The 57,517-nt window shown below is 70.6% G+C and carries 47 protein-coding genes (1 of these 47 cut by a window edge); 26 read left to right on the top strand and 21 right to left on the bottom strand.

Going from position 1 to position 57,517, the window contains the following annotated elements:
* Positions 1 to 299: 299 nt before the first annotated feature.
* The 3 genes from ACTMTU_RS31615 (at position 300) to ACTMTU_RS31625 (ending at position 3,585) form a co-directional block, all read left to right on the top strand.
* Positions 300 to 1,466 (top strand): mandelate racemase/muconate lactonizing enzyme family protein, encoded by a 1,167-nt coding sequence (locus tag ACTMTU_RS31615; protein WP_441266851.1) that lies wholly within the window; start codon positions 300 to 302, stop codon positions 1,464 to 1,466.
* A complete protein-coding gene (locus ACTMTU_RS31620) occupies positions 1,463 to 2,509 on the top strand; it encodes a zinc-dependent alcohol dehydrogenase (protein ID WP_441266852.1) in 1,047 nt (348 codons plus the stop codon). The genes ACTMTU_RS31615 and ACTMTU_RS31620 overlap by 4 nt, the downstream gene beginning before the upstream one ends.
* A gap of 98 nt (positions 2,510 to 2,607) precedes the next feature.
* Positions 2,608 to 3,585, top strand: coding sequence for a hypothetical protein (locus ACTMTU_RS31625; protein WP_441266853.1), 978 nt, complete (start codon positions 2,608 to 2,610; stop codon positions 3,583 to 3,585).
* A gap of 63 nt (positions 3,586 to 3,648) precedes the next feature.
* Here ACTMTU_RS31625 and ACTMTU_RS31630 read toward each other — a convergent pair whose 3' ends face one another.
* The 8 genes from ACTMTU_RS31630 to ACTMTU_RS31665 all read right to left on the bottom strand — a co-directional run bounded on the left by ACTMTU_RS31630 (position 3,649) and on the right by ACTMTU_RS31665 (position 12,438).
* On the bottom strand, positions 3,649 to 4,638 hold the full coding sequence (locus tag ACTMTU_RS31630) for an arabinan endo-1,5-alpha-L-arabinosidase (protein ID WP_441266854.1): 990 nt from the start codon (positions 4,636 to 4,638) through the stop codon (positions 3,649 to 3,651).
* A 56-nt stretch (positions 4,639 to 4,694) separates the two neighbouring features.
* Positions 4,695 to 5,594, bottom strand: a complete 900-nt coding sequence (locus tag ACTMTU_RS31635) for a carbohydrate ABC transporter permease (RefSeq protein WP_441266855.1) — start codon at positions 5,592 to 5,594, stop codon at positions 4,695 to 4,697.
* Positions 5,591 to 6,550, bottom strand: a complete 960-nt coding sequence (locus ACTMTU_RS31640) for a carbohydrate ABC transporter permease (RefSeq protein WP_441266856.1) — start codon at positions 6,548 to 6,550, stop codon at positions 5,591 to 5,593. Before ACTMTU_RS31640 ends, ACTMTU_RS31635 begins: the two co-directional genes overlap by 4 nt.
* Positions 6,547 to 7,887: an extracellular solute-binding protein gene (locus ACTMTU_RS31645; protein ID WP_441266857.1), complete on the bottom strand. Its 1,341-nt coding sequence runs from the start codon at positions 7,885 to 7,887 to the stop codon at positions 6,547 to 6,549. Before ACTMTU_RS31645 ends, ACTMTU_RS31640 begins: the two co-directional genes overlap by 4 nt.
* A 109-nt stretch (positions 7,888 to 7,996) precedes the next feature.
* Positions 7,997 to 9,526: an arabinosylfuranosidase ArfA gene (arfA, locus tag ACTMTU_RS31650; RefSeq protein ID WP_441266858.1), complete on the bottom strand. Its 1,530-nt coding sequence runs from the start codon at positions 9,524 to 9,526 to the stop codon at positions 7,997 to 7,999.
* A gap of 26 nt (positions 9,527 to 9,552) precedes the next feature.
* Complete coding sequence (locus tag ACTMTU_RS31655; protein ID WP_441266859.1) at positions 9,553 to 10,578, bottom strand: arabinan endo-1,5-alpha-L-arabinosidase; 1,026 nt, start codon at positions 10,576 to 10,578, stop codon at positions 9,553 to 9,555.
* A 238-nt stretch (positions 10,579 to 10,816) separates the two neighbouring features.
* Positions 10,817 to 11,668 carry an SMP-30/gluconolactonase/LRE family protein gene (locus tag ACTMTU_RS31660; protein ID WP_441266860.1) on the bottom strand — a complete coding sequence of 284 codons (852 nt, stop codon included), beginning with the start codon at positions 11,666 to 11,668 and terminating at the stop codon, positions 10,817 to 10,819.
* Positions 11,665 to 12,438 (bottom strand): IclR family transcriptional regulator, encoded by a 774-nt coding sequence (locus ACTMTU_RS31665; RefSeq protein ID WP_441266861.1) that lies wholly within the window; start codon positions 12,436 to 12,438, stop codon positions 11,665 to 11,667. The genes ACTMTU_RS31660 and ACTMTU_RS31665 overlap by 4 nt, the downstream gene beginning before the upstream one ends.
* 193 nt (positions 12,439 to 12,631) lie before the next feature.
* Here ACTMTU_RS31665 and ACTMTU_RS31670 point away from each other — a divergent pair, with 193 nt between their 5' ends.
* From ACTMTU_RS31670 to mmsB, 4 genes are read left to right on the top strand one after another with little or no spacing between them, the layout of a single operon-like run.
* Positions 12,632 to 13,702: a hypothetical protein gene (locus ACTMTU_RS31670; protein ID WP_441266862.1), complete on the top strand. Its 1,071-nt coding sequence runs from the start codon at positions 12,632 to 12,634 to the stop codon at positions 13,700 to 13,702.
* A 5-nt stretch (positions 13,703 to 13,707) separates the two neighbouring features.
* On the top strand, positions 13,708 to 14,811 hold the full coding sequence (gene chvE, locus ACTMTU_RS31675) for a multiple monosaccharide ABC transporter substrate-binding protein (RefSeq protein ID WP_441266863.1): 1,104 nt from the start codon (positions 13,708 to 13,710) through the stop codon (positions 14,809 to 14,811).
* On the top strand, positions 14,811 to 16,373 hold the full coding sequence (gene mmsA / locus ACTMTU_RS31680) for a multiple monosaccharide ABC transporter ATP-binding protein (RefSeq protein WP_441266864.1): 1,563 nt from the start codon (positions 14,811 to 14,813) through the stop codon (positions 16,371 to 16,373). The genes chvE and mmsA overlap by 1 nt, the downstream gene beginning before the upstream one ends.
* 5 nt (positions 16,374 to 16,378) lie before the next feature.
* Complete coding sequence (mmsB, locus tag ACTMTU_RS31685) at positions 16,379 to 17,617, top strand: multiple monosaccharide ABC transporter permease (protein ID WP_441266865.1); 1,239 nt, start codon at positions 16,379 to 16,381, stop codon at positions 17,615 to 17,617.
* 76 nt (positions 17,618 to 17,693) lie between these two features.
* On the opposite strand, the gene ACTMTU_RS31690 is transcribed toward mmsB, so the two are convergent.
* Entirely contained in the window at positions 17,694 to 18,878 is a 1,185-nt protein-coding gene (locus ACTMTU_RS31690) for an aldose epimerase family protein (RefSeq protein ID WP_441266866.1), read from the bottom strand.
* A 158-nt stretch (positions 18,879 to 19,036) separates the two neighbouring features.
* Complete coding sequence (locus ACTMTU_RS31695) at positions 19,037 to 21,514, bottom strand: alpha-L-arabinofuranosidase C-terminal domain-containing protein (RefSeq protein WP_441266867.1); 2,478 nt, start codon at positions 21,512 to 21,514, stop codon at positions 19,037 to 19,039.
* 287 nt (positions 21,515 to 21,801) lie between these two features.
* On the opposite strand from ACTMTU_RS31695, the gene ACTMTU_RS31700 reads away from it, so the two are divergent.
* Positions 21,802 to 22,944: a Gfo/Idh/MocA family protein gene (locus ACTMTU_RS31700; RefSeq protein WP_441266868.1), complete on the top strand. Its 1,143-nt coding sequence runs from the start codon at positions 21,802 to 21,804 to the stop codon at positions 22,942 to 22,944.
* Positions 22,941 to 23,867 carry a PmoA family protein gene (locus ACTMTU_RS31705; RefSeq protein ID WP_441266869.1) on the top strand — a complete coding sequence of 309 codons (927 nt, stop codon included), beginning with the start codon at positions 22,941 to 22,943 and terminating at the stop codon, positions 23,865 to 23,867. Before ACTMTU_RS31700 ends, ACTMTU_RS31705 begins: the two co-directional genes overlap by 4 nt.
* Before the next feature lie 12 nt (positions 23,868 to 23,879).
* Here ACTMTU_RS31705 and ACTMTU_RS31710 read toward each other — a convergent pair whose 3' ends face one another.
* From ACTMTU_RS31710 to ACTMTU_RS31730, 5 genes are all read right to left on the bottom strand, one after another.
* Complete coding sequence (locus ACTMTU_RS31710) at positions 23,880 to 26,618, bottom strand: exo-rhamnogalacturonan lyase family protein (protein WP_441266870.1); 2,739 nt, start codon at positions 26,616 to 26,618, stop codon at positions 23,880 to 23,882.
* Between the two features lie 293 nt (positions 26,619 to 26,911).
* Positions 26,912 to 27,499 carry a hypothetical protein gene (locus ACTMTU_RS31715; RefSeq protein ID WP_441266871.1) on the bottom strand — a complete coding sequence of 196 codons (588 nt, stop codon included), beginning with the start codon at positions 27,497 to 27,499 and terminating at the stop codon, positions 26,912 to 26,914.
* A 6-nt stretch (positions 27,500 to 27,505) separates the two neighbouring features.
* Positions 27,506 to 28,366, bottom strand: coding sequence for a carbohydrate ABC transporter permease (locus ACTMTU_RS31720; protein ID WP_441266872.1), 861 nt, complete (start codon positions 28,364 to 28,366; stop codon positions 27,506 to 27,508).
* Positions 28,363 to 29,328, bottom strand: a complete 966-nt coding sequence (locus ACTMTU_RS31725) for a carbohydrate ABC transporter permease (RefSeq protein ID WP_441266873.1) — start codon at positions 29,326 to 29,328, stop codon at positions 28,363 to 28,365. Before ACTMTU_RS31725 ends, ACTMTU_RS31720 begins: the two co-directional genes overlap by 4 nt.
* A gap of 14 nt (positions 29,329 to 29,342) precedes the next feature.
* A complete protein-coding gene (locus ACTMTU_RS31730) occupies positions 29,343 to 30,626 on the bottom strand; it encodes an ABC transporter substrate-binding protein (protein ID WP_441266874.1) in 1,284 nt (427 codons plus the stop codon).
* 367 nt (positions 30,627 to 30,993) lie between these two features.
* On the opposite strand from ACTMTU_RS31730, the gene ACTMTU_RS31735 reads away from it, so the two are divergent.
* Positions 30,994 to 33,873, top strand: coding sequence for a glycoside hydrolase family 2 TIM barrel-domain containing protein (locus ACTMTU_RS31735; protein ID WP_441266875.1), 2,880 nt, complete (start codon positions 30,994 to 30,996; stop codon positions 33,871 to 33,873).
* Between the two features lie 68 nt (positions 33,874 to 33,941).
* On the opposite strand, the gene ACTMTU_RS31740 is transcribed toward ACTMTU_RS31735, so the two are convergent.
* Together ACTMTU_RS31740 and ACTMTU_RS31745 are read right to left on the bottom strand one after the other, a co-directional pair.
* Entirely contained in the window at positions 33,942 to 35,507 is a 1,566-nt protein-coding gene (locus ACTMTU_RS31740; RefSeq protein WP_441266876.1) for a glycosyl hydrolase 53 family protein, read from the bottom strand.
* A 97-nt stretch (positions 35,508 to 35,604) separates the two neighbouring features.
* Complete coding sequence (locus tag ACTMTU_RS31745) at positions 35,605 to 37,626, bottom strand: beta-galactosidase (RefSeq protein ID WP_441266877.1); 2,022 nt, start codon at positions 37,624 to 37,626, stop codon at positions 35,605 to 35,607.
* A gap of 195 nt (positions 37,627 to 37,821) precedes the next feature.
* Here ACTMTU_RS31745 and ACTMTU_RS31750 point away from each other — a divergent pair, with 195 nt between their 5' ends.
* The 5 genes from ACTMTU_RS31750 (at position 37,822) to ACTMTU_RS31770 (ending at position 42,671) form a co-directional block, all read left to right on the top strand.
* Complete coding sequence (locus ACTMTU_RS31750; protein ID WP_441266878.1) at positions 37,822 to 39,132, top strand: ABC transporter substrate-binding protein; 1,311 nt, start codon at positions 37,822 to 37,824, stop codon at positions 39,130 to 39,132.
* A gap of 2 nt (positions 39,133 to 39,134) precedes the next feature.
* Complete coding sequence (locus ACTMTU_RS31755; protein ID WP_441266970.1) at positions 39,135 to 40,076, top strand: carbohydrate ABC transporter permease; 942 nt, start codon at positions 39,135 to 39,137, stop codon at positions 40,074 to 40,076.
* Positions 40,073 to 40,990, top strand: a complete 918-nt coding sequence (locus ACTMTU_RS31760) for a carbohydrate ABC transporter permease (protein WP_441266879.1) — start codon at positions 40,073 to 40,075, stop codon at positions 40,988 to 40,990. The genes ACTMTU_RS31755 and ACTMTU_RS31760 overlap by 4 nt, the downstream gene beginning before the upstream one ends.
* Positions 40,991 to 41,015: 25 nt before the next feature.
* The gene (locus tag ACTMTU_RS31765) at positions 41,016 to 42,044 is read left to right on the top strand and encodes a LacI family DNA-binding transcriptional regulator (protein ID WP_441266880.1); all 1,029 of its coding nucleotides are present in this window, start codon (positions 41,016 to 41,018) and stop codon (positions 42,042 to 42,044) included.
* A gap of 138 nt (positions 42,045 to 42,182) precedes the next feature.
* Positions 42,183 to 42,671, top strand: coding sequence for a flavin reductase family protein (locus ACTMTU_RS31770; RefSeq protein WP_441266881.1), 489 nt, complete (start codon positions 42,183 to 42,185; stop codon positions 42,669 to 42,671).
* A gap of 65 nt (positions 42,672 to 42,736) precedes the next feature.
* Here the strand turns inward: ACTMTU_RS31770 and ACTMTU_RS31775 are convergent, their stop codons facing one another.
* Positions 42,737 to 43,600 carry a class II glutamine amidotransferase gene (locus ACTMTU_RS31775; RefSeq protein WP_441266882.1) on the bottom strand — a complete coding sequence of 288 codons (864 nt, stop codon included), beginning with the start codon at positions 43,598 to 43,600 and terminating at the stop codon, positions 42,737 to 42,739.
* A gap of 418 nt (positions 43,601 to 44,018) precedes the next feature.
* Complete coding sequence (locus ACTMTU_RS31780) at positions 44,019 to 46,025, bottom strand: FG-GAP-like repeat-containing protein (protein WP_441266883.1); 2,007 nt, start codon at positions 46,023 to 46,025, stop codon at positions 44,019 to 44,021.
* A gap of 351 nt (positions 46,026 to 46,376) precedes the next feature.
* On the opposite strand from ACTMTU_RS31780, the gene ACTMTU_RS31785 reads away from it, so the two are divergent.
* Positions 46,377 to 46,595 carry a heavy-metal-associated domain-containing protein gene (locus ACTMTU_RS31785; RefSeq protein WP_441266884.1) on the top strand — a complete coding sequence of 73 codons (219 nt, stop codon included), beginning with the start codon at positions 46,377 to 46,379 and terminating at the stop codon, positions 46,593 to 46,595.
* 372 nt (positions 46,596 to 46,967) lie between these two features.
* Here ACTMTU_RS31785 and ACTMTU_RS31790 read toward each other — a convergent pair whose 3' ends face one another.
* Complete coding sequence (locus ACTMTU_RS31790) at positions 46,968 to 47,507, bottom strand: MarR family winged helix-turn-helix transcriptional regulator (RefSeq protein ID WP_441266885.1); 540 nt, start codon at positions 47,505 to 47,507, stop codon at positions 46,968 to 46,970.
* Positions 47,508 to 47,823: 316 nt separating this feature from the next.
* Here ACTMTU_RS31790 and ACTMTU_RS31795 point away from each other — a divergent pair, with 316 nt between their 5' ends.
* Positions 47,824 to 48,435: a TetR/AcrR family transcriptional regulator gene (locus tag ACTMTU_RS31795; protein WP_441266886.1), complete on the top strand. Its 612-nt coding sequence runs from the start codon at positions 47,824 to 47,826 to the stop codon at positions 48,433 to 48,435.
* A 44-nt stretch (positions 48,436 to 48,479) separates the two neighbouring features.
* Positions 48,480 to 49,151 (top strand): enoyl-CoA hydratase-related protein, encoded by a 672-nt coding sequence (locus ACTMTU_RS31800; RefSeq protein WP_441266887.1) that lies wholly within the window; start codon positions 48,480 to 48,482, stop codon positions 49,149 to 49,151.
* A gap of 169 nt (positions 49,152 to 49,320) precedes the next feature.
* On the opposite strand, the gene ACTMTU_RS31805 is transcribed toward ACTMTU_RS31800, so the two are convergent.
* Positions 49,321 to 50,685 (bottom strand): MFS transporter, encoded by a 1,365-nt coding sequence (locus tag ACTMTU_RS31805; protein ID WP_441266888.1) that lies wholly within the window; start codon positions 50,683 to 50,685, stop codon positions 49,321 to 49,323.
* 300 nt (positions 50,686 to 50,985) lie between these two features.
* Here ACTMTU_RS31805 and ACTMTU_RS31810 point away from each other — a divergent pair, with 300 nt between their 5' ends.
* The 8 genes from ACTMTU_RS31810 to ACTMTU_RS31845 all read left to right on the top strand — a co-directional run.
* Positions 50,986 to 52,470, top strand: coding sequence for an aldehyde dehydrogenase family protein (locus ACTMTU_RS31810; RefSeq protein ID WP_441266889.1), 1,485 nt, complete (start codon positions 50,986 to 50,988; stop codon positions 52,468 to 52,470).
* A 30-nt stretch (positions 52,471 to 52,500) separates the two neighbouring features.
* Complete coding sequence (locus ACTMTU_RS31815) at positions 52,501 to 53,502, top strand: VOC family protein (RefSeq protein WP_441266890.1); 1,002 nt, start codon at positions 52,501 to 52,503, stop codon at positions 53,500 to 53,502.
* Entirely contained in the window at positions 53,499 to 54,296 is a 798-nt protein-coding gene (locus ACTMTU_RS31820; protein WP_441266891.1) for an aspartate dehydrogenase domain-containing protein, read from the top strand. The genes ACTMTU_RS31815 and ACTMTU_RS31820 overlap by 4 nt, the downstream gene beginning before the upstream one ends.
* Before the next feature lie 134 nt (positions 54,297 to 54,430).
* A complete protein-coding gene (locus tag ACTMTU_RS31825; protein ID WP_441266971.1) occupies positions 54,431 to 55,210 on the top strand; it encodes an alpha/beta fold hydrolase in 780 nt (259 codons plus the stop codon).
* A gap of 40 nt (positions 55,211 to 55,250) precedes the next feature.
* Complete coding sequence (locus tag ACTMTU_RS31830) at positions 55,251 to 55,772, top strand: cupin domain-containing protein (protein ID WP_441266892.1); 522 nt, start codon at positions 55,251 to 55,253, stop codon at positions 55,770 to 55,772.
* Entirely contained in the window at positions 55,765 to 56,520 is a 756-nt protein-coding gene (locus tag ACTMTU_RS31835) for an SDR family oxidoreductase (protein ID WP_441266893.1), read from the top strand. The genes ACTMTU_RS31830 and ACTMTU_RS31835 overlap by 8 nt, the downstream gene beginning before the upstream one ends.
* Positions 56,521 to 56,537: 17 nt before the next feature.
* The gene (locus tag ACTMTU_RS31840) at positions 56,538 to 57,326 is read left to right on the top strand and encodes an SDR family oxidoreductase (RefSeq protein ID WP_441266894.1); all 789 of its coding nucleotides are present in this window, start codon (positions 56,538 to 56,540) and stop codon (positions 57,324 to 57,326) included.
* 9 nt (positions 57,327 to 57,335) lie between these two features.
* Positions 57,336 to 57,517, top strand: the beginning of a protein-coding gene (locus ACTMTU_RS31845) for a thiamine pyrophosphate-binding protein (protein ID WP_441266895.1). It continues 1,444 nt past the right edge of the window; only the first 182 of its 1,626 coding nucleotides appear in the window; the start codon lies at positions 57,336 to 57,338; its stop codon lies off the right edge, out of view.

Here is a 57,517-nt window from a genome sequence, read left to right on the forward strand (position 1 = left end):
GCGTCCACCTCCCCCACCGACGCCTCCACCCCGACCCGCTCCCGCCGCTTCCCGCTACGGGGGTCGACACTCCAGACAGGCGTGGTAGTCACGTGCGTGCCTCCAAGACGTTGCATGGCGTCCGATACGTTCGAGATTTCGGACAGCGTTCCTCATTTCGGACGGCTGCAGGCTATGCTTCTACGGAAAAGCGGTCAAGCGCGCCGGCGCCCCATTGACATGCGTTCATCTGCATCCCTACTGTCGCGGCAGAATTTCGAACGCCTGTCGAAATATCGAACACGACTGGAGCAACTGCCTTGCGCATCACGGGAATCAGCACACATGTGATCGGCACGCCCTGGCGCAATCTCACCTACGTCCAGGTGCACACCGACGAAGGGCTCACCGGCATCGGGGAGACCCGGATGCTGGGCCACACCGACGCGCTGGTGGGCTATCTGCGCGAGGCCGAGGCCAACCACATCACCGGATCCGACCCGTTCGCCGTCGAAGACCTCGTGCGCCGCATGAAGTACGGCGACTACGGGCGCGCCGGCGAGATCGTGATGTCCGGCATCGCGTGCGTGGAGATGGCCTGCTGGGACATCAAGGGCAAGGCCCTCGGCGTGCCCGTCTGGCAGCTCCTCGGGGGCAAGGTCCACGACCGCGTCAAGGCGTACGCCAACGGCTGGTACACCACGGAGCGGACCCCGGAGGCCTACCACAAGGCCGCGCGCACGGTCATGGAGCGCGGCTACCGCGCCCTGAAGATCGACCCGTTCGGCACCGGGCACTACGAGCTGTCCCACGAGGAGACGCTCTACTCCGTGTCGCTGATCGAGGCCGTGCGGGACGCCATCGGACCCGACGCGGAGCTGATGCTCGAGATGCACGGACGTTTCTCCCCTTCCACCGCGGTGCGCCTGGCGAACGAGCTGGCTCCCTTCCGGCCGGCCTGGCTGGAGGAGCCGGTGCCGCCGGAGAACCTCAAGGCACTGAAGAAGGTGGCGGAGAAGGTCGACATGCCCGTCGCCACCGGTGAGCGCATCCACGACCGCATCGAGTTCCGCGAGCTGTTCGAGTCGCAGGCCGCCGACATCCTCCAGCCGGACGTCGGCCACATCGGCGGCATCTGGGAGACCCGCAAGCTCGCCGCCACGGCGGAGACGCACTACATGCTCGTCGCACCCCACAACGTGGGCGGCCCCGTCCTGACGGCCGCGTCGCTGCAGGTCGGCTTCTCCACACCGAACTTCAAGGTGCTCGAGCACTTCAACGACTTCGCGGACGCCGAGATCAAGAAGGTCGTCAAGGGCGCCCCGCAGGTCGACCCCGAGACCGGTTGCTTCGAGCTGTCCCACGCACCGGGGCTCGGAGTGGAGCTCGACACCGAGGCGGCCGCCGAATTCCCGCAGCAGCAGGCCCGGTTCGACCTGTGGGCCGAAGGCTGGGAGAAGCGCGCCCCGAAGGGGAAGCAGTCGTGAGCCCGGAGCCGCCGGGTGCCGGCGGCACGGCGGCCCCTCCGCGGGCGGTCGTGCTCGACGGCCCCGGCCGGTTCCGGCTGGCCGGGCACACCCCCCGCCGCCCCGGCCCCGGCGAGGCCCAGGTCCGCGTCGCCGCGGTCGGCATCTGCGGCAGTGACCGGGAGGTGTTCCAGGGCAACCGGCCGGAGGGGTACGTCCGTTACCCCGTCACCCCGGGCCACGAGTGGTCGGGGACGGTCGCCGCCGTCGGGGACGGTGTGCCCGGCTCGCTCGTCGGCCGGAAGGTGGTCGGCGAGGGGTTCCGCAACTGCCAGGTGTGCGACCGCTGCCACGCCGGTGACACCACCCTGTGCGGCGCCGGCTACGAGGAGACGGGATTCACGCAGGCCGGAGCGATGGCCGCGACCCTCACCCTCCCGGCCCGGCTGCTACACCCGCTGCCCGACGACGCCGATCTGACGGCCGCCGCCCTTCTCGAACCCGCCGCGTGCGTCGCCGCGGCGGCCCTCAAGGCGGACGTGCGGCCCGGTGAGCGGGTCGCCGTCGTGGGCACGGGCACGCTCGGCATGCTCGCAGCGCAACTGCTCGCCGCCTGCTCCCCCGCCGCGCTGCTGATGGTCGGCACCCGGCCGGACCGTGCCGCACTCGCCCGCTCCTTCGGCGCGACCGAGTACCGCACGGTGGACGAGCTGCCCCTGCCGGACGAGTTCGACGTCGTCGTCGAGGCGGCCGGTTCGGCCACGGCCGCCCGCACGTCCGCCGGTCTGCTGCGGCGTGGCGGCCGTCTGGTGCTCACGGGCATCCCCGCGGCCGGCGCCGCCGGGCTCGACCCGACCGATCTGGTGGTGCGTCAGCTGGAGGTGCAGACCGTGTTCGGCGCGACCCCCGCGGCCTGGGCGCATGCGGTACGCGCCTTCGCCGCCGGACTGCTCACACCGCTGCCGCTGGTCACGCACGAGCTGTCGCTCGACGAGTTCGAGCGGGCCATCGGCCTGGTGGGATCGGGCGACCCCGAGGTCGGCAAGGTGCTGCTGCGCCCCTGAGACGAGGGCGCCGGGCGGCGCGACCGCCGCCCGGCCCACACCCAAGGTCTCGAACATTGTTCGTGATATCGAACCATTTTCTTCAGTCGAGGAGATCCATGTCCCCGTCCGCAATGCCTCGCTCAACGCCTCGCAGGCCCGGTGAACCCGCCCTCGCCGCCCTCGGGCTCGAGGGCCCGGCCCTCGACCCCGCCGACGCCTCCCCGCACTCCTTCCCCGACGGCGGTCGCTGGCGGGTGGAGATCCCCTCCGTGGAGGGCCCCGAGGCGCTGGCCGCGGTGCTCAAGGAGTCGACCAGGCTCGACGTCCCCGTACACCGCGTCAGCCAGGGCAGCGGCGTCTGGATGCTCGGCGACGACGAGATCACCGAGATGGTGGAGGCGACCGCCGAACGCGACATCGAGCTCTGCCTGTTCACCGGACCGCGCGGCACCTGGGACATCGGCGGCTCCACCCGTACCGACTCGCGGGGCGGCGGGCTGCGCGCCCGGGGGCACGACGCGGTCGCCGGCTGTGTGGAGGACGCCGTCCGCGCCACCGAGCTGGGGGTGCGCTGTCTGCTCGTCGCCGACGAGGGGGTGCTGTGGACCCTGCACCGGGCACGGTCGCGCGGTCTCCTGCCCGCCGGCACCACGCTGAAGGTCTCCGCGCTCATCGGCCCCGTCAACCCCGCCGCGTACGCAGTGTACGAGCGGCTCGGCGCCGACTCCCTCAATGTGCCCAGTGACCTGACGCTGGACCACCTCACCCAGATCCGCCGGGTGAGCGGTGCGCCGATGGACATGTACGTGGAGGCGCCGGACGACCTCGGCGGCTACATCCGTATGTACGAGATCGCCGAGTTGATCCGCCGGGGCGCCCCGATCTACCTCAAGTTCGGCCTCTCCAAGGCCCCGTCGATCTACCCCTCCGGCCTGCACCTGCGGGAGACCGTCCTCAGCACCGCCCGTGAGCGGGTCCGCCGCGGCCGGCTCGTGCTCGACCTGCTGGCCCGGCACGGCGCCGGCGACGCGATGTCGCCGCTCGGTTCGCGGCTGCCGGGCGAGCTGCGGCGCTTCGAGGACGCCGGCGTCTGAGACACCCGAAGGCCGGGGCCGCACCGATCGGTGCGGCCCCGGCCTTCGTGCTGCGTGTGCCGGTCAGTAGACGGCCGGCCAGCCGCCGCCCCAGCCCAGCAGGTTGACCCCGAGCTTGGGGGTGCCACCGTCCTGGCCGTCGTAGTAGTGGTAGACGAGCAGGTGGCCGTCCGCGTCCTTGATGACGGACTGCCCGCCCGGGCCGATCACCCGGCCGTGGGACTCGAGGACGAGCGTGCCGCCGTTGTTCATCATCGGCACGCCGGCGCGGTCGGTGTAGGGCCCGGTGACGCGGCCGGCCCGCCCGACCTTGATCTTGTAGGTGGACGAGGTGCCTGCGCAGCACGTGTCGTACGAGGCGAAGAGGTAGTAGAGGCCGTTGCGCTTGACCAGTTGCGGCGCCTCGACGGCGCGGCTGCCGGTGGGACGGGAGGCGAGGGAGTACCGCGTCCTGTCGCCGGCGTGCTGCTTGCCCGTGCCGGGGTCGAGGCGGATCATCTTGATCCCGGTCCACCAGGAACCGAAGGTGAGCCACCAGGTTCCGTCGTCGTCGACGAACAGGTTCGGATCGATGGCGTTGTGGTCGCTCGACGCGTCCGTGCTGTGGACGATGCCGTGGTCGGTCCAGCTGCCCGGCAGGCCGGTGGAGGACGTCGCGAAGCCGATCGCCGACGTGTTGGAGCCGAAGCGGGAAACGGCGTAGTACATCGAGTACTTGCCGCCGTGGTACGAGATGTCGGGGGCCCATGCCTCCGGTACGGAGGAGTAGCGGCTCCACCAGGAAGGCGCGGTGGGGAAGGCGGAGCCTCCGGCCCGGAAGGCGATCCGGTCGGTGGACGAGCGCATGGCCAGTCCGCCGCCGGTGGCGTAGAGCAGGTAGGTGCCGTCGGAGCGGCGGACCATGGTGGGGTCGTGCACCACGATGTCGCCGGTCACGTGCCCCGGCGCCGGGTAGGCGAGTGCCGTACCCGGGGCCAGGGCCATCAGCGTGGCCAGGGGGATCGACACCAGTGCGCGTGCGAGCGGGCGGGGCAGGAGTGCTGTGCGGCTCATTGCGGTGACTCCTTCTTCGGACAACCGTACCGACGGGCCCGCTCTTCGGGCCCGTCCTACTGGCCGGCGAGACCCGTGTGCGCGATACCGCGCACGATCTGCCGCTGGAAGAGCATGAAGACGATCAGCAGGGGCAGTCCGGCGATCACGAGCGCCGCCATGATCTGCGCGTAGCGGACGCCGAACGAGGACTGGACGTTGACCAGGCCGACGGGCAGGGTCATGCCGCCCGGATCGGTGGTCACCAGGAACGGCCAGAGGAAGTTGTTCCAGGTGGAGATGAAGGTGAAGATCGCGACGGCGGCGAGCACCGGTCGGGACAACGGCATCACGATCGTCCAGAACACCCGCCAGCGTCCGGCGCCGTCGACGAACGCGGCCTCCTCGAGCTCGCGGGGCACTCCCTCGAAGAACTTCACCAGGATGAAGACCATGGCCGGGACTGCGACCTGAGGCAGGATCACGCCCCAGTAGGTGTCGACGAGTCCGAGCTGCACCATCTCGGTGAACAGCGGGGCGATGAGCACCTGCGGCGGCACCATGATGCCGGCGAGCACCACTCCGTAGAGCAGCTTGCGGCCGCGGAAGTCGGTGCGGGTGAAGCCGTACGCGGCCATCGCGCAGGTCAGGACCGTCAGCACGGTCGTCATGACCGAGATGTACGCGGAGTTCATCATCCAGCGCATCAGGTCGCCGGACTCCCACACCTTGGTGTACGCCTCGAACGTGATCCGCGAACCGAACCACTCGAGCGGGGTCTTCGTCGTCTCGCCCTCCGGCTTCAGCGAGGTGGCGACCGCCCAGGCGAGCGGGATCAGCCAGGCCACGGTGAGGGCCAGGGCGACGACCAGCAGAGTGATCCTGCCCGCGCTCCAGCGGGGCCGGCGGCCCGTGGATCCGGCGTCGGAGGCCGTGCGGGGCGCGCGACGGGGGGTGATGGTGGCGGAACCGCTCACTTTGCGGCCTCCTCAGCTCGGCGCCGGGACAGCATCGGCTGCACCAGGGAGACGATCAGGATCAGGGCGAAGAAGATGTAGGACACCGCGGAGGCGTAACCGATGCGGTAGCCGGTGAAGCCCTGCTGGTAGACGTACTGCAGGATCGGCCGGGTCGATTCGTCCGGACCGCCGCCGGTCATGATGTAGACCTGGTCGAAGATCTTCAGAGATGCCAGCACCTGGAGGACCACCACCAGTCCGGTGGTGCGGCGCAGCATCGGCAGGGTGATGTGCCACAGCCGGTTCCAGGCCCCGGCGCCGTCGAGTTCGGCGGCCTCGTACAGGTGGACCGGGATGGCCTGGAGGGCGGCGAGGTAGAGCAGGAAGTTGAAGCCGACGGTCCACCAGACGGTGGTCGCCACGACGGAGAGCATGGCGTAACGCTCGTCGCTGAGCCATCCGATGCCCGGTTCCAGTCCTACGGCGGCCAGCAGCTGGTCGGCGAGGCCGAAGCCGGACGGGAAGATCATCTGCGCGAAGAGCAGACAGACGACGCCGGACGGCAGCAGGAACGGCGCGAACCAGCTGAGCCGCCACAGCCACTGCACCACCCTCAACTGGTGGGACAGCAGGGCCAGTCCGAGGCCCACGAGGACCAGCGGGACGGTGGAGAGCACCGTGAACCAGACCGTGTTCCACAGCGAGGACCAGACGTCGGGATCGGCGAGGGCCTCGGCGTAGTTGGCGAAGCCGACGAACGCCCCTTCCTTTCCGGTGATGTTCTCGCTCGTCATGCTCATCCCGAGGCCGGAAAGCAGCGGCCAGATCAGGAACATGGCGTAGACGAGCAGGAACGGGGTGACGAACACCAGGCCGTGCTCGGTCCACTTGCGGTGGACCGGGCGGACCGGCCCGCCGGGGGCGGCGGCGCGCTTCGTCACCGGTGACGGCGGTGCCGCGGTGGTGGTGGTCATGACGCGGCTCCGGGGAGTGGGTTGGGGGTGTCGAGGAGGTTCCGGAGGCGGGCCTTGGCCTCCGTGAGGGCACCGCGCGGGGTGCGGGACCCGGTGAGCACGCCGGAGAAGACGGCACCGAGTTCGATCCACATCCGGGAGGCGGAACCGGTGAACCATGCGGGCTCGTCGAGCGCCACGTCGTCGATCACGCCGCGGTACTCGGACTGCGGTTTCAGTTCGAGATACGCGGGATCCTTCAATACCGGGAGGTACGCGGGCACATGGCCGCCCTCGGCCCAGGCGACGGAGTTGCGGAGCATCCAGGCGACGAGCCGGTGCGCGGCCTCGTTGGTCGCGCCGCCGCGGGCGGCCTGGTGCGGGAGGACGAAGGCGTGGCAGTCGGCCTGGGTGCCGGGCCGGCCGAAGAGGGTGGGCACGGTGGTCATGGAGAACGGGATGCCGGTGGTGCGGAAGGAGGAGATCTCCCATTCGCCGTTGAGGTGGAAGGCGGTCTTTCCGCCGTTGAAGATGCCGACGGAGGCGCCGTAGTCGGCGCGGCGCACCATCAGCCCCTCCTCCGCGAGGCCGGCCATGTACTCGAGCACCCGCAGCGCCTTGGTGTCGTCGAGGGAGAGGCGCTTGCCGTCCTCGGAGAGGACCTTGCCGCCGGTCTGCGAGTAGAAGGTGGCGAACAGCCGCCACGGGGTGATGCAGTCGGGTCCGAGTGTCTCGGTCACGAGGCCGGGCCGACCGGTCACCTTCTTCGCTGCGCGCAGCGCGTCGGCGAACTCCTCGGCTCCTTCGATCGGTTTGAGCCGGCCGCCCGCCATGAGGCCGGCCTTCTCGCACACCTCCGTCTGGAAGTAGAGGACGAAGGGGTGCGTGTCGAGCGGGACGGCGTACTGCTCGCCGGCCACCCGGCCGCGCTGCCAGATGCCGGCCGGGAAGTCCTGTTCGCGGACCCCGAGGTCGGCGAGGAGGTCGAGGTCGAAGGGGTCGATGAGCCGGCCGGGGGCGAAACCGGCGAGCCTCGCCAGGTGCAGCACGGCCAGTTCGGGCGCGCGTCCGCCGGCGCCGGCCATGCCCAGTTTCGTGTAGTAGGGGGCACCCCACTGGAGGGTCGCCGCCTCCAGGGAGACGTCCGGGTGCTCGGCACGGAACTCGTCGAGCATGCCCTGCATGTTGACGCCGTCCCCGCCGCCGAACAGATGCCAGAACCGCAGGCGGGTCTGCCCCGGTCCGGCGACGGTGGACGGTGCGGCGCAGCCGGACAGCGGGCCGAGGGCCGTGGTGGCGGCCAGGGCGCCGATGCCGCCGGCGAGGGCGCGGCGCCGGCTGAGGCGATGTGGATGCATGGCGGCTCGTCTCCGAGGAAGAAGGGGTCGGCGTGTGGTGCGGTGTCCCGGGAGGGCCGCCCGGCCCCGGTGCCTGACGCGACCGGGGGCGGGCGGCGGCTTGTGCGTGTCAGGAGCCGGCGGTCAGCCGGATCACGTTCCATGACAGGGGCTCGAGCGTGACGTCGAGGACGCCGTCCGCGAGGACGGCCCCTTCGCCCGCGTGGGGCACGACGCGCTCGGGCTCCGCGAGGGTGTTGCGGGCCTCCGGGTCGGCGTCGCTGAGGACGCTGTGCTCCTCGACGTGGGTCACGTCCAGCCCGGTGAGGGCGACCTGGAGCGGCAGCGGGTCGCTCTGGCTCCGGTTGACGGCGAAGACGGTGACGGCGCCGGTGTCCTTGTCGCGTACGGCGGTCGCGTGCAGCAGCGGCACCTCGCCATGGGCGGCGGTCCGGTAGGTGGGCGAGTCGGCGCGTACGTCGAGGACCTCGCCCCGCCCGTAGCGGGACGCCTGGGCGAAGGGGAAGAACGTGGTCTGCCGCCAGGCCGGCCCGCCGGGCTCCGTCATGATGGGGGCGATCACGTTGACGAGTTGGGCGAGGCAGGCGACGGTGACCCGGTCGGCGTGGCGGAGCAGGGTGATGAGCAGCGAGCCGAAGACGACGGCGTCGGTGACGCTGTAGTTGTCCTCGAGCAGCCGCGGGGCCTCGGGCCAGTCCAGGGGGTTGGCCCTGCTCTCGGCCTCGAACCGCTTCATGTACCAGACGTTCCACTCGTCGAAGGAGAGCTGGATGCGCTTCTTCGACTTGAGCCGGGCTCCGACGTGGTCGCAGGTGGCGACGACGTTCTCGATGAACGACTCCATGTCCACGGCGGAGGCGAGGAACGAGTCGCGGTCGCCGTCGATCTCCTCGTAGTAGGCGTGCAGCGAGATGTGGTCGACGAGGTCGTACGCCTCCTGGAGGACGGTCGCCTCCCAGGTGGCGAAGGTGGGCATGGCCTGGCTGGAGCTGCCGCAGGCGACCAGCTCGAGGTCGGGGTCGATCTGCCGCATGGCACGGGCGGTCTCGGCGGCCAGCCGGCCGTATTCCTCCGCCGTCTTGTGACCGGTCTGCCAGGGGCCGTCCATCTCGTTGCCGAGGCACCAGAGGCGGATGCCGAACGGGTCCTTGTCGCCGTGCGCGATGCGCTGGTCGGAAAGGGCGGTGCCGGCAGGGTGGTTGGCGTACTCCTGGAGCTGGAGTGCCTCGGCCACGCCCCTCGTACCGAGGTTCACGGCCATCATCGGCTCCGCCTGCGGCCCGATCTTCCCCAGGAAGGCCATGAACTCGCTCAGCCCGAACCGGTTGGTCTCCGTGGACCGCCAGGCGAGGTCGAGGCGGCGCGGCCGCTCGTCGGCGGGGCCGACGGAGTCCTCCCACCGGTAGCCGGAGACGAAGTTGCCTCCCGGGTAGCGGACGGCGGTGACGCCCAGTTCCCGGACCAGGTCGAGGACGTCGGTGCGCAGCCCGGCCTCGTCGGCGGACGGATGGTCCGGCTCGAAGATGCCGGTGTACACGCAGCGGCCCAGGTGCTCGACGAAGGAGCCGAAGAGACGGGGGTTCACCTCGCCCACGGTGAAGGCGGGGTCGAGGGTGAAGCGGGCGTTGCTGTCGGGCATGGTGTCCTTCCGGGAGGTTCGGGGGATCAGGGGGTGACGACGGGCCAGCCGTCCTTGCCCCAGGTCAGGCTGTTGAGGCCGAGCTTGGGCACCCCGGCGTCGTCGGCGTCGTAGTAGTGGTAGACGAGGACGTCCCGGCCGCGGTCGCGGAGGACGGACTGACCGCCGGTGCCGAGGTACCGGCCGTGGCCGGCGAGCAGGAGTTCACCGCCGCCGTCGGTCATCGCGGTGCCGTCGCGGTCGTAGTACGGACCGGCCGGGTGCGTGGCGCGCCCGACGCGGATGTTGTAGGTCGAGTCGGTGCCGGCGCAGCAGCGGTCGTAGGAGACGAACAGGTAATAGCGGCCCTGGTGTTCGACGATGTAGGGCGCCTCGACGGCGTAGGGCTCGTCGGGGCGGGTGGCGAGGTGCAGGACCTCGGGGTCGGCGGTGCGGGGCTTGCCCGTGGCGGGGTCGAGCTCGATCATGCGGATGCCGGTCCAGTACGAGCCGAAGGACATCCAGAGCCGGCCGCGTGCCTGGAGGATGGCGGGGTCGATGGCGTTGTAGTGGTCGCCGGTGGTGGTGGCGAAGACCGTTCCGCGGTCCTCCCAGGTGCCGGGCCTGCCGGTGCGGGAGGTGGCCAGGCCGATCGCGGAGTGGTTGGAGCCGAAGGAGGAGACGGCGTAGTAGAGCCAGTAGACGCCGTCGCGGTAGGTGACCTCGGGCGCCCACGGGTCGCCTTCCGCGGAGTAGGCGCGCCACCAGTCGGGGATGTCGGTGAAGGCGGACCCGGCGCGCTGCCATGTCCTGCCGTCGCGTGAGGTGCGGGCCTCGATCTTGCCGTGGGTGGAGTAGACGACGTACGTGCCGTCCTTCAGGAGGACGGCGGAGGGGTCGTGGACCTCGGTGTCGCCGGTGACGGGACGGGGGTCCGGATAGCCCGCGGAGGTGGCCGGGGCGGGGGCGGCGTGGCCGGGGAGGACGCCGGCGCCGATGAGCGCGACGGTGACGGCGGTGGTGGCGAGGGCCGCTCTGAGGCGGTGGCCCTGCCGGGGGCGCGGGGAGTTCATGAAGGGCGGCTCCTTCATCGGGCGAGGGGATGCGGGGGCGGAACCGTCGATACCTGGTGTTCGAAATTTCGACGCTCGCTCGCAACTTCGAACGGGACCGTAGACGCGGGGAAACCGGACGTCAATGGCTTTCGCTGAAATGACGAACGACGTTCGACTCGCCGAACAATGCTGGCAGTTGAGACCCCGGCGATGCCCCGACAGGCCCCTCCGCCACACCGGCAGAGGGGTCCCTGGTTCAGCCGGCGAAGGCGGGCTGAGCGAGCCCCAGTCCTGCGCCGGGCAGCACCAGCAGCGAGCCGGACAGCGGGTGCGGCGCGGTCTGCCCCTTGCGGGCGGACGTGACATACAGGTCGGTGAGCCCCGCGCCGCCGAACGCACAGGCGGTGGGCCGTCGCACGGGGAGCTCAACGACGCGGTCGAGCACGCCCTCCGGCGTGTAGCGGCGCACCGCGGCCCCGTCCCACAGGGCAACCCAGACGCATCCGTCGGCGTCGACGGTGAGTCCGTCGGGGTAGCCCGCGCCGCCCTCGACGACGGCCAGCGGACGCCGGTTCACCGGCAGGGGATCCTCGGGAGACAGGTCGAACACGTCGATACGGCGGGTCGGCGAGTCGATGTAGTACATCCGGCGGCCGTCGGGGCTCCAGCCGGTGCCGTTGCTGACGGTGACGTCGAAGAGGACGGTGGTCGCCGTACCGTCCGGCGTGGTCCGGGTGAGCGTTCCGCCGCCCGGCGCCTCGTCGTAGCGCATCGTCCCCGTCCACAGCGAGCCGTCGGGGGCGACCGCGGCGTCGTTGCCCCGGCACCCCGGGACCGGATCCCGGTGCAGCCAGCGGAAGGCGCCGTCGCTGTCGTAAAGTCCCACACCGTCACGGAGGTTGACGACGAGGCCCCCGTCCGCCCGGGGCTTGGCCGCGCCGACGTGCTGCTCGGTGGCCATGACCGTACGGCGACCGGTGGCGGGGTCGTAGGCGTGGACGCGTGAGCGCAGGATGTCGACCCACAGCAGGCGTTCGGCCACCGGGTCCCAGGTGGGGCCCTCGCCGAGCAGCGCGTCGTGACGTACCGCCACCTCCATGCCCTTCATGCGGAGGCCCGGTGGCCCAGGCGCTCGGACAGGTCGGCGGCGCCCTTGGCGGCCAGCGTCTCGAGCTCCGCGCGGCGCTCCTCGCTCCAGCGGATCATCGGCACGGAGATGGACAGCGCGGCGACGACCTGGCCGGAACGGTCACGCACGGGCGCGGCGACACAGCTGACGTCCGCGTTCGACTCCCGTCGTTCCAGCGCGATGCCGGCTTCCCGCACGGCCTCCAGTTCGGTACGCAGGACGGCCGGATCGGTGATGCTGTTGGGCGTCATGGCGACCAGTTCGGTGCCCGGCGCGAGGCGCGCGTCGAGCTCGCTGTCGGGAAGGGAGGCGAGCAGCATCTTGCCCACCGCGGTGCAGTGGGCGGGCAGGCTGCGGCCGGCGGCCGAGACCATGCGGACGGCGTGGGTGGAGTCGACCTTCGCGATGTAGAGGACGTGGGTGCCGTCCAGGATCGCGACGTGGACGGTCTCGTCGCAGGTCTCCGCGACGGAGCGGGCGACCTCCTGGCCCTCGTGGGCGAGGTCGAGCTGCTCGGCGTAACGGCTGCCCAGCTGGTAGAGACGTACTCCGAGGCGGTAGCGGCCGGAGCGGCCGTCCACGGGCACGATGTACGAGCGGGCCGCGAGCGTGGTGATGAGTTCGTGCACGGTGGTGCGCGGCAGTTGGAGTTTCCGGACGATATCGGGGGCCGACAGCGTCCCGTCCCCGTCGAGGAAGAGCTCCAGAATGTCGAGAGCACGGGTGACAGCGGGCACGAGACGTCCCATGGCTTTCCCCTTGTTCGATATATCAACGCTTGATCGGCAGAGCGAACAGTCTATCGCCGGCGACCGTTCCCGGTAAGGCGTCGGCGATCTTCGTGTTCGGCCGTCCGACCCATTGACACCCAGGTGGCTCGATCCTTAACGTCGCCCCAGAATCTCGAACGACGTCCGATATTTCGAACAATAGAGGTTGCTCGTGACCCCTCCCTCCGCCCGAACCTCCGGAGCCCGCCGCCCCGGTGGAGCGGCCCTCGCCGCACTCGGCCTGGCCGCGCCCGCAGAGAACCCCTCGGACGCCTCCGCGCACCGGTTCCCCGACGGCGGCAGCTGGCGCACCGAGATCCCCTCCTGCGAGGGCCCGGAGGTGCTGGCCGTCGTGCTCAAGGAGGCCGCCCGGCTGGACCTGCCGGTCCACCGCATCAGTCAGGGCAGCGGGGTGTGGATGCTCACCGACGACGAGATCAGCGAGATGGCGGGCGCCTGCGCCGAACGCGACATCGAGCTCTGCCTGTTCACCGGGCCGCGCGGCAGCTGGGACATCGGAGCCTCGACCCGCACGGACTCCGGCGGCTCAGGACTGCGGGCCCGTGGTCACGACGCACTCGCCGGCTGTGTCGAGGACGCTCTTCGCGCGACCGCCCTCGGCGTGCGCTGCCTCCTCGTCGCCGACGAAGGAGTCCTCTGGTGCCTGCACCGGCTGCGCGAGCAAGGGGTGTTGCCGGCCGACATGACGTTCAAGGTGTCCGCGCTGGTGGGTCCGGTGAATCCGGCGGCGTACGCCGTCCATGAACGACTCGGCGCCGACTCGGTCAACGTGCCCTCCGACCTGACGCTCGCCCACCTCACAGAGATCCGGCGGGCCAGTGCCGCACCGATGGACCTCTATGTGGAGGCGCCGGACGACCTCGGCGGCTATGTGCGCATGTACGAGGCGGCCGAGCTCATCCGGCGCGGTGCTCCCCTCTATCTGAAGTTCGGGCTGAGCAAGGCACCCGGCTTCTACCCGTACGGCGCCCACATGCGCGACACGATGCTGGCCTCCGCCCGGGAACGGGTCCGGCGCGGGCGGCTCACGCTCGACCTGCTCGCCCGTCTCGGCGCCGACGGCGGGATGTCGCCGCTCGGCTCGCGTCTCCCCGGTCCCCTGCACCGCTTTCCCGTGACGGACCTCCCCGAGACCGGCCCGTCCGTCACCGGTCCCACCGATCTGCCCGTCACCGACCTTGCCACCGCCTCTCCGGCGGCCGTGCCCTCACCTAAGGACTGATGAAGATGCGCAACCGCCGAGCCGCGGTCACCGCGATCACCGCCGCCCTCGCCCTGTCCCTCGCCGCCTGCGGCCAGAGCAGCACGGGCGGCAGCAAGCAGGAGCCGGAAGGGGGCAAGGAATCCACCGTCGGCATCGCCATGCCGACGAAGTCCTCGGAACGCTGGATCGCCGACGGCAACAACATGGCCGCCGAGTTCAAGAAGCTCGGCTACAAGACGGACCTGCAGTACGGCGAGGACGACGTCGACCAGCAGGTCTCCCAGATCGAGAACATGATCACCAAGGGTGTCGACGTCCTCGTGGTCGCGGCCATCGACGGGCGGGCCCTGGGTGACGTGCTGCGCCAGGCGAGCGAGCAGGGCGTCAAGGTCATCTCCTACGACCGCCTCATCCTCGGCAGCGAGGCCGTCAGTTACTACGCCTCCTTCGACAACGAGAAGGTCGGCGAACTCCAGGCCGGCTACATCGTGGACAAGCTGGGGCTGAAGGACGGCAGCGCCGAAGGCCCGTTCACCATCGAGCTGTTCGCCGGCTCTCCCGACGACAACAACACCCGCTTCTTCTTCCAGGGCGCCTGGAAGGTCCTCAAGCCGTACATCGACAAGAAGCAGCTCGTCGTCCGCAGCGGACAGACCAGGCTGGAGCAGATCACCACCCTGCGCTGGGACGGCGGCACCGCGCAGAAGCGCATGGACGACCTGCTGACCGGCTCGTACGGCTCGGACACCGTCGACGCGGTGCTCTCCCCGTACGACGGCATATCGATCGGCATCCTCTCGGCGCTCAAGTCGGACGGCTACGGCACCAAGGCCAAGCCCTACCCGGTCGTCACCGGGCAGGACGCCGAGGTCGCCTCGGTCAAGTCCATCATCGCCGGGCAGCAGACACAGACGGTCTACAAGGACACCCGGGCGCTCGCCAAGCAGGCCGTCCAGATGGCCGACGCCGTGCTGAACGACAAGAAGCCCGAGGTCAACGACACCACCACCTACGACAACGAGACGAAGGTCGTGCCGGCCTTCCTGCTCGACCCGGTCAGCGTCGACAAGACGAACTACAAGACGGTGCTGGTCGACTCGGGCTACATCAAGGCGAGCGACCTCTGATGCCGGGGGCCCCGGCGGTGGAACCCATCCTGGAGATGCGGTCCATCGGCAAGACGTTCCCGGGGGTGCGGGCCCTGTCCGACGTGACGCTGACCGTCGCGCCGGGCGAGGTCCACGCCATCTGCGGGGAGAACGGCGCCGGCAAGTCGACGCTGATGAAGGTGCTCAGCGGGGTGCACCCGCAAGGCAGTTACGAGGGGGACATCCTCTTCCAGGGCGAGACGTGCGCGTTCAAGGACATCCGGGCGAGCGAGGACCGCGGCATCGTGATCATCCACCAGGAGCTCGCCCTGGTGCCGTACCTGTCCATCGCCGAGAACATCTTCCTCGGCAACGAGCACGCCACGCGCGGGATCATCAGCTGGAACGAGACGCTGCGGCACGCCGCCGCGCTGCTCAAGCGGGTCGGCCTGCGCGAGCACCCGCAGACCCGGGTCGCGGACATCGGCGTCGGCAAGCAGCAGCTCGTGGAGATCGCCAAGGCGCTCTCCAAGAAGGTCAAACTGCTGATCCTCGACGAGCCGACGGCCGCGCTCAACGACGAGGACAGCGCCAAACTGCTGTCCCTCATCAAGGAGCTGAGGGAACAGGGCATCGCCTCGATCATCATCTCCCACAAACTGGGCGAGATCGCCGAGGTCGCCGACCGGGTCACCGTCATCCGTGACGGGCGCACCATCGAGACCCTCGGTGTGCGCGACGGCGACATGACGGAGGACCGCATCATCCGCGGCATGGTGGGCCGGGATCTCGACCACCGCTTCCCCGAACGCACCCCGTACACCGGGGAGCCCGGTGAGCACCCGGCGCTCGAGGTCCGCGACTGGACCGTGCACCACCCGATCGACCAGCAGCGCAAGGTCGTGGACCAGGTGTCGGTCAACGTCCGCCGGGGCGAGATCGTGGGTATCGCAGGGCTGATGGGCGCGGGCCGTACCGAGCTCGCGATGAGCGTGTTCGGACGCTCCTACGGGCGCAACATCAGCGGCACCGTCCTCAAGGACGGCAAGGAGATCCGCACCCGCACCGTCCCCGAGGCGGTGGGCCACGGCATCGCGTACGTCACGGAGGACCGCAAGCATTACGGCCTCAACCTGATCGACACCATCGGCCGGAACATCACCATGAGTGCACTCTCGAAGGTCGCCCGGCGCGGTGTCGTGGACGAACACGAGGAGCGGCGCGTCGCCGAGTCCTACCGGCGCAGCATGAACATCAAGGCGCCCACGGTCTTCGAGCAGGTGGGCCGGCTCTCCGGCGGCAACCAGCAGAAGGTCGTCCTCAGCAAGTGGATCTTCGCCGGGCCCGATGTGCTGATCCTCGACGAGCCCACGCGCGGCATCGACGTGGGTGCCAAGTTCGAGATCTACACGGTCATCGACCGGCTCGCCGCGGAAGGCAAGGCCGTCGTCTTCATCTCCTCCGAACTCCCCGAACTCCTCGGCATGTGCGACCGCATCTACACGATGTCCGCGGGCCGCCTCACGGGCGAGGTGCCTCGTGACCGGGCGAGCCAGGAAGTTCTCATGCGCCACATGACCAGCACCAGCGACAAGAGGTAACCGACATGGGCCCGGCCACCACCGACGCGCCGACCAGCGCCTCCCCCAGCACGCCACCGCCGACGCGCCACGGCACGAAGGAACTGCTGCTCGACGCGGCACGACGCAACATGCGGCAGTACGGAATGCTCGTCGCACTCGCGCTCATCGTCGTGCTGTTCCAGATATGGACCGACGGCGTCCTGCTGCTGCCGAACAACGTCACCAACCTCGTCCTCCAGAACAGCTACATCCTCGTGCTCGGCATCGGCATGATGATCGTCATCATCTCGGGCCACATCGACCTGTCGGTCGGTTCGCTGGCGGCCTTCGTCTCCGCCGCGGCCGCGGTGATGATGGTCGAACACGATGTGCCCTGGGTGCTCGCGCTCGTCCTCTCCCTCGCGATCGGCGCACTCGCCGGCGCGTGGCAGGGCTTCTGGATCGCGTACGTGGGCATCCCGTCCTTCATCGTCACGCTGGCGGGCATGCTGCTGTTCCGCGGCGGGACGCAGATCCTGCTCGGCAGCCGCTCCCTGGGGCCGTTCCCCGAGGGCTTCCAGAAGATCGCCACCGGCTATCTGCCGGAGATCGGGCCGGTCACCAACTACCACAACCTCACGCTGCTGATGGGCTTCGCGCTGCTCGCGTTCGCCCTGTGGCAGGAGGTCAGGGACCGCCGCCGCCAGCAGAAGTACGAGCTCGACGTGCTGCCCAGGAACCTTTTCCTCGCCAAGTGCGCCGCACTCAGCGCCGCGGTCCTGGCCTTCACCCTCACGCTCGCGAGCTACCGGGGCGCCCCGGTCGTGCTGCTGCTCCTCGCGGCCCTGCTCGTCGGCTTCGGCTTCGTGATGCGCAACGCGGTCGTGGGACGTCATGTGTACGCGCTCGGCGGCAACCAGGCGGCGGCCAAGCTCTCCGGTGTGAAGGACAAGCGCGTCACCTTCCTCGTCTTCGTGAACATGGGCGTGCTCGCGGCCCTCGCGGGTGTCGTCTACGCCGCCCGCCTCAACGCGGGCGTCCCGCAGGCCGGCGTGAACTTCGAACTCGAGGCGATCGCCGCGGCCTTCATCGGCGGCGCGTCGATGAGCGGCGGCGTCGGGACGGTGTTCGGCGCGATCATCGGCGGCCTGGTCCTCGGCGTACTGAACAACGGTATGTCGCTCGTCGGCATCGGCAGCGACTACCAGCAGGTCATCAAGGGACTGGTGCTGCTGGCCGCGGTCGGATTCGACGTCTGGAACAAGCGGAAGGTCGGTTCCTGACGGCCGGCCCGACGCGGCACCGTGCCCCGGCCCTCCCGCTGCGGAGGGCCGGGGCACGGTGCTGTGGGCGTCCCGGTCAGAGCGTGCCGAAGGAGTGCACGGTCGAGGACCGGTACACCTGTCCCGGGCGGAGCACAGTGGTGGGGAACTCCGGCCGGTTGGGCGAGTCGGGGTAGTGCTGGGTCTCCAGGCAGAACCCGTCGCCCTGCCGGTACACCCGGCCCGAGGTGCCCTTCAGGGTGCCGTCGAGGAAGTTGCCGCTGTAGAACTGCAGGCCCGGCTCCGTGGTGGCGATCGTCATGACCCGCCCCGACGTGGGCTCGGTGACCGTGACGGCCTTCCGCGGCTGCGCGGTGATCCCCTTGTCGAGCACGAAGTTGTGGTCGTACCCCTGTCCCAGGAGGATCTGCTCGTGCCCCTGCCGGATGTCCTCGCCGATGGGCTTGCCCAGCCGGAAGTCGAAGGGCGTCCGGGCGACGCGCGCCAGGGCGCCCGTCGGGATGAGAGTGGCGTCCACCGGCGTGTAGCGGGAGGCGTCGATACGCAGCCGGTGGTCGTGGACGGTGCCGCTTCCCTCGCCCGCGAGGTTGAAGTACGTGTGGTTGGTGAGGTTCACGACGGTGGCCCGGTCCGTCGTCGCCTCGTAGTCGACGCGGAACTCGCCCCGTGACGTGAGGATGTAGTCGACCCGGACCGTGAGCGTGCCGGGGTACCCCATCTCGCCGTCGGGGCTGACGCGCCGCAGCGTGAGCCCGGTGTCGGCGCCCCGCCGGAACGGTTCGACGTCCCAGACCCGCTTGTCGAAGCCCTGGTCCCCGCCGTGCAGGCTGTTGGGGCCGTCGTTCGCCGGGAGACGGTAGGTGGTCCCGTCCAGCGTGAACCTGCCGCCGGCGATGCGGTTGCCGTAACGGCCGATCACCGCACCGAAGTACGGGCTCTTCGCCACGTAGTCGTCCAGGTTGTCGAAGCCGAGGGACACGTTCGCCCACCTCCCCCGGCGGTCGGGGACCTCCAGGCCCTGGACGATGCCGCCGTACGACAGGACGCGCAGACGGATGCCGTCGTTCTGGAGCGTCCACAGGTCGACGCCGGTGCCGTCGGCCAGCGATCCGAATCGCTGTTGGACCGGGTCGCGCGTGCCGCGTGTCCCTTGCGGGGCCGTCGTCGTGCCGGCGGCCGCGGCCGGGGTCGTCGCCGCCGCTGCCGCTGTCGCCGCGGCTCCCACCGCCGCTGTCAGCACGGTGCGTCTGCTGGTCGTCATGGTTCGTCTCGCTCTCTTGAGGCCGCGTAGATGCGGCTCGTTCGGTATGTCGGTTGCCGTTCGAACCGGTCGTCCCGGATCACGAAGGGCCTGCTTCGCCCCGGCGTTCAGCCGCGGGGCGGGAGGGCGCGCCCGGGCGCGCACCCCGCACGCGTTCCTCACCCGGTCCTGATCCTCATGAAGGTCACGGAATGGGCCGGGAAGGTGTACGAGAAGGTGCTGTCGACGCCGTCGAAGGTCGAGGACCGCGGCCGGACCGGCCTTTCGTCGGCGGTGTTCTGCGCGGCCGGGTCGGCCGCCAGGGTGGTGACCCGGGCGGTCGGCGCCACCTCGGTCCCCGCACCGAGGTCGATCGCCGTCCGGGCCGGTGATGCCTGGGCGTTGACGACCTTGACGATGAGCTCGCCGGTGGACGCGTCACGGGTGACGACCTGACGGAAGGGCTCGGCGACCTTGTCGTCGGTGAACCCGCCCCACTTCCGGCCGTCGACATAGAGCGTCACCTGACGTCCGCGCACCTCGACATGGAGGTCGTAGGTCCGGCCGGTCTCGACGGTCGTGGCGTTCTCCGTCATGGTCTGCTTGGCCCCGCCGACGCTCTTCTCCACAGCGGAGCGGGTGTTGTTCCAGCCGCCCAGGTTCCACCAGTAGTGGTTGCCGGTGTCCTTGACGCCGAAGGCGACGAGGAAGCCCTCCCTGCCGGACTTCTTGGTGGCCTTCACCCTGAGGTCGTAGTTCTGCCAGGCCGTGTCGCCGGCGGTGACGAGGGTGTTCTCCGCCGTCTCGTCGCTCTGGACGTAAGCGCCGTCCTGGACGGCCCAGGACCCGGTGCCGGCGGCCTTCGTCCACCGGTCGTCGCCGCCCGAGAAGTCGTCGGACAGCAGGGTCGTGCCGTCGGAGGCGGTGACCCGGACGTCGTCGTAGGCGGCGCTGGTCGCCCATGTCGACAGGCCGACGGCGCCGGTGATGGGCCCGGAGGTGGTCGGCGTGGCGGAAGCGGTCGAGGGGACGACCTCGTCCCCCACGTTGGTCATGAAGAGCTTCTGCGTCTCGTAGTTGGCCGATCCCCAGGACCTCTCGTTGTCGAACCAGATCATGTCCGGCTGCCACTGCACATAGTCCTTGTTCGCCAGCAGCGGCGCGTACGAGGCGAGTTTCACGATGTCGGCGTTGCGTTCCAGGCCGGTCATGAAGGCCGCTTCCGCGAGGGCGTTGCCGAACGTGTTGCCCTGCGAGGCGTACTCGCCGAGGAAGACCTCGGGGCCGCTCCGGTCGTAGCCGTCGTAGCGCTCGTTGTTCTCGAGGAACCACTGGGGGCTGTTGTAGTAGTGCTCGTCGACCATGTCCACACCGGACTCGCGGCTGAGCCGCCAGGCCTCGTCGAAGGTCGTCCCCGCGTCATCGGGGCCGGAGTTGGCGATCACCGTGATCTCGGGGTGGGCGGCCTGGATCGCCTCGCGGAACTGCTGGAAGCGGGCGAAGAACTCCTTGGGCAGGTTCTCCTCGTTGCCCACGCCGATATGGGTGAGGCGGAACGGCTCCGGGTGCCCCATGTCCGCGCGCCTGCCGCCCCACTCCGAGCTCACCGGCCCGTTGGCGAACTCGATGAGGTCCAGGGTGTCCTGGATGTGCCGGCGCAGCAGGGCGGGGTCGTCGGTGGCCCGGTTCTGACCGCACCCGGTGACCAGGGCGGGGACCACGGGCAGCGGCATCGCGCCGATGTCCTCGGCGAACTGGAAGTACTCGTAGTAGCCGAGGCCGTAGCTTTGGTTGTAGCCCCAGAAGTTGGCGTTGGTGGCCCGCTCCTCGACCGGGCCGACGGTGTCCTTCCACTGGTACGAGCGGCGGCGTTCCCAGCCGGACGCCTCGTCGTACCCCTCATGGCTGCCGGTGTTGACCAGACAGCCGCCGGGGAAGCGGAGGAAGCCCGGGCGGAGGGCCTCGATCTTCTCGGCGAGGTCCTTGCGCAGACCGTTCTCGCGGCCCTTGTAAGTGTCCCGGGGAAAGAGGGAGACCATGTCGAGCGCGGCCGGCCGCGCGGCGGCGACGGTGAGGCGGCCCGTGGTGGAGGTGCGGCGTGCGGTGAACGTCGCCGTGTACTCGGCCCAGTCTCCGCGGGCGACGACCCGGCGGCCTTCGGCGAGTTCGCCCCCAGCGTCGTGAAGGGTGACGGTCAGTGGCGCCGCCCTGCCCGCACGGGCCCGGACGGAGAAGTCGTACCGCTTCCCCTTCTCCACCGCGATGCCGGTGTTGTAGCCGGCGTTCGTGACCGAGGCGCCGGCGTCCATCGAAAGGTAGGTGCGGTTGCGGTCGTTCAGGCGCCCGTCGTCCTCGGCAGCTCTCGCGCCGCCGGAGACGGTCCACGAGGTCAGTGGCGTGTAGGCGGCATTGTCCGCGGGCCGGTACTCGAAGGAGCGGTTCTGCACGAGTTCGGCGTAGAGCCCGCCGTCGGCGGCGCGGTTGATGTCCTCGTAGAAGACTCCGTACATCGTGTCGTCGATCTTCGCGCCCGTACCGGCGGCGTCGACGGAGATCGTGTAGTCGGCGGGATCGGCCGCCGCGCCGGGTCCTGCGCCGAGCGTCCCGGCGAGCAGGGCTCCCAGGGTGAGCCCGAGCCGCCATCGTCTGCGTGCCATACGCACATCCTCAAAATCGTTCGATATATCGGACAGCGATCAGAACTTCGAACGGCACCTTAGGAACCGCATCGGTGGCCGTCAACGCTTTGCGCACAACCCGGCACGGTTGGTCGACCACTGTTCGTAATGCCGAACAAAATGAGGGCCCATCGACGACCCGTCGAACCGGGGCGCGCTCCCGGCCGTACAGGTGGAACGGGGCTTGTCGCGCGCGCGGCGGCGATCATAGGGTGGCCCGATCAGCAAGCGCTTTCTACGCATTCTCGCGCGAGGAGTTCCTCTTCATGACACGTCCCCGCGGCCGTCTGCGTGCCGCCGTCGTCGGCACCGGAGCCATCGCCCACGGCAGCCATCTCCCGGCTCTGGCCGACCATGCCGATGAGGTGGAACTGGTCGCCGCCGTCGACGTGAACACGGCGCAGCTCGACGCCTTCCGCGCCGCCGCCGGGGACGGGGTCGGCGGCTTCACCCGTCTCGACGAGATGCTCACCACCGCCCGCCCGGACCTGGTGCTGCTCGGCTCTCCGCCCGCCTTCCACCACGACCAGACCGTCGAGGCCCTGCGGGCGGGCGCCTGGGTGCTGTGCGAGAAGCCGCTGTGCCTGTCGCTCGCCGAGTACGACGCCATCGCGGCGGCCGAGGGCCCCGACGGCTCCCCCGGGCCCTACGCGTCCGTGATCTTCCAGCACCGCTACGGCTCCGGCGCCGCGCACGCCCGCGAACTGCTCGCCACCGGACGGCTGGGCACGCCGCTCGTCGCGCACTGCCAGACGACCTGGTACCGCGACGGCGCCTACTACGCCGTCCCCTGGCGGGGCCGCTGGTCCACGGAGGGCGGCGGGCCCGCCATGGGGCACGGCATCCACCAGATGGACCTGCTGCTGCATCTGCTCGGCGACTGGACCGAGATACGGGCGATGGCGGGCCGGCTCGTGCACACCGTCGAGAGCGAGGACGTGTCGACGGCGCTCGTCCGCTTCGCCAACGGCACGATGGCCACCGTCGTCAACAGCGTCGTGTCACCGCAGGAGGTCAGCCGGATCCGCATCGACTGCTCCGACGCCACTGTCGAACTCACCCATCTGTACGGCCACTCCAACGACGACTGGGTCTACACGCCCGCGCCGCACGCGGCCGCCGACGAACGCCGCGTCGAGGCATGGCGGACGCCCGCCGCCGATCGGCCCAGCTCGCACTCCGCGCAGCTGGACGGCGTCCTCGCTGCGATGCGTGCCGGGACCCGCCCTCCGGGCAGCGGCCCCGACGCGCGGCGGACGCTGGAGTTCGTCGCCGCGCTCTACAAGGCTGCCTTCACCGGCATGCCCGTCCGGGCCGGTGAGATCACGGCCGACGATCCGTACTACACCGCCATGCACGGCGGGCACCCCGCCTGGGCACCCGCGGACACGGCCGGCGGACAGCGATGAGCGCACCGGTCACCGTGACCCACACGCACGGCGAGAAGGTGGTCGTCCGGCACGGCGGTGTGGAGCTGATGACGTACGTCTACCGTCCCGACCCGGAGCCCTTCGAGTCCCGCAAGCCGTACGTGCACCCGCTGCGGACGCTCTCGGGCCGGCTGATGACCGGGTACCGGCCGAACGACCACCGCTGGCACAAGGGTCTGCAGATGACCGCGAGCCATCTGTCGAGGCAGAACTTCTGGGGCGGCAACTCCTACGTCCACGGCCAGGGTTATACGGCGCTGCCGGACCGGATCGGGTGGATGCGGCACGACGGCTTCGACGCGCTCCGCGTGGCCGAGGACCGGCTGACGATGCGGGAGCGGCTCACCTGGATCGAGAACGGCGGAGCGGAATGGGCGCGGGAGCGGCGGACGCTCACCGTGCACTCCGTCGAACCGGCGGACGGTTCCTGGGCGCTCGACTGGTCCATCCACCTCACCAACACCCGCTCGGAACCTCTGCGGTTCGGCTCACCGACGACCGCCGGGCGGCAGGCCGCCGGTTACACCGGGCTGCACTGGCGCGGGCCCCGCGACCTCGCCGGCGGTGACGTGGTGGGTCCTGACGGGCACGGCGGCGCGGGAGAGGCGGGGGCCGCGGACATGATGGGCCGTGCGGCGCCCTGGCTCGCGTTCACCGGCGAGCACGACGGCGTCGACGCGCACAGCACCCTGGTCTTCGCCCACGCCCCCGAGAACGCGGCCGCCGGCCCGTCCCACTGGTTCGTACGGTCGGAGCCGACCCCGTCGGTCGCCTTCTCCTGGGCGTTCTTCGAGGAGTTCACGCTCCCGCCGGGGGCCGCCTTCTCGTACCGCTACCGGATCGTGGTGGCCGACGGCGCCCTGGACCGCAGGCGGATCGGGTCCCACCTGCGGTCCTGGTGACGGGTCGGTGTCTCACGGCATCCGGTCGCCGACCAGCGCCAGGTTCTCGATGGCCGCGAGGCCGTACAGCGCGGTGTCGTTGGTGTAGACCCAGTTGGCCTCGCTGCCCGGCACCAGCGTGACGGGCCCGCCCACCTCTTCCGTGGCCCACGGCGCCGATTCCCGGTAGCCGTCGCTGTTGTAGAACTTCTCCCAGGCACGGCGCGCCAGCTTCTCGTCACCGGTCTGCACCGCCGCGTACGCGTCCAGCCTGGAGTGGCCCTGGAAGAGGATCAGCGAGCCGAAGTGGGAGCCGTAGCGCGCCGCCTGTTCGGCCTTGGTGGCGTTGAAGTAGCGGCAGTAGTCGAGATACGCCTCGCGGAACGCCGGCATGTCGACGAGATCGATCAGCTCCGCGCAGAGTTCGTTCAGACCGAAGACGGCGGACAGGTGCGAGACGCCGACCTTGGCCTCCTTCTCGACGGCGAAGCGGCCGGTGTCGAGGTCGTACAGGCCGCTGCCCTGGACGAATCCGTTGGGCTGGGCGGCGATCGTCTCCATCGTGGACAGGATCCTGGCCTTCGCCTTCGCCGCCTTGGGGCCGCCTCGCTCCCACTCGGTGAGCCAGGCGGAGACCAGGCCGCTCCAGTCGGTGCCGAAGCCGATGGACAGGGCGTGGCGGTCTGGCGTGTACGGCTCGGTGCGGATCTTCCGGATCGGGTCGAGCACCAGGAAGGTCTCGTCGGAGTCCACGTTGGCGTGCATGAGGTCGCCGGTGCGTTCGTCGGCGGTGAGGAAGTAGTAGAAGCGCCGGTAAGTGGTGTTGGCGATGCGCTGCTGCTTGGCGCTGTCGGCGTAGTGCTGGATGCCGTGCCGGGTGCCGAGGCCGGCCCACTTGCCGAGGTGGTAGACGTCGACCTCACCGGTGTGACGGGTCATGGCCTCGGCGAACCGGAAGATGTCGGCGCGGCCGGAGCGGAGGTAGGCGTACCAGAGCCACAGGTCGGGAGAGAGTTCGGAGTTGTCCCACGCGTAGCCGCCGACGTCGTACCGCCACTGGTGCCGGGCCGGGTCGTAGCTGTGCATGATGTCGCCGTAGTCCCAGAAGCCGTACCAGCGCCGCATGTCCACCTGGTCGCGGTAGTACGTGAACAGGAAGTCGAGGTGGTCCTCGATCCTGGCCTTGGCGGGGGTGGACCGGTCGGGCTCGGAGAAGAGGCCGCCGAAGACCTTGGCCGCGACCATGTGGGCGGGCGGGGCGGCGAGCTGGGGCGGGGTGCGGACGGCGGACGTCTCCTTGGCCAGGGTGCCCGCCTCCGGCGTCGAGTCATGGGCCCAGAAGAGGAGTTCGCTGGTGCGGGCGATGCCGTACGGCGTGCCGAAACCGGGCTCGTAGTCCTCGTACGTGATGTTCAGGCCCTCGAGCTGCTCGGCGTAGGTGTCCTGGCCGAGGCCGTCGTGGTAGAAGCGCAGGTCCATGGGCTGCGCCTCGGGCGACCAGAGCCAGAGGGTGACTTCGGCGCTGTCGGTGTGCGCGTCGCGGATGTCGAGACCGGCGGGGTGCTTCTCCCAGAAGTCGCGGAGCCCGAAGGACAGCCCGCCGCTCACGCCGCCGACATAGCCGAACCCGGACGCCCGGCGTCCGCCGCCGGCCGCGATCCACCCGTGCCCCTTCTTGGTGCGCTTGCGCAGCGTGAACCCGTCGGCGGAGAGCTGGCTGAGGGTGTAGTCGCCCCACTCGGGGATCAGGTGCAGACGGCTGGTGACCCGCTGGTCCCAGGTGGCCGGATCGGGAAGCCTGCGTCCCTCGAACTGCGCCGCCTGGACGGCCGCCCCCGGGTCGCGGCGCAGTCCGGTGATGCCCTTGACGGCCTCCCGGAGCAGTCCGGTGCCGTCGCCCCCGATCCGGATGTGCCGGTCGTACGAGGGGTCCCGCATCGGCACGGTGAAGCGGACGCCGAGGCCGCGGATGAAGTCGCCGTCGGCCCGGCCGGGCTCCTGGGTGCCGTCGTAGGTGATGGTGTGCACCATGCGGAACGACTCGGCGCCGGCGTAGAAGTAGAGACGGACGGAGAACGGCAGCCAGCTCCGGTTGCCCCGGCGGTGTTTGCCGTCGATGCGGACGACCGCCCGTACGGGGCCGTCCTGTTCGACCTCGGTCTCGTGTATGGCGCTCTCGAAGCGTTCGTACGACTCCCGCCCCTGGTCGCCGTCCTCGATCTCACCTTGGCGGAGCAGCACGAGACGCCCGTTCCTGGCGATCTCGGTGGTGCCGCGGGTCACGGACCTGACGAGGGACGATCCGCTGGTGCCGAGGCGGGCGGTGATGACGCCCGTGTCGACGTCGACCGTGCCCGCCTTGGTGGTGACCGTGATCCGACGGGCGGGTGCGGCGGGCTCACCCGCGGTGAGCGTGAAGCTCTCCGCCGTCGTCTCCGGTCCGATGGCGTGGGCGGTCCACTTCAGGGAGCCGTCGGGCCACTGGGCGAGCGGCCACGACTGGACCGGCACCTGCTTGCCGTCGGCGGTGGCCAGCGAGAACGTCTGGTCCTCGGCGTAGGCGCCCTTCGGCCACGGCACGCCGAGCGTGGTGCCGGGGGCGGCCCCGAGCCCGTCGTCCTCCAGCCACTTCAGCGTCACCGGTGCGGGACGGGCGGCCGCCGGGCGGGGCGCCGCCTGGGCGGTCGCGCTGCCGAGTGCCCAGCTGAACTGGGCGGCCGCGCCTGCGGCTGCCGCCGCCGAGAGCAGGGACCTGCGGGAGATCGGAGACATGACGATTCCTTCTGTGAGACCTGGGCGGTAAGGACGGGAACCTTGAGCAGGGCAGAGCAGAAGTGCGTGGTGGCGCGGGGCACGGAAGCCGACGCGCGCATGCGCGGAAGCGCACGGGCGCGACGGTCCGGGCGTACGGGTTTGCTGTGGGGCGGGCGTGCGGGTTCGCTGTGGGGCGGGCGTGCGGCCTTGCGGGCGGTGCAGGGTGAGGACTTGCGGGCTTGCGGCGGTGCCGGCGTGCGGACGTGCGGACGTGCGGACGTGCGCCTTACGCAGGTGCGGGCGCCGGCCCGTCAGCGGGCGGCGTACCGTGCTTCGACGGCCACCGCCGCGGCCGCGACCGCGCCCGTCACCGGGACCGCCAGCGGGGCCACGACCCACGCGGTCCCCGCCACGACCGCGAACCCGCCCACGAGCAGCAGCGATCCGGCCGGGTCGCGCAGGGTGCGCCGGGCGGCCTCGCGCAGCAGCGTGGGCCAGGACGCGCCGGGCTCCCATGCCGCTGCCGCCCGGAGCACCGCGACCCCGGCCCCCAGGGCGGCGAGGACCGCGACCGTGCCCACGAACGGTCCGCCCGGCAGCCCGGCGCGGACGGCGGCGAGGTTGAGCCAGAGGAGCCAGAGGACCACCGCGCCGGACAGACCGACGAGCCAGCCGCCGCGCATCGCGGCACGGAAGTCACCGGCGAAGTGCCGCCCGCCCGTCGCCTCGTCCCGCAGATGGCGCCGCAGATGGCGGACGCCGGCGGCGAAGGCCGCCGGGGCCGTCACCAGCGGCAGGGCGGCGAGGATCATCCACACGCCGGTGAGCAGGCATTCGGCGAAGACGCCGAAGCCGGTGGAGAGCCGGGACTCCTGCCGCGTCAGGGAGCGCGCTGCCACGGCCGGTCAGCCCTTCAGGCCCGAGGTCGCCATGCCGTCGATCAGGTAGCGCTGGAAGGCGAGGAAGAACGCCAGCACGGGCAGCAGCGCCACGAGCGACATGGCGATCATGCCGCCGTAGTCGGCGACGGCGTCCTGGTCGATGAACATCTTCAGCCCGAGCGAGACCGTGTACTTCTCCGGCTCGTTCAGATAGATCAGCGGGCCCATGAAGTCGTTCCACGCGTTGATGAAGGTGAAGATGGCGCTGGTGATCAGGGCGGGCCGGCACAGCGGCAGCACGATCGACCAGTAGATGCGCAGATGCCCGCAGCCGTCCAGCCGGGCGGCCTCGTCCAGCTCCCTCGGCAGGTTCCGCATGAACTGGAGCATGAGGAACACGAAGAAGGCATCGGTGGCGAGATACTTGCCGAGCAGCAGCGGCACATAGGTGTTGATCAGTTCCAGCTTCTGGAACAGCACGTACTGCGGGATCAGGATCACGTGGTACGGCAGCAGCAGCGTGCCGATCATCAGCGCGAACATCAGGTTCCGCCCGGGGAACCTGATCTTGGCGAAGGCGTAGGCGGCCAGCGAGCACGACAGCAGTACGCCGGCCATCGAACCGAGCGCGAGGAACGTGGAGTTGACGAAGAAGGTGGTGACGGGGATGTCGGCGATACCGTCGGTCAGCCGCCGGTAGTTCTCGACGATGGGCTCGGTCGGGAACAGGTCCAGGCTGCCGATGATGTCGTCGCTGGGCTTCAGCGAGCCGCCGACGACCCAGACCACCGGGTAGAGGACCACGGCGAGCAGCGCCAGGGCCCCCAGGTGCCAGAGCAGCGAGCCGCTGCCGCGGCGCGCGCGGGTGGTGAGTGTGCCGCTCATCGGGCCGCCTCCTCGTAGTGCACCCAGCGGCGCTGGGACCAGAACAGCACCGCGGTGACCAGGCCGACGGCGATCAGCAGCATCCATGCCATGGCGGAGGCGAAGCCCATCCGGCTGTTCTCGAAGCCTTGTTGGTACAGGTAGCAGGTGTAGACGAGCGTGGCGTCCGCGGGTCCGCAGCTGCCGTTGCTCATGATGTAGGCCGATCCGAAGATCTGGAACGAGTGGATGGTCTCCAGCAGGACGTTGAAGAACATCACCGGCGAGATCATCGGCAGGGTGATGTGCCAGAAGCGCCGCCACGGTCCCGCGCCGTCGACCTGGGCCGCCTCGTACAGCTCCTTGGGCACCTGCTTGAGCCCGGCCAGGAAGATGACCATCGGCGCGCCGAACTGCCAGACGGTGAGCGCCACCAGGCAGTAGAGGACCCAGGCGGGGTCTCCGATCCAGCCGCCGACGTCCATGCCGAGGAACGTCTGGGCCCGGTCCACCACCGCGTCGTCGGAGAACAGGGCGCGCCACACGATGGCGACGGACACACTGGCGCCGACGAGCGAGGGGGCGTAGAAGGCTGCCCGGTAGAAGGCCTGTCCGCGCCGGCTCTGCGCCAGCAGCAGCGCGACGCCGAGGGCGAGGAGGAGCTTCAGCGGGGTCCCGATGAGGACGTACTTGGCGGTGACCTCGACGGATGTGCGCCAGCGCGGGTCGGCGAACATCTCGGAGAAGTTGCCGAGGCCGATCCACTTCGGGGAGTCGAAGAGGTTGTAGTCGGTGAACGCGAAGTAGAGGGAGGCGACCATCGGTCCCGCGGTGAGCAGCAGGAAGCCGGCGATCCAGGGCGACATGAACAGGTAGCCGATCAGGCCGTGCTTGCGTCCGCGGCGGCGGACGGGCGAGGGCGTCGTACCGGCGGCAGGGGCCTCGTCCGCCACCTGCCGCACGGATTCCTCGAGCTGGGTCATGGGCGGCGTTCCCATCAGGAGCCGAGCGCCGTCTTCGCCTCGGTGAAGAACTGCTTCGCGGAGTCCTCGACGGGGGCCTTGCCGAGCGCCATGTCGGCGGCGATCCGCAGGAACGCGGCCTCGACGACGTCCGCGCCGGCGGGGTGGGGGGTGATGGTCTCGAGCGTGCCGGCGGCTGCTATCTGCTGCTCGTACGCCGCGATCTTCTTGCTGACCGGGTCGGTGGGTTCGAACGCCTCGTACTGCTCGTTGGTGGAGAGCACTCCGCGGTCGTATCCCATGATCCTGCCGACCTCCGGGTCGTGGACCATGAAGTCGATGAAGGTCGCCACCTCGGCGGGGTGCTTGGTGCGGGCACTGCCGCTGAGCATCAGCGAACCGAGGTACTGGCCGGTCTTCTTGCCGTCGCCGGTGGGGATCGGGGCGATGGCGTACGAGCTCTTGCCCTCGGCGGAGTAGCGCGCCGTGAAGTTGTCCCAGGTGAACTCGCCGCCGGCGAGCCCTGCCGCGAGTGCGGACTTGGGCTTGATCTGCTCGACCTTCTTCTGGTCCGCGTACAGCCCCGTCCTGACGCGCTTCATCGACTCGGTCCAGTACGGGACGAGGTCGCTCTCGGTGAATCCGAGGCCCTTCTCGGTGAAGAAGGCCTTGCCGTTCTGGCGGAGGATCAGGTCGTAGAGGTACATGATGCCGAAGGGGCCCGAGTCGCCCGCGACGCCGGCCTTGTCGTGGATCTTGATGAGCGCGTCGTCCCAGTCGTTCCACGTCCAGCCGGGTGCCGGGGTGACGCCCGCCTTCTCGAAGACCCGCTCGTCGATGATCAGGCCCATGGAGTTGGAGCCGACCGGTACGCCGAGCAGCCTGCCGTCCACCTCGCCGAACTTCTCGAGGCCGGCCCGGAAGCCGCCGAGGTCCAGGTTGCCCTTCTTCGCCTGGGCGTGGAGGTCGAGCAGGACCCGCTTGGCGTCGTACTTCCGCAGGAAGCCGATGGCGTTCTGGAAGACGTCCGGCGGATTGCCGCCCGCCGCCTGGGTGTTGAACTTCTTCCAGAAGTCGCCGTACTGCTGGAAGTCCGTCTTGACCTTGATCTTCGGGTGCTTCTTCTCGAAGAGGGCGACGGTCTGGTTTATTTTCTTCGCCCGGTCGTCCGCGCCCCACCAGGCATAGCGGATGGTGACGGGCCCGCCGGACGAGCCGCTGCCGGCGCCGCAGCCGGCGGCGGTCAGCCCGGCACCGGCCAGGGTCGCGCCGGCCGCCCTGAGGAAGCTCCGCCTCTCCACATGCCTGGACATACGCATGATGCACCCTCTCGCCAATGATGTACCGATGATGAATGAATCGTTTCAGGAAAGCGCTTGCCACGAAATGTAGGGGTGGCGGCGAACCGCGTCAACGGTTTGGACGGTCGCGAATCGCCCCGCGGCCTGTTCGAGATCGCGAACGGCATGCGACAGCCCGGGCGGCAGACCGTAATCGAGTCGACCGCGCTACACCAGCCCGGGGCGTCCTTCGTTCGACTGGTCGAACGTTGCACAAAACTTCGGACAGTTGGCCGGAGCCTCTTGCAGAACCCGTGCCCGACGACGGAGGGTGAGATCCCCCGTCACCCTTCCCCGGCCGCCGCCTTCGCGCCCGTCCGGGACCGAGTGCTGCCCCAGGAGAGCGATGTCCCACTCGTACGTCGACGATGTCCGGCCCGGCAGCGGGCCGCTCCCGCCACGCGCCCGGTACGCCACCTCGGACGCGGCATCCCTCTCGCTGAACGGAAGTTGGCGCTTCCGGCTGTCCGCGACCGCCGACACCGAGGACGACTCCTTCGCCGTGCCCGGCCATGACACCTCGGGCTGGGACGAGGTGCGCGTGCCCGGCCACTGGGTGCTCCAGGGCCACGGCGCGCCCATCTACACCAACCACCTCTACCCCTTCCCCGTCGACCCGCCGCGCGTGCCGACCGAGAACCCGACCGGCGACCACCTGCGCTTCTTCGACCTGCCGGAGGACTGGGGCACGGGGGGCGACGCCCTGCTCCGCTTCGACGGCGTGGACTCCTGCGCCCGCGTCTGGCTGAACGGCCACGAACTGGGCGAGTTCAAGGGCAGCCGGCTGCCCCACGAGTTCGCGGTCGGGCATCTGCTGCGCCCGGGAGGGAACGTGCTCGCGGTCCGCGTCCACCAGTGGTCGTCCGGGTCGTACCTCGAGGACCAGGACCAGTGGTGGCTGCCCGGCATCTTCCGGGACGTGACCCTCCTGCACCGGCCGGCCGGCTGCGCGGGGGACTTCTTCGTGCACGCCTCCTACGACCACCACCGCGCCGAGGGCACCCTGCGGGTCGACTCCGACACGGCCGGCCGGGTCACCGTGCCGGAGCTGGGCATCGACGTCGCGACCGGCGAGCCGGTCACCGTGCCGGTGCGGCCCTGGACGGCGGAGACGCCCCGCCTCTACGACGGGACACTGGCTCTCGCGGGCGAACGGGTACCGCTGCGCATCGGCTTCCGCACGGTCGCCGTCGAGGACGGTGTCATCAAGGTCAACGGCGAGCGGATCCTGTTCCGCGGGGTCAACCGGCACGAGTTCCACCCCGACACCGGACGCGCCCTCGACGCCGCGACCATGCGCCGGGACGCCGAGCTGATGAAGCTGCACAACATCAACGCCGTCCGCACCTCGCACTATCCCCCGCATCCCGGCTTCCTGGACCTCTGCGACGAGCTGGGTCTGTGGGTGATCGACGAGTGCGATCTGGAGACACACGGCTTCGTCGAGCAGGACTGGCACGACAACCCCGTCGACGACGACCGCTGGACACCGGCCCTCCTCGACCGTGCCGCGCGGATGGTCGAGCGGGACAAGAACCACCCGTCCGTGATCATCTGGTCGCTCGGCAACGAGGCGGGCACCGGACGCGGTCTCACCGCGATGGCCGAGTGGATCCGCGCCCGCGACCCCGAGCGGCTCATCCACTACGAGGGCGACCCCGGCTGCCGCGACACGGACATGTACTCGCGGATGTACCCGCCCCACGACGAGGTGGACAGGATCGGCCGCCGTCTCGACGGCGGCCCGGCCGGGCGCCGCGAACTCCCGTTCATCCTCTGCGAGTACGGGCACGCCATGGGCAACGGTCCGGGCGGCCTCGCCGACTACCAGCGGCTCTTCGAGGCTCACCCGCGCAACCAGGGCGGCTTCATCTGGGAGTGGATCGACCACGGCCTGACCGACGCGCGGTACGGCTTCGCCTACGGCGGCGACTTCGGCGAGGAGCTCCACGACGGGAACTTCGTCTGCGACGGCCTGCTGTTCCCGGACCGCACCCCCTCCCCCGGCCTGATCGAGTACAAGAAGGTCATCGAGCCGGTCCGGATCGAGCCCGGCCCGGCAGCAGGCGACGGCACGGCCACCGTCCGCGTCACCAACCTCCACGACTTCTCCGACCTCTCCCACCTCGCCTTCGAATGGTCCTTCCAGAGCGACGGAGAGACGGTGGCGCACGGCCCCCTGACCGTCCCGCCGACGGCGCCCGGCGCATCGGCAGAGGTCCGGCTGCCCGAACCGCCGGCGACAGGGCCTGACGCGGAGAGCCTGTGGACGGTACGGGCGCTGCTGGCCGCGGACACCCCGTGGGGCCGCAGGGGCCACGAGGTCGCCTGGGGGCAGCTGGAGGCCGGCCGGCCGGTCCGCGCGGAAGTCCCGTGCGGTGACCGCCCGGGGCGCGGCCGGAGCGTCGTCACCCTCGGTCCTGCCTCCTTCGACGCCCGCACCGGCGAGCTGCGGACCATCGGCCGGGTCGCCGTGGCCGGCGCGAGGCTGAACGTGTGGCGTGCGCCGACGGACAACGACAACGGCGCGCCCTGGCAGCCGGACCCGCGCAGCGGACCGCTGTGGCGCGCCCTCGGCCTGCACCGCATGCGGCACCGCCTGGACGCGGTCGAGGTGACGGACGACGCGCTGACGGTGCGCACCCGGGTCGCGCCGGCCGGCCGCGACGTGGGCCTGCTCACGAACTACCGGTGGACGTCCGACGGTGTCCGGCTGCGCCTGACGGTGTCCGTGGTACCGCAGGGGCACTGGCAGCTCCCGCTGCCCCGTCTCGGGATCCGTCTCGGACTTCCGGCGTCGTACGCGGACGTCCGCTGGTACGGCGGCGGGCCGGGCGAGGCGTACCCGGACAGCAGGGCAGCCGCCCGGCTCGGCCTCTGGCAGACCGATGTCGACGCGATGCAGACCCCGTATGTCCGTCCGCAGGAGAACGGCGCGCGGGCCGATGTGCGCTGGGCCGAACTCGCCTCCCCGGAAGCGGGGTTGCGGATCGACGGCGACCCGGCGTTCTGGCTGACCGCACGCCGCTGGACGACCGAGCAGCTCGACGCGGCCGAGCACCTGACGGACCTCGTTCCCTCGGGCGAGACGGTGTGGGTGGAGCTCGACCACCGGCAGCACGGCCTCGGCAGCCAGTCGTGTGGACCCGGCGTGCTGCCCGAGTACCGACTGCACGCTCAGCCGGCCGAATTCTCGTTCGTGTTCACACCGCTCGACGGTCCCTGACCTGCGTGGCCGTACGGGCCCCGGCCGGAGCCGGGGCGCGTGCGGCGTCGGTCCCGCACAGCACGGTGTCAGCGGTGGGCCAGCCAGTTCGCGGCGGGCAGCAGCCTGTTGTCGTAGTCGAAGAGGGCCTGGTTCTCCCAGCCGTTGCCGGAGGCCGGATCGGCCGGGTCCCAGCCGTTGCCCGAGACGGCGGTCCAGGCGGGCTCCCAGTACACGACGCCCAGACCGCGGCCGTTCGGCACGGCCTCGACCACGTTCATCACATCGCGTATCCAGGCAGCCTGGCCGGCCGGGCTCGCCGGGTACCCGGGCACCAGTTCGCCCGGCAGGTCGATGATGTTCTCGTGGCTGTCCTTGCTGTCGAGCCGGAAGGGGTAGGCGGTCTCGACGACCATGACGGGCTTGGCGTACCGGGCGGAGACGTCGTCCAGGTTGGTCTGGAGATCGGACAGCGCTCCATGCCAGTAGCCGTAGAAGGACACGGCGATGACGTCGAAGTTCACGCCCCGGGCGGTGGCGTTGTCGAACCACCAGCGGTACAGGCCGTTGTCGCCGCCGTGCGCGAGGTGCAGGGCGATCCGGGTGGAGGAGGAGACGGCCTTCGCAGCGTCGATGCCGGAGGTGAGCAGCCCGGCGGTCCGGTCCCAGTTCTCCGTGGAGCCTTCCGGCCAGAGCATGCCGGTGTTGATCTCGTTGCCGATCTGCACCATGTCGGCGGTGGTGCCCTGCGCCTTGAGGGCGTTCAGGACGTCGTAGGTGTGGTCGTGGACGTCCTTCTTGAGCTGGTCGTAGGAGTGCGAGGACCAGGCGGCGGGCTTCGTCTGGGCGCCCGGGTCGGCCCAGATGTCGGAGTAGTGGAAGTCGACCAGCAGTTTCATGCCCTGGGCCTTGATCCGCTTGGCGGTCTGCAGCACGCGGGCCTTGTTGTTGTAGCCGTCGGCCGGGTCCACCCAGACCTTGAGCCGGCCGTAGTTGGCCCCCGCCGACCTCAGGATGCCGAGCCCGTCACCCGTGGTTCCCGTGGCCGTACGGTAGACGCCGCCGGAGTCCTCGCTCTTCTTCAGTGTGGAGACGTCGACGCCTTTGACGCTCAGCCCGGTCGAACCGGGGGTGAAGGTGAGATCGTCGACGTTGAGCCAGTTCCCTGCCCGGGCATCGGAGTTGACGCTGACGGTGCACTGCCCGCCGGTCACCCTGACGGAGGTGACGAGGCGTATCCACTTGCCGTCGGGGGTGGGCGGCAGGTCGGTGCGCTGCTCCGGGGAGCCGCAGTTGCGCAGCGCAAGGTAGGCCGCGTTCTGGCCGCCGCTCGAACGCACCCAGGCGCTCAGCCTGTAGGTCCCGTCTGTGAGTCCGGACAGGTACTGGTACGTCTCCACCTTGTACGCGGAGGACGACCAGTGGCTGAGGCGGTTGCTGCCGCTGTGCCCGCCGGCCTCCGTGTAGGACGCGGCGTGCCGGCCGTCGGCGGAGTACGTGGACCAGCCGGAAGTGCCCGACTCGAAGCCGGGGTTGGTGAGCGTGGCCGCCGCGCTGACCGGTTGTCCGGGCAGTGCGGTGATCAGCAGGGCGCCGAGCGCGGCGAGAGCGGCGCTTCTGAGAAGTCCGCGGAAGCGGTGTGGGGCCGTGTGCATCGTCGAGTCCCTTCGACGGTGATGGGCGGGGGTGGGGGTGCGATGCACCCGGGGGCGGCCGGCGGTCCGGCGGCCGCGCCCGGGGGTCCTGGTGTCGTCAGGCGTCGAGCCGTACGACCTTGACGGCGCCTGCCGGGACGGTGAGGTGTCCGGCGGCGTGCTCGCCGCTGAGCAGTTCGGTGCCCGGGCGCCCGAGGGGCACCTTGGTGTCGTGCGGGGTGTGGTTCATGGCGAAGAGGTAGTCGCCGCCGTCACCGGAGCGGCGTACGACCTCGACGTCGCGGGGCAGTTCGGTGCGGGGCGCGATGCCGGCGTCCTCGCAGGCGCTCTCGAGGACCGCGTCCAGCGCGCGGGGGCCGAGGCGGGAGGAGACGTACCAGGCGGTGCCGCCGCCCGGGCGGTGACGGGTGACGGCGGGTTTGCCCGCGGCCGGTCCGTCGGCGTACGTCCACACCGTCTCGGCCCCGCGCGGCACCACGAACTCGGTCCACACGTCGCCGGTGACCGAGGTCCCCTGCGGCCCGGTGATCCGCACGCTCTCGCTCGCACGGAGCGGTGACCACTCCTCGACGGTCAGGCCGAGCACGTCGCGCAGCACACCCGGGTACGCGCCGGGGTGCACCGCGTCGTGCTCGTCGACGATGCCGGAGAAGTACGAGACGACGAGGGTGCCGCCGTTCTCGACGTAGGCCCGCAGATTGCGGCCGGCCTCCTCGGTGGCGAGATAGAGGGCGGGGACGACGACCAGCGGGTAGGCGGACAGGTCGGCATCGGGACGGGCGAAGTCGACGGTCAGGTGCCGGTCGTAGAGGGCCTCGTAGAAGCTGTCCGCGCGCTCTCGGGCGTCGTGGTCCTCGCTGGGCCGCCATTCGAGGCCCTGCGCCCACCAGGAGTGCCAGTCCCACACCATGCCGACGTCGGGGACGGTGCGGGTCCCCATCAGTTCGGCGAGGGAGCCCATGTCGGCCCCGAGCCGCACCACCTCGCGCCAGATCCGGGTGTCGGTCCCGGCGTGCGGCAGCATCGCGGAGTGGAACTTCTCGGCACCCTTCCGGGACTGGCGCCACTGGAAGAACATGGCTCCCTCGGAGCCGCGGGCCACATGGGCGAGGGAGTTGCGCGCCATCTCGCCGGGGCGCTTGGCGGGGTTGCGCGGCTGCCAGCTGACGCCGCTGGTGGAGTGTTCGAGCAGCAGCCAGGGCGCGCCGCCGGCGACGGAGCGCGTGAGGTCGGCGGCCATCGCGAGGTTGACGTGCGTGCGGCGGCCGTCGGTCATCAGGTAGTGGTCGTTGGTGACGATGTCGACCTCGCGGCCCCAGGCCCAGTAGTCGATCGTGTCGCACTGGCTGAGCGCGGTCATGAAGTTGGTGGTGACGGGGACGCCGGGCGCGAGCCGGTGCAGGATGTCCCGTTCCATACGGAAGTTCTCGCGCATGGTGTCGTCGGCGAAGCGGCGGTGGTCGAGCTGCTGGGCGGGATTGCCGACGGTCGGCGTCAGCCGGGGCGGATCGATCTCGTCGAAGGACCGGTAGCGCAGACCCCAGAAGGCGGTTCCCCACGCGTCGTTGACCGCCTCGACCGTTGTGTAGCGGGCCCGGAGCCAGCGGCGGAAGTGGGCGGCGCAGTTGTCGCAGTAGCAGGCGCTGACGGGCACGCCGTACTCGTTGTGGACGTGCCACATGGCGAGGGCGGGGTGTCCGGCGTACCGCCGGCCGAGTTCGGTGGTGATCCGCGCGGCGGCCTCGCGGTAGGCGGGGCTGCTGTGGCAGATCGCGGCGCGCGAGCCGAAGGCGTAGCGGACGCCCTCCCGGCTGACGGGCAGCGCCTCGGGATGGGCCCGGTAGAACCAGGCGGGCGGGGAGGCGGTGGGCGTGCCGAGGTCGGCGCGGACGCCGTTCTCGTGGAGCAGGTCGAGGACCCGGTCGAGCCAGCCGAAGTCGTAGGCGCCGGGCTCGGGTTCGAGCAGCGCCCAGGAGAAGATCCCGACGCTCACCATGGTGACGCCTGCCTCGCGCATCAGCCGGACGTCCTCGCGCCAGACGCTTTCCGGCCACTGCTCGGGGTTGTAGTCGCCACCGAACGCGAGCCGGTCCAGGCCCTTGGGAGTGGTCTCCGGCATGAATGTCTCCTGAAGCGTCAAAATGTCGAACATCTGGGAACGTGCACACACCAGCTTCGATGCGATGATGCAACATAACCGCACAGGAACAACCATTGACAAGTGTCCGGGATGTTTCCCTACTGTGAACGCTCACAGATGCAGGGCAGGCTTCCCCACCGAGCGGGAGGCCCCTTCGGTCAGGGAGAAGCACCCATGTCCACCACGCTGCACCGCCGCCTCGCGGCCACTGCCACAGCCGTCGCCCTCGGGGCGACGGCGCTCACCGCCTGTGGTTCCCAGGACGGCGGCGACCAGGCGGATTCCGGACCGGTCTCGCTGACCTACTGGGCCTGGGCGCCCGGCATGGACAAGGTGGCGGCCATCTGGAACAAGAAGAACCCGGACATCAAGGTCACCGTCCAGAAGCAGGCCTCCGGCGACGACCTGGTCACCAAGATCATCACCGCCTCGAAGGCGAAGAAGGCCCCGGACCTCGTCCAGGCCGAGTACCAGGCGCTGCCGACCCTCGTCAGCAACGACGCCCTCGCCGACATCTCGGAAGAGGTCGGGGGCATCAAGGACGAGTTCGCCCCGGGCGTGTGGCAGCAGACCAAGCTCGGCACGGACGCCGTGTACGCGGTGCCGCAGGACTCCGGGCCGATGATGTTCTACTACCGCGCCGACCTGTTCGAGGAGTACGGGCTGGAAGTTCCCGCCACCTGGGAGCAGTTCGCCGAGACCGCCCGCGCATTGAAGAAGAAGGCCCCGGACAAGGCGCTGACGACCTTCTCCTCCAACGACTCCGGCCTCTTCGCCGGTCTCGCCCAGCAGGCCGGCGCCAAGTGGTGGACCGTCGAGGGCCAGAAGTGGAAGGTCGCCATCGACGACCCGGCGACGAAGAAGGTCGCCGACTTCTGGGGCGGTCTGGTCAAGGAGGGCGCCGTCGACAACCAGCCCATGTACACCCCCGCCTGGAACAAGGCGCTCAACACGGGCAAGCAGATCGCCTGGGTGAGCGCGGTCTGGGCGCCCGGCACGCTGACCACGGCCGCCCCCGACACCAAGGGCAAGTGGAAGATGGCCCCGCTCCCCCAGTGGTACGACACCAAGAACGTCACCGGCAGCTGGGGCGGCTCCACCACCGCCGTCACCACGGACTCGAAGCACAAGGACGCCGCCGCGAAGTTCGCCACCTGGCTCAACACGGACCCGGAGGCGCTGGCCGCCCTGGTCAAGGAGGGCGGCATCTACCCCGCCGCCACATCGGCCCAGACCAGCGGAGCCCTGGTGGAGGCACCGGACTTCTTCGCGAACCAGCCCGGCTTCTACACCGACGCCGCCGAGATAGCGGCGACCGCGGCGCCCGCCTACTGGGGGCCGAACGTCAACGTCGCGTACGCCGCCTTCAAGGACGAGTTCGGCAAGGCGGCCAAGGCCAGGTCGGACTTCGGCGCCTCCCTCGGCAGGATGCAGGACACCACCGTCGCCGACCTGAAGAAGCAGGGCTTCGAGGTCGCGCAGTGACCCTGACCGGTTCCCGCCGCGAGGCGAACGGTCGCCGGCGGCCGTACGGGGCGAGGTCCGCCCCGTACGGCTTCCTCGCGCCGGCCGTCGTCCTGTTCGCCCTGTTCTTCGCGCTGCCCATCGGCTACGCCCTGTGGCTCAGCCTCCACAAGGTCGACGTCCAGGGGCTGGGCCTCGGCAAGAACGCCCGGACCGAGGTCTGGGCCGGCGTCGAGAACTACACCGCCGCGCTCACCGACTCCGAACTCGGCCACGGCGCCCTGCGTGTCCTCGGCTACGGAGCGATCGTCGTGCCCGTCATGCTGGGCCTCGCCCTGCTGTTCGCGCTGCTGCTGGACACCGAACGGGTCCGGGCCCGCGCCTTCTCCCGGCTCACGATCTTCCTGCCGTACGCCGTCCCCGGGGTGATCGCCGCCCTCCTGTGGGGCTTCCTCTACCTGCCGGACGTCAGCCCCTTCCACCACGTCCTCGGCCGGATGGGACTGCCGCGGCCCGACCTCCTCGACGGCGGGCCGCTGTTCCTGGCGCTGGCGAACATCGCCGTCTGGGGCGGCACCGGATTCAACATGATCGTGATCTACACCTCGCTGCGGTCCATCCCCGCCGAGGTGTACGAGGCGGCGAAGCTGGACGGCGCCACACCGCTGCAGATCGCCCTGCGGATCAAGATCCCGATGGTGGTGCCCTCGCTGGTGCTGACCTTCTTCTTCTCGGTCATCGCCACCCTCCAGGTCTTCAGCGAGCCGACCACCCTCAAACCGCTGACCAACGGCATCTCCACCACCTGGAGCCCGCTGATGAAGGTGTACAACGACGCCTTCGTGGCCGGGAACGTGTACGCGGCCTCCGCCACCGCCGTGGTCCTGGCCGCCGCCACCTTCGCCCTGTCCTTCGCCCTGCTCAGGACCTCCAACTCCCGTGCCAAGCAACAAGGATCCCGATGAGCACGCCCACGATCCCCGCCCGGCGCCGACGGGCCGCCCCGGCCGCCGGCACCACCCCGGGCACCTCCCAGGGACCACCGCCGGGGCGCCGCGCCGCCCTGCTGCCCACGGCCGCGCTGCTGCTCGGCGCGCTGTACTGCCTGCTCCCCGTCGCCTGGGTCCTGGTCGCCTCGACCAAGTCGGGCACGGAACTGTTCTCCACCTTCACCTTCCTCCCCGGCAGCGGCCTCGGCGACAACCTCGCCGACCTCGGCGCCTACCGCGACGGCATCTACTGGCGGTGGATGGGCAACTCCACCCTCTACGCCGGCCTGGGTGCCGTGCTGTCCACGACGGTCTCCGCCGTATCCGGCTACGCGCTCGCGATCTACCGCTTCCGCGGCCGTGAGGCGATCTTCAACGTGCTGCTCGCCGGCGTGCTGATGCCGCCGGTCATCCTCGCCGTCCCCCAGTACCTGCTGATGGCGAAGGCCGACATGACGGACTCCTATCTGTCCGTGCTGCTGCCGCTGGTCCTCTCCCCGTACGGCGTCTACCTCGGCCGCATCTACGCACAGGCCGCCATCCCCATGGAGCTCGTCGAGGCGGGCCGGATGGACGGCGCGGGCGAGTGGCGCATCTTCCTGCGGGTCGGAGTCCCGATGATGTCGCCGGGCCTGGTGACGATCTTCCTCTTCCAGTTCGTGGCGATCTGGAACAACTTCCTGCTGCCGTACATCATGCTCAGCGACGACGCCAAGTTCCCCATGACGGTCGGGCTCTTCACGCTCCTCGCGCAGGGGTCCAGCACGCCCGCCCTCTACACACTGGTCATCACCGGCGCCCTGCTCGCCATCATCCCGCTGATCGCCCTCTTCCTGGTCGTCCAGCGGTTCTGGAGTCTCGACCTGCTGTCCGGGGCCGTAAAGTCATGATGTCAGGGGAACGAGGGGACACAGCATGAACCGCGGCCCGGACGGCAAGCGCCGATCGGTGACGATCCACGATGTCGCGCGTGAGGCGGGAGTCTCCCGCGGGACCGTCTCACGTGTCCTCAACGGAGGTCACTACGTCAGCCCGGCGGCGCAGACGGCCGTCAACAACGCGATCCGCAGGACGGGTTACGTCGTCAACCGGCACGCCCGCTCGCTGATCACCGGAAGGTCCGACTCGGTCGCGTTCCTGCTGACCGAGCCGCAGGAGCGCTTCTTCGAGGACCCCAACTTCAATGTGCTGCTGCGTTCCTGCACCCAGGCGCTCGCCGCGCAGGACATCCCGCTGCTGCTGATGATCGCCGGCAGCGAGGACGAACGCCGGCGCAATCTGCGGTACATCCAGGCCGGGCACGTGGACGGCGTCCTGCTCGTCTCCAGCCACTCCGGCGACCCGGTGGCCGGCGAACTCCAGGCGGCCGGCGTGCCGGTGGTCGCCTGCGGCAAGCCCCTCGGGCAGCAGGCCAGGATCGGTTACGTGGCGGCGGACGACCGGGAGGGCGCCCGCGACATGGTGCGCTACCTGCACGCGTCGGGCCGCCGCCGGATCGCCACGGTGTCCGGCCCGCCGGACACCCCCGGCGGTGTCGAACGTCTCGCCGGCTACCGGGAGACGCTGGCCGAGTGCGGGCTGCCCGCCGACGACCTGCTGATCGCCACGGGCGACTACAGCAGGGCCAGCGGCGAGCAGGCCGCGGAACTGCTTCTCCGGCGGGCCCCGGACCTCGACGCCGTCTTCGTGGCGTCGGACCTGATGGCCCAGGGCGTTCTCGACGCCCTGTCGAGGGCCGGGCGCAGAGTGCCGGAGGACATCGCCGTGGGCGGCTTCGACGACTCGCCCGCCGCGCTGTCGACCCGGCCCCGGCTCACCACGATCCGGCAGCCGTGGGACCGGATCAGCAAGGAGATGGTGCGGATGCTGCTGGCCCGGATCGGCGGGGAGGAACCGGCCGCGCTCATCCTGCCGACGGAACTCGTACGCCGGGACTCCGCCTGACCTACCCCGCCTCCCCGCGCCGCCGCGCGTCCCGCCTCCCCGTGTCGCGCGCCGGTGCGCAGGGCACCCGGGAGGAAACGGCCGCACGGCACGGCGCGCCGGTACGGGGCCTGCGGGAATGTCCGGGAGGGTTTCGCCATGGTGGACGTCAACGGATTCACTGACCTGCTGGACCCTCCCGTGTACCTCGTCACGGCGGCCGCGGACGGGCGGCGGGCCGGCTGCCTGGTCGGGTTCGCCTCCCAGTCCTCGCTGAACCCGGTGCGGTTCGTGGTGTGGCTGTCCAAGGTGAACCACACCTACCGCGTGGCATGCCGGGCCACGTACCTGGGCGTGCATCTGCTCGGCCGGGAACAGCACGGGCTGGCCCGGCTGTTCGGCAGCGAGAGCGGCGACCGCGTCGACAAGTTCGAACCGACACAGTGGGAGCCCGGGGCGCACGGCGTTCCCGTGCTGGCGGACGCCTGCGCCTGGTTCATCGGCAGGGTCGAGGAGCGGGCCGACTGGGGGGACCATGTGGGGTTCTGCCTCACCCCCGTCGACACGTCGGCGGAACCGCTGCCGCGGGGCGCGGTACTGCGCCTGAGCGATGTCCTCGATCTGAGCCCCGGGCACCCGGCGCCCTGATCACGGCGGCACCGCCGCCGTGATGAGGCGAGGCCGCGCCCCGGCCACCGGGGCACCGCCTCGCCTCATGGCACGGTGCTGTGCGGAAGCTGCCCGTCGGCCTCCATCGGAACGAAGGGCCGCACGAAGTCCGACTCCGCGCCGACCGCGCCGTAGCTGCTCTCGGGGAACTCGGTCCACACCCCGGGCAGCCCGCTCAGCGGCTCCGACACGACAAGACGGGTGTCCTCGGAGAGTCCTCTCAGGAACTTCATGTCGGGGTGCAGCGCACGCAGGGTCTCGACCTCGGCGCTGTAGTACAGAGAGCGTGAGCGGCGCTCGCTGGAGTAGCGGAAGGCCCACAGCCGCTCCCCGTCGGCCACCGCGACGGTCATCTGGAGCGGGAAGTCCACGCCGTGCCGGCGGCCCAGGGACTCCACATGGCCCGCCATGCGGGCGACGGCCGTCGGCGGGTCCTGGTCCAGGCCGAAGGTGAGCGCCAGGAAGAACATCACCTCGGAGTCCGTCGAGCCCTCGATGTCGGCGAACAGCGACGGGTCGATGACCATGCAGAGGTCCCTGCGCAGCCGGTGGAAGTCGGCGATGGCGCCGTTGTGCATCCACAGCCACCGCCCGTGCCGGAACGGATGGCAGTTCGTCTGCTGGATGGCCGAACCGGTCGAGGCGCGGATGTGGGCGAAGAAGAGGTGGGAGCGGATGTGCGCCGAGATCTCCCGCAGATTGCGGTTGTTCCACGCCGGTCCGGTGTCCCGTATCACCGCCGGAGTGCCGCCGTCGGGCGTGTACCAGCCGATGCCGAAACCGTCGCCGTTGGTCGTCTCGACCCCCATGCGGGAGTGCAGGCTCTGGTCGATCAGTGAGTGTGCGGGGCGGTAGAGCAGCGAGTCGAGGAGCACCGGCGTTCCCGTATAGGCCACCCATCGGCACATCTGGACCCTCTCCCCTGCTCGAGGCACGTGGGCCCTTCCATCATCACGCGTCGATATCGTTGATCGCCACGCGGGACGGAAGCGGGACGGAAACGGGACGGCGCCGGACACGTGGTGGGAACGCCCCGAGACGTCACCGGATGCGGGGACGCCGTGCGGCGCCCCCGCATCCCCTGGAGCAACTCCGAACCGGGGCCGTCAGCTCGACCCAGCTGGGCCTCGGCCGTTCCCCGCCGAGCGGGAAGGTGTAGCGCCACAGTCAAACCGCGCCGAACCGGCCGCCGCCGGAGCGCGCCACATACACACCGCCCTCGGCGCCGCCGTGATCTCGGCCCCGACACCGGCCTCGGTCCGCCGGGGGGTTCGCCCAGGCTCACGGTCGCCGTGGCGGTACGTACCCCAAGCTGCCGCGTGGGAATCAGACGGACGTCTCACCGGGCAGGCCGAAGAAGTCGTTCCACTTCTGCCGTCCGCCGAAGGCCGTGCCGGTCGAGAGGGCGACGTGCACATCGGCCCCGGGGGTGTGGGAGAAGGAGACGACGTCGTCCCGGCCGTCGCCGTCGTAGTCGCCGACGTACGGGTATTCGCCGGCTCCGGAGATCGCGTCGTGCCAGACGCCCTTGGCGTCGAAGGTGCTTCCGTCGGACAGGGCGACGCGGACGTCGCCCGCCGGGTCGGCGGTGAAGGCGGCTATGTCGTCCTTGCCGTCGCCGGTCACATCGGTCGGGGAGCCGCCGAGCATGACGCCGCCCGCGTCGCCGTAATAGACCTCGACCTCCGCGACGGACGTGAACGTCTTCTCACCGCCGGGCCGTCCGATGACGCGCACTCCGTCGCCCGCCGTGGGATCGAAGGAGAAGGTGTAGGTGCGGTTGGCGCCGGCGGTGCTGTCGTACGGGTACGCGGGTGCGGTGCGACCGCCGGAGACGTCGACCCACTGGTTGTCGCGCCGGACCTGCACCCGCAGGTCACCGGCGAACCAGCCGCCGTCGGCGAACATGTCGCCGGTCGTGTAGACCACCTTGTTCATCATGTACTGGCGCGGCCAGGTGTAGCCCCACCAACTCGCGCTCTTGCGCTCGTCGTTCCAGTCGTCCTCGTTCTGGGTCCTGTCGCCGTCGCTGTAGTACGCGTCCTTGCCGAAGTGCGTGGCGCGCTGGACGGGCACGGTCCCGGGCTCGCGGCCGAGGTTGCGTGCGGGGTCGGCGGCGTTGCCGGGTGTGGTGTCCTGACGCGGTTCCAGACGCAACTGCCGGAGCGAGAAGGTGTACGCCCAGTGGTCGCCGTGCGGGTAACCGCCGCCGCAGGGGCAGACGTTGGACTGGAGCCACATGGATCTGCCGTCGGCGCTGATGTACTTCGACGGGATGGTGGTCGCGTAGCCGCCGTGCTTGCTGTGGGTCCACGGGTAACCGCCGAAGTCCTTGGTGGCGAAGTGCTTCCAGGGGCCCCAGGGGCTGGTCGCCTCGTAGAACTCGAAGGTGTACTCGGTCCACGAGGTGTAGATGTAGCGGTTCAGGGGCTTGTTGTGGACGATGCCGCCCTGGCCGAGGACGGTGGTGTTCCGCACCCGGTTCTGGGTGAAGACGTCCTGGTAGATGTGACGGTCGTCGTGGAGGACGGGCTGTCGCCTGGTGATGTCCGTGGACCAAATCGGGTTCCCCGACGCGTCGAGGCCCGCGGCGTACTGCCAGGCGTTCTCGTCCATCACGGAGCTCTTGTGGACGCGGGCGAGATGCAGGTCGACCGGGTCGGGCACGCTGTCGTCGAACGAGTCACGCCAGTTGTGGTCGAGGCCGTACGCGTAGACGTAGTCGTCCGGGGCGTTGGCGTAGTCCTTGCCGTAGTCCAGGAACATCACCGTGGTGAAGACGCCGCCGCCGAACATCGGCCGGGTGCGGTCCCACGTCCAGGTGCGTCCCTTGTCGGTGGACTTGGCGATGGTCGCGGCGGGCGCGTCGTTGAAGTCGGTCGCCAGGTCCTGGACCGCGAGATAGAGCGCGCCGTCGACGCAGGCCATGCCGGTGGGCTTGCGGTTGTGGTCGGCGGTCCAGATCTGGCTGACGTCGGTGGCGAGCTGGGTGCCGGTGAGGCCGCCGGGCATCCCCGAGATCTTCGCGACGCCGATGTCGCTGTAGTCGCCGCCGAATCCGACGCCGTCGCCGTAGGCGGTGTAGACGCTGTCGTCGTCGGCCCAGCAGTTGGGCCAGAGGTCGCCGTGGTTCTTGTTGTCACCGATCGCGGGAGCGCCTACGGAGGCGGCGGGTTCCACGTCGACCGTGGCGAAGAAGTCGCTCGCGGGCGGGGATCCGGCGGCTGCCGCGCCGGCTCCTGCGGACGCCACGGCGCCGGCCTCCCCGTCGGCGGCCGTGCTCTGCGGCGCGGCGGTCAGCGCTGTGCACACGACCAGGAACGCGGTGGCCATGGCACGGCCGACGATCCGTCGTGTTGGTCTGGGTGGTCGGACGGCTCTGTGCATGGCTTGCTCCCGGTGGGTCGATCAGCTCCAGAAATCGATTTCAGCCGGGACGGTACAAGCGCGACAGGGTCACGTCAACGGTTCCGACAGGAGCGGCCGGTTCCATATCTGAAGGGCCCCCAAATCAATAGAAATGGGACGTTACGCAGGCGATTGACCAGGGTATCCAAGGAAACCACCGCGAAAACGATTGCGCCACGATCGCACCGAGGGGCACAGTCAGGCCTGCCCGTCGATATACCACCAGGGGGTATACACTGAGCCTGACGACGTCCCCGTTCCCAAAGGAGCACCGTGATGGTCCAAGATGTCTACGCGGTCAAGGGCATGACGTGCGGCCACTGCGTCAGCGCCGTGACGGCGGAGGTGGGAGCACTCGCGGGAGTGAAGAGCGTTCAGGTCGACCTCACGTCCGGCGAAGTGACCGTCGCGAGCGAGCAGCAGCTCGCGTACGACGACGTCGCGGCGGCCGTCGACGAGGCGGGCTACGAGCTCACCGGCCGCCACGAGCGGTGAGCGCCCGGAACTTCGAAGCGCTGCGCAGAGCGGCGGCCCACCCGCTGGTCCGGGCCGTCGCGGTGGCGCTGCTTCAGGCAGCCGCGGCGAGACTGGCCGAATCGCCTCCGCGGGCCTCGCGGGCACGACGTTCCGGTGGCGGAACCTGCCCCGACCGGGCGGGAGGCGCCGAGGACCCGCGGTAGCGGATGTGGAAGGGGGCGCGCCCGCGGCCCACTTCCACATCCTCCAGGAGGACCGGCGGCCACGGCCCGGGCTGCGGCGGCGACAGCGACGCACACACCGACGCGATGTTCCCCGCTCCCCCACGCGGAAAGCACCGGGTGCCGTCAAGGATCGCGGGGGCTCCGGCGCCGCCCGGCCGCCGGATGCTCACTGGGCAGCGGCGGCCGTCTCGTCGTCCGACGCGAGGATCGACTCCTCCAGTTTGCGCAGCAGCCTCGCGACCTGCCGGCGCTCGGACGGCGACAGCCCCGCGAGCATCCGGCGTTCGTTGTCGAGGTGCTCCTCGAAGACGGTGTCGACCGTCGCCAGGCCCTTGTCGGTGAGCCGCGAGTAGACGACCCTGCGGTCGTCCGCGTCCCGCTCGCGCACGATGAGGCCGTCCTTCTCCAGGCGGTCGATCCGCAGCGTCACTCCGGCCGACGACACCAGCCCGGTGTCGGCCAGCTGGCCCGCCGTCAGCCGGTACGGCGCCCCTGCCCGCCGCAGAGCGGTCAGCACGTCGAAACCGGCGACGGACAGACCGTGCCGCTCGATCGAGGCGGTGAGTCTGTTGCTGTACCGCAGGAAGGAACGGTGCAGCCTGGCCAGGACCTCGAGCGGACTCGTGTCGAGCTCCGGTCGTTCCCGCGCCCAGTCCTGGATCACCTGCGCGACGGCGTCCCGGTCCGCCGGCCTCGATGCAGCCATCCTCATCCCCTCGTACGGCTCCGCCGGACAGCCGCACGGCTTGTCACGGCACTGAGAATCTTACCGCTGAGGTGATCGGCCGGATCGGCCGAGGGGACGCCACGGCGGACCGGCCGCAGGCCTTCACGGCCGTCGCGGCGGGCCGGGTCGCGGTCAGGCCGGGGAGCGGCGGGTCGGTATCCGCAGGGCCAAGAGCGCGACGAACGCGGCCGCCGGACCGCTGCAACCCTCTTGCATGTTCTATGGCATACCCCATAAGTTACCGACAGGTAGCCCGCCTGGCGGGTCGCCTTACCGTGAGGAAGGTGGTGGGCGGGTGAGTCCGCGCAAGAGTGACAGCCGTGAGCGGATGATCCTCAGTGCCGCCGCGCTGCTGCGTGAGTACGGGGCGAGCGCGACCAGCGTGGACCGGGTGCTCGCGCACAGCGGTGCCCCTCGGGGCTCGGTGTACCACCACTTCCCCGGCGGGCGGGCGCAACTCATCGACGAGGCGGTGGCGCTGGCGGGGGACTTCATCGCCGGTCTGATCGATGCCGCCATGCAGGCGGACGATCCGGCGGAGGCCGTCGACGCGTTCTTCCTGCTGTGGCGTGACCGGCTGGTCGAGAGCGGCTTTCGGGCCGGCTGTCCGATCGTGGCGGTCGCTGTCGAGACCAACGACGACGCGCCGCAGCTTGCCCGCTCCGCGGCCGCCGTGTTCGCCCGCTGGCAGGAGGCCCTCGCGGCGCTCTTCCTGCGGCACGGCCTGGCCGAGGAACGCAGCCGCCGGCTCGGCGCCTTCATCATCGCCGCGGTCGAAGGCGCGGTGATCATGTGCCGGGCCGAGCAGAGCACCGCCCCGATCGAGGCGGCCGCCGCCGAGATCCACGACCTGCTCCTCCACGCCCTGCGTGACCGCCCGGCTGCCGAATCCGGGCCCCGGCCGTAGCTCGCAGTCCTTTGCCCACGTCAGCTCAACCCGAAGGAGTCGCCATGCCCTCGCTCGACCGTCAGGACAAGGTCTTCGTCCTCGACCTCGGGGACGGAGAGAACCGTTTCCACCCCGACTGGATCACCACCGTCGGTGCCGCGCTCGACGAGGTGGAGAAGGCGGAAGGGCCCCGCGCCCTGGTCACCGCCGCCACCGGCAAGTTCTACTCCAACGGGCTCGACCTGGAGTGGCTGTTCGCCCACGCCGACCAGCACCAGGACTACGTCGTCTCCGTCCACGAGCTGTTCGCGCGGATGCTGTCGCTGCCGGTCGTCACGGTGGCCGCGCTGCAGGGGCACACCTTCGCCGCCGGCGCGATGTTCTCCCTGGCCCACGACTTCCGCGTGATGCGCGCCGACCGCGGCTACTGGTGCCTGCCCGAAGCGGACATCAACATCCCCTTCACGCCCGGCATGGCGGCGCTCATCCAGTCCCGGCTGGCGCCGCAGACCGCGCACGAGGCCATGCTCACCGCCCGCCGCTACGGCGGCGCCGACGCCGCGGCCACCGGCATCGTCGACCAGGCGGTCACCGAGGACGCCGTGCGCTCCGCCGCGATCGAGATCGCCCAGGCGCACGTGAACAAGGCCGGCGACACCCTGGGCACCATCAAGGCCCGCATGTACGGCCCGGCTCTGGCCACCCTGCGCGACACCACCGACCCGCTCGGCTGAGCCGGCACCTCACCGACCGTGCCACCCGCCCCGGGACGTTCCCCCCGGGGGCGGCCGACGCACGGCGGCGGCACCACCAGCGCCTGCGAGGAGAACCGGACTGCGGGCCGGGGCCCCGGGGCGGTGATCACCGCCCCGGGGCCCCGGCCCGCACCGGACCCGCCGCGTGTCAGGAGTTGAGCTCCTCCAACGTCCGGCCCTTGGTCTCGACCGCGAACCAGGCGATCACGGCGCCCACCGCGGCCACGACCGCGAGCTGCGCGAAGACGAGGGACAGGCTTCCGCCCGCGCCGATGATCGCGCCGACGGTGACCGGGCCGATGATGACGCCGAGGCGGTTCCACAGCCCGCCGAACGCCGCGCCCTTGGCCCGGTTGGAGGTCGGGTACAGCTCCGGCGAGTACAGGTAGAGCCCCGCGTTGATCGCGTACAGGAAGAAGGTCGTGCAGGAGGCGAAGAGGGCGACCTGACCGCCCGACGTGGCGCCGGCCAGTGCGAGCACACCGAGGGACAGCACGCTGCCGCCGAGCGCTGCCACGAGCGCCGCCCTGCGGCCCATCCGGTCGATGACCATGGCGACCACGAAGGTGCCGAGCAGTCCTGTGACGTTGCTGAGCAGCGTGTAGACCAGCGCGGTGGTCAGATCGAGGCCGAAGTGCTGGGTGTAGAGAGACGGCAGCCAGGTGGAGATGCCGTGGTTGACGTAGTACGCCACGAACCACAGGCCGGACAGGACCGCCGTGCGGCGCAGGTAACGGCCCTTGAAGATGTCGCCGAGCCGGCCGCGGCCGGTGTCCTCCGTGACGTCCGCGGCGGGCAGCGGCAGCGGTTCCGCGGTGGCGCGGGAGACCTGCGCCTCGATGCGGGCGATGGCGGCCTCGGCCTCCTCCGTGCGACCGCGGGCCAGCAGCCAGCGCGGGGATTCCTCGACATGGCGGGGCAGCGCGGCGGCGATGAGTACAGGCAGGGCGCCGATGAGGAACATGGCGCGCCACCCGAGGTTGGGCACCACCCAGACGGCGACCAGGGTGGCCGCGGCGAGACCGGCGGGAAAGATCATCTCGTACAGCAGGACGAAGCGGCCCCGCTTGTCGGAGCGGGCGATCTCATTGATGTACGTGGCCGCCACGGGCACCACACCGCCGATGCCGAGCCCCTGCACGAACCGGAACAGCGAGAACGTCTCGATGCTGTCGGAGAAGGCGACGGCGAGGCTGGCGAGGCCGGTGACGCCGACCCCGAGGGCCACCGTGCGCACGCGGCCGACCCGGTCGCCCATCCACCCGGCGCCGATGGCGCCGATGAGCATGCCGATGGAGGCGGCGGTCACGGCGAAGGTGGCCTGGCCTGTGGTGAGGTTCCATTCCTTCATCAGGACGGGCAGGGCCGAGGCGGCCAACAGCTGGTCGAACGCCTCGAAGAAGGTGACGGCGCCGATCAGGAACCGGACCTTGACGTGCCAACGCGAATGCGGCAGTCGTTCGAGTCTCGCGGCTATGGAGCCAAGGGCTGGCTTGCCGGCCACAGTCGTCATTGGTGGGTCCTTCCGCGAACCAGAGGAGTTGCGGAGACAGTAGGTTCCTATATCTAAGCGGTCAATGGTTAAGAGCTTAGAAACCTGGAAGCCACACGCTCGCCCTCATCCTCTGCGCCGACAAGATCAAGCTCAAGCCATGGCGGGCAACGATTTCACCTCGGGCCCTTGCGCCGAGAAACTTAAGCGCTTAGATTTCTAGCACTTCAGGAACGACGCAGAACCCGGCCGGCCCCGGCCGCGTCCGGTGCCCGTCCGCCCGAAGTCCCCCTTCCCGCCGCCTCGTCCGGAGGTCCCGCCGTGCCCACCGTCCCCACCGACATCCTGATCGCCGGCCAATGGCGGCGCGGTGCGGGTGAGCCGCTCGACACCGTCGACCCGGCGACCGGCCGCGTCCTCGCCACCGTGAGTTCCCCCTCCGCCGAGGAGGTCCGGGAAGCGGCCGAGGCCGCCGCCCGCGCGGCGGCGGAACCGGCCTGGCGCGACCTGCTCCCGCACGAGAGGGCCCGGCTGCTGCACCGCATCGGTGACCTCATCGAGCAGAACACGGACGAGTTGTCCGCGCTGCAGACCTCGGACACCGGCAAGACCCTCGCCGAGACCCGCGCCCTCGCGCTCAGCGCGGCCGGCACCTTCCGCTACCTGGCCGCCGCGCTCGAGACGGCCGAGGACACCCTCACGCCCTCCCGCGGCCCCTACGTCACGATGAGCGTCCACGAACCGATCGGCGTCGTCGGCGCGATCAACCCGTGGAACTCCCCCGTCGCCAGCGACGCCCAGAAGCTCGCCCCCGCGCTGGCCGCCGGGAACGCGGTGCTCCTCAAGCCCGCCGCCTGGACCCCGCTGGTCTCGCTCGCGCTCGGCCGGCTGATCACCCGGGCGCTGGAGGAGTTCCGGCTGCCCACGGCACTGCTGTCGGTGCTGCCGGGCAGCGGCCGGGTGGTCGGCGACGCCATTGCGCGCCATCCGCTCGTCGCCCGTATCGGCTTCACCGGGGGAACCGCCACCGGCAGGTCGATCGCCGCCGTCGCGGCGGACAAACTGATCCCCGCCTCGCTGGAACTCGGCGGCAAGTCCCCGACGATCGTGCGCGCCGACGCAGACGTCGAACAGGCCCTCGCCGGCGTGCTGTTCGGGATCTTCTCGTCCAGCGGCCAGTCGTGCATCGCCGGTTCCCGGCTGTTCGTCGCCCGCGAGATCTACGACTCCTTCGTCGGCGAACTGGTGGAACGCGTCCGCGCGCTGCGCGTCGGCCCCGGAACGGACCCCGCCACGCAGGTCGGCCCGCTCGTCCACCACCGCCACCGCGACGCGGTCGCCGCCTACGTCGACCTCGCCCGCTCGGAAGGCGCCCGCGTGCTGTGCGGCGGCTCGGCCCCCGAGGGCGAGCGGTACCGCGACGGCGCGTACTACCTGCCGACCGTCCTCGACGGCCTGCCCAACACCTCCCGCACCTGCCAGGAGGAGATCTTCGGTCCGGTCCTCGTCGCCCTGCCGTACGACGACGAGGACGACCTCGTCCGCCAGGCCAACGACTCCGTCTACGGACTCGCGTGCGGCATCTGGACCCGCGACGCCCGCGCCGCATGGCGCCTGGCCCGCCGTATCGAGGCGGGCACCGTCTGGATCAACACGTACAAGCAGTTCAGCGCCTCCACCCCGTTCAGCGGATGGAAGGACAGCGGCCTCGGGACGGAGAAGGGCCGCGACGCGATCCGCGCCTACCAGCGCCAGAAGTCCCTGTACTGGGGCACCTCCGCCGCCCCGCTCCCCTGGGCCAACTGACCCGGCACGCCTGCCCGTCTGGAGAGACTCATGCACCGTCCACCGCCCGGTCCGATCGCCCGGCTCCGCTCACTGCGCTACGTCGAACTGCACACACCCGCCTTCGCCGAGGCCGCCGGCTTCTACGAGGAGGTCTGGGGTCTGACGAGCGTCGAGTCCGACACCGGCGCCCGCTGGCTCCGCGGCACCGGCGACGAACACCACGTCCTGCACCTCACGGAGCGGGACCGGGTGGGCCTCGGCCGGCTCGCGTTCGCCGTCGGCACGCCCGCCGAGGTCGACGAGGCCGCCCGCCGGCTCTCCGCACACGGGATCGTTCCCGTCTTCGGCCCCGGCCCGCTCGAGCAGGCCGGCGGCGGCTACGGGCTGCGGTTCACCGACCCCGAGCAGCGGCTGATCGAGATCAGCGCCCATGTCGAGGCCGTCGCTCCCGGCGTGCGTGACGCCGCCGTCCCCGTCGGCGTCACGCACGCCGTTCTCAACACCACCGACATCGACGCAGCCGTGGCCTTCTACTGCGACGTGCTGGGGCTGCGGGTCTCCGACTGGTCCGAGCACCAGATGGCGTTCCTGCGCTGCAACGCCGACCACCACTGCATCGCCTTCAACCGGGCCGAGTGGACCTCCCTCAACCACGTGGCCTACGAGATGCCCTCGGTGGACCACTTCATGCGGGGCCTCGGACGGCTGCGCCACCACGGCATCACACCGAAGTGGGGACCCGGCCGGCACGGCCCCGGCAACAACACCTTCTCCTACTTCACCGACCCGTCCGGCCTGGTCTGCGAGTACACGTCGGAGGTCGCCCAGATCGTCGAGGACGCCTGGATCGCCCGCGTGTGGCGACGGGTCCCCGAACTGTCGGACCTGTGGGGCACTGCCGGGCCGCCCTCGAAGGAGATCCGCTGCCACATGGCGGGCACGCCGGACCCGGGACCGCTCGCCGCGCCCGTCGACGCCGCGACGCGGAGCAAGGACCACGCGGACGACCACACCGGCCGCACCGACCACGCAGAGGAGAACGCCGCATGAGCACCGTGCGCAAGGTGGGCATCGTCGGCTGGGGCGCGATCGGCCGGGTCGTCGGCGCCGCTCTCGCCGAGGGCCGGGTGGGCTCCGCCGAGCTCGTCCGTATCGTCGACAACCGCCCGCTCGGCGAGGCGGCGCCCGCCGCGCAGGTCTCCTTCGAGGAGGCCATCGAGCACTGCGACCTGATCGTGGAGGCCGCAGGGCAGGGCGTCGTCCGCGAGTGGGGCGAGCGGGTGCTGGCCTCCGGGACTGACCTGCTGATCGCCTCGACGGGTGCGCTGACCGACGAGGAGCTCGCGAAGCGGCTGCTCGCCGCCGGACCCGGACGGGTGTACTTCACGGGCGGCGCGGTCGGCGGCCTCGACCTGCTCCAGGCCGCCCGCTCGCTGGGCCCGCTGGAAGATGTCCGCCTGACCACCACCAAGCTGCCCGGCACCCTCGAACAGCCTTGGATGGACGACGAGTTGCTGTCCCGTATGCGGACCGCGACGGGACCGGTCGTGGTCATGTCCGGCACCGCGCGGGACGTGCCCGTGAAGTTCCCCAAGTCGACGAACGTGGCCGCCTCGGTCGCGCTGGCCGTCGGCGACCTGGACACTGTGCGGGTCCAGGTCGTCGCCGACCCGGCGGCGCACCGCACCCGGCATGTGGTCGAGGCGTCCGGCGCCCTGGGGGCGTACCGCTTCGAGGTCACGCATCTGCCCGACCCCCGCAACCCGGCGACCAGTCGGATCGTCCCGTACGCGGTGCTGCGCTCCCTGGCGGCGATCACCGGCCGGACGGGGCAGATCCTGTGAGCGCCCGCACCGGCATCGATGTCGGCGTGGCTGGGGACGTCCGGACGGACGGCTTCCCCGGGTCGGGCGCACACGGGAGCGGCATCCATGTGGCCGGCGTCCACGGGGCCGACCCGCCTGTGGCCGGCGCGCACGTGGCCGGCGTCCATGTGGAGGAGGCCGGCGACCAGGGGCCGCTGCTGCTGTGCCTCCACGGCATCGGCTCGTCGTCCGCCGCCTTCGCCCCGCAGCTCGCCGGACTGTCCCCGTACGTCCGGGTCGTGGCCTGGGACGCACCCGGGTACGGCAGGTCCCCCGACCCCGAGGGCCAGCTCACACTCGACGACTACGCGGACGCGGCGGCCGCCGTCATCCGCGAACGCGGCACGAGCGCCCATGTCCTCGGCGTCTCCTGGGGCGGTGTGATCGCGCTGCGGCTCGCCACCCGCCACCCCGGCCTCGTCGACTCACTGATCGTCGCCGACTCCGGTCCCGGTTCGGGCACGGACGCGGCGAAGGCGGAGGGCATGCGGGCGCGGGCCGCCGAGCTGGCCGAGACCGGCCCGCGGGCCTTCGCCGAGGCGCGCGGCCCGCGGCTGGTGTCGCCGGGCGCGCCGGCGGACCTGGTCCGGCGTGTGGTCGACACGATGGCCGCGTCGGTGCGGCTGCCGGGTTACGCGTACGCCGCCGAGTCCATGGCATCGGCCGATCTGCGCGCCGAACTGCCCTCGATCATTGCGCCCTTGCTCGTCCTGTGCGGCGACAAGGACACGGTCACCGGCATCGAGGCGAGCCAGGTGCTCGCCGGAGCCGTCCACAGGTCCGCCTACGTGATCGTCAAGGACGCCGGTCACCTGGCCAACCAGGAGCAGCCGGGCCGCTTCGACGCCTGGGTGCTCTCCCACCTGAGGATCACCGCGCGCATCCCTGAGTGATCCCGTCCCGTCAACGCCCCGTCCACAAGGAGCAGTCACCATGCCTCTGACCACCACCGAGTACGACAACGGCGGCGACCTCGCCTCGTACACCGACTCCCTCATCGCCACCAAGGACTCCCGTGTGGCGGACTTCGGCACCCTCTCCTTCCAGGAGAAGGCCGGCCCGCAGTACCGCCGCGGCCAGATCCGCTACGTCGGCTCCGGCGCCACCGGCAACCACGAGAACGACAGCCGCATCCTGCCCTCCGGCGGCTTCACCTTCTCCAACATGCTGCTGCCGCCCGGCGCCGAGGGCCCGGCCCACACCCACCACGACGTCGAGGAGGCCTTCTTCGTCCTCGAAGGGCAGGTCCGCGTGGGGATCCACCGCGGCCCCGACGAGGTCGAGTACCGCACGCTCGGCTACCGCGACATGATCGTCGTGCCGGCCGGTGTGACCCGTTCCCTGAAGAACGAGGGCGACACCGACGCCTTGTTCTGCGTCGTCATCGGCACGCAGAAGCCGCAGGTGCCGACCTACCCCGAGTACTCGCCGATGCACGGCGTCACCCGTGACTGACACGCCCCTCACCGGTGTGCGCACCGTCGTCGTCACCGGGGCGGGCCGTGGCCTGGGACTGGCCATGGCCCGCCGGGCCGGCGAGGACGGTTTCCGGGTCGTCCTCGCCGAGCTGGACCGGGAGACGGGCGAGAAGGCCGCCGCGGAACTGCTCGCACGGGGCCTCGACGCCCACTTCGTGCATTGCGACGTGGCCGACCCGGCGTCGGTCGCCGCACTGGCCGGCGCCGTGCGGGAGTTCGGTCCGCTGTACGGCCTGGTCAACAACGCGGCACTGGCCAACGGCGTGGGCGGCAAGGAGTTCTGGGACATCGACGTCGAGGTGTGGGACCGCCTGATGACGGTCAACGCGCGCGGCCCCTGGCTGGTGTCGAAGGCCCTGTACCCGCAGCTCACCGCCCCGGGCCGGATCGTCAACATCGCCTCGGACGCCGCCTTGTACGGCTCGCCGCGGCTGTCCCACTACATCGCCTCCAAGGGCGCCGTCATCGCGCTCACCCGCGCCATGGCCAGGGAGCTCGGCGACAAGGGCATCACGGTGAACGCCGTCGCCCCGGGTCTGACCGAGTGCGAGGCGACGGAGAGCGTGCCCGCCGAGCGGCACGACCTCTACCGCGCCAACCGGGCCGTCTCCCGGCCGCAGCAGCCGGACGACCTCACGGGGATCGTCTCGTACCTGCTCGGCGAGGAGTCCCGCTATCTGACCGGACAGGTGATCGCCGTCAACGGCGGCTTCACCATGAACTGAACCAGGAGAACCGAGTTATGGATCTGGGCCTCGCCGACCGCACGATCGTGGTCACCGGCGGCAGCTCGGGCGTCGGCCTGGCCACGGTCCGCGCCCTGCTCGACGAGGGCGCCCGCGTCGCCACGTGTGGCCGCGACGCCGGTCGGCTGGACAAGGCGGCCGCCCGCCTCGGCGCCGCACCCGACCGGCTGCTGACCGGGGTGTGCGACGTACGGGACGCCGCAGCGGTGCGGGACTTCGTGCTGCGCGCCGCCGGGCATTTCGGCGGCATCGACGGGCTGGTCAACAATGCCGGCCAGTCCCGGATGAAGAGCCTCGACGAGTCCACCGCCGACGACTGGCGCGACGAGCTGGAGCTGAAGTTCGCCGGGGTGCTCAACCCCCTGCACGCCGCGCGCCCGTATCTCGCCGCCTCCGACGCGGCGAGCATCGTCAACATCAACGCGGTCCTCGCCAAGCAGCCGGAGCCCCGGCTGATCACCACCAGCGCCGCCCGCGCCGGCATCCTCAACCTCTCCAAGTCCCTGTCGTCGGAGCTCGCCCCCGACGGCATCCGGGTCAACTCGGTCTGCCTGGGCCTCGTCGACACCGGCCAGTGGACCCGCAGGCACGCGGCGGCCGGCTCCGGCACGAGCTACGAGGACTGGCAGGCCGAACTCGCCGCCGACCGCGGGATCGCGCTGGGCCGCCTCGGCCGGGCGGAAGAGGTCGCGTACGCGGTCGTCGCCCTGCTCTCCCCCCGTGCCTCCTACATCACCGGCACCTCCATCGACGTCTGCGGCGGAGTCGGCCGCTCCATCCTCTGAGGAGACACCATGCGTCACGACACCGGAGGCGATCTCCTCGTCGCCGTCCTGCGTGAACTCGGCATCGACACCGTCTTCGGCATCGTCAGCGTGCACAACCTGCCGCTGGTCGAGGCCGTCGACCGCGATCTGCGATTCGTGCCCGTGCGGCACGAAGCCTCTGCCGTGAACGCCGCCGACGCCTACGGGCG

It is taken from the genome of Streptomyces sp. OZ13 (genome assembly GCF_052068155.1).
Classification (GTDB): Bacteria; Actinomycetota; Actinomycetes; order Streptomycetales; family Streptomycetaceae; genus Streptomyces.

Coding starts and splice junctions, on each gene's coding strand:
- ACTMTU_RS31625 (WP_441266853.1), top strand. CDS start 2,608: ATGTCCCCGTCCGCAATGCCTCGCTCAACGCCTCGCAGGCCCGGTGAA.
- ACTMTU_RS31630 (WP_441266854.1), bottom strand. CDS start 4,638: ATGAGCCGCACAGCACTCCTGCCCCGCCCGCTCGCACGCGCACTGGTG.
- ACTMTU_RS31640 (WP_441266856.1), bottom strand. CDS start 6,550: ATGACCACCACCACCGCGGCACCGCCGTCACCGGTGACGAAGCGCGCC.
- ACTMTU_RS31645 (WP_441266857.1), bottom strand. CDS start 7,887: ATGCATCCACATCGCCTCAGCCGGCGCCGCGCCCTCGCCGGCGGCATC.
- arfA (WP_441266858.1), bottom strand. CDS start 9,526: ATGCCCGACAGCAACGCCCGCTTCACCCTCGACCCCGCCTTCACCGTG.
- ACTMTU_RS31655 (WP_441266859.1), bottom strand. CDS start 10,578: ATGAACTCCCCGCGCCCCCGGCAGGGCCACCGCCTCAGAGCGGCCCTC.
- ACTMTU_RS31660 (WP_441266860.1), bottom strand. CDS start 11,668: ATGAAGGGCATGGAGGTGGCGGTACGTCACGACGCGCTGCTCGGCGAG.
- ACTMTU_RS31665 (WP_441266861.1), bottom strand. CDS start 12,438: ATGGGACGTCTCGTGCCCGCTGTCACCCGTGCTCTCGACATTCTGGAG.
- chvE (WP_441266863.1), top strand. CDS start 13,708: ATGCGCAACCGCCGAGCCGCGGTCACCGCGATCACCGCCGCCCTCGCC.
- mmsA (WP_441266864.1), top strand. CDS start 14,811: ATGCCGGGGGCCCCGGCGGTGGAACCCATCCTGGAGATGCGGTCCATC.
- mmsB (WP_441266865.1), top strand. CDS start 16,379: ATGGGCCCGGCCACCACCGACGCGCCGACCAGCGCCTCCCCCAGCACG.
- ACTMTU_RS31690 (WP_441266866.1), bottom strand. CDS start 18,878: ATGACGACCAGCAGACGCACCGTGCTGACAGCGGCGGTGGGAGCCGCG.
- ACTMTU_RS31695 (WP_441266867.1), bottom strand. CDS start 21,514: ATGGCACGCAGACGATGGCGGCTCGGGCTCACCCTGGGAGCCCTGCTC.
- ACTMTU_RS31700 (WP_441266868.1), top strand. CDS start 21,802: ATGACACGTCCCCGCGGCCGTCTGCGTGCCGCCGTCGTCGGCACCGGA.
- ACTMTU_RS31705 (WP_441266869.1), top strand. CDS start 22,941: ATGAGCGCACCGGTCACCGTGACCCACACGCACGGCGAGAAGGTGGTC.
- ACTMTU_RS31710 (WP_441266870.1), bottom strand. CDS start 26,618: ATGTCTCCGATCTCCCGCAGGTCCCTGCTCTCGGCGGCGGCAGCCGCA.
- ACTMTU_RS31720 (WP_441266872.1), bottom strand. CDS start 28,366: ATGAGCGGCACACTCACCACCCGCGCGCGCCGCGGCAGCGGCTCGCTG.
- ACTMTU_RS31725 (WP_441266873.1), bottom strand. CDS start 29,328: ATGACCCAGCTCGAGGAATCCGTGCGGCAGGTGGCGGACGAGGCCCCT.
- ACTMTU_RS31730 (WP_441266874.1), bottom strand. CDS start 30,626: ATGCGTATGTCCAGGCATGTGGAGAGGCGGAGCTTCCTCAGGGCGGCC.
- ACTMTU_RS31735 (WP_441266875.1), top strand. CDS start 30,994: ATGTCCCACTCGTACGTCGACGATGTCCGGCCCGGCAGCGGGCCGCTC.
- ACTMTU_RS31740 (WP_441266876.1), bottom strand. CDS start 35,507: ATGCACACGGCCCCACACCGCTTCCGCGGACTTCTCAGAAGCGCCGCT.
- ACTMTU_RS31745 (WP_441266877.1), bottom strand. CDS start 37,626: ATGCCGGAGACCACTCCCAAGGGCCTGGACCGGCTCGCGTTCGGTGGC.
- ACTMTU_RS31750 (WP_441266878.1), top strand. CDS start 37,822: ATGTCCACCACGCTGCACCGCCGCCTCGCGGCCACTGCCACAGCCGTC.
- ACTMTU_RS31760 (WP_441266879.1), top strand. CDS start 40,073: ATGAGCACGCCCACGATCCCCGCCCGGCGCCGACGGGCCGCCCCGGCC.
- ACTMTU_RS31765 (WP_441266880.1), top strand. CDS start 41,016: ATGAACCGCGGCCCGGACGGCAAGCGCCGATCGGTGACGATCCACGAT.
- ACTMTU_RS31770 (WP_441266881.1), top strand. CDS start 42,183: ATGGTGGACGTCAACGGATTCACTGACCTGCTGGACCCTCCCGTGTAC.
- ACTMTU_RS31775 (WP_441266882.1), bottom strand. CDS start 43,600: ATGTGCCGATGGGTGGCCTATACGGGAACGCCGGTGCTCCTCGACTCG.
- ACTMTU_RS31780 (WP_441266883.1), bottom strand. CDS start 46,025: ATGGCCACCGCGTTCCTGGTCGTGTGCACAGCGCTGACCGCCGCGCCG.
- ACTMTU_RS31785 (WP_441266884.1), top strand. CDS start 46,377: ATGGTCCAAGATGTCTACGCGGTCAAGGGCATGACGTGCGGCCACTGC.
- ACTMTU_RS31790 (WP_441266885.1), bottom strand. CDS start 47,507: ATGGCTGCATCGAGGCCGGCGGACCGGGACGCCGTCGCGCAGGTGATC.
- ACTMTU_RS31800 (WP_441266887.1), top strand. CDS start 48,480: ATGCCCTCGCTCGACCGTCAGGACAAGGTCTTCGTCCTCGACCTCGGG.
- ACTMTU_RS31805 (WP_441266888.1), bottom strand. CDS start 50,685: ATGACGACTGTGGCCGGCAAGCCAGCCCTTGGCTCCATAGCCGCGAGA.
- ACTMTU_RS31815 (WP_441266890.1), top strand. CDS start 52,501: ATGCACCGTCCACCGCCCGGTCCGATCGCCCGGCTCCGCTCACTGCGC.
- ACTMTU_RS31820 (WP_441266891.1), top strand. CDS start 53,499: ATGAGCACCGTGCGCAAGGTGGGCATCGTCGGCTGGGGCGCGATCGGC.
- ACTMTU_RS31830 (WP_441266892.1), top strand. CDS start 55,251: ATGCCTCTGACCACCACCGAGTACGACAACGGCGGCGACCTCGCCTCG.
- ACTMTU_RS31840 (WP_441266894.1), top strand. CDS start 56,538: ATGGATCTGGGCCTCGCCGACCGCACGATCGTGGTCACCGGCGGCAGC.